The organism is Pseudomonas sp. GW821-FHT01D09, from assembly GCF_059422465.1.
In genome coordinates this window covers 115,344-173,014 of the sequence record NZ_JBWKWY010000002.1, presented here as the reverse complement: position 1 = coordinate 173,014, position 57,671 = coordinate 115,344, and the positions used below count along the sequence as shown (strand labels likewise).

Below are 57,671 nucleotides of genomic sequence, written 5' to 3'. Positions count from 1 at the left end.
CACCGGGATACGCATCAACTCACGCATCGACGGCACACCCAGCACCCGCACCTCACCCTGGTGGCCGCCGCTCCAGAACCCGTAGTACTGGTCCAGCTCCCCCGGGCCCACATGGATCTTCGACTTCGCCTCCTTGGCCGCCGCCGCAAAGGACTCGCGGGTAAACACCGTGCCGCCGATGGCCGAGGCCCCTGCCAGCACCGCACCGGTGACGGCGCCAGTGCCAAGGAAGCCACGCCGGCTCATGCCTTCAGGTTCCGGGGTGGCCCCGGGCTTTTTCGCTTCGCTGTCGTTCATGATGTGCTCCAGATGGGAAAAGTGAGTGCCCAAGGCCGTCATTCAGGCACCGCCACCTGCACCACCGGGAGCAATTGCCCAGGGGTGGGTGCGGCCTTGTTGCGTTTCTTGCGCTGGTTGATCAGGGGCGGGCATTTGTGGTCGTTGTGCCAGGTCATCTGGCAATCGAGGCAGTAGTGGCATTCATTGGCGTTGATATGGCCGTCGGGGTGGATCGCCTGGATCTCACATTCCTTGGCGCACAACTGGCACGGATCGCCACACTCCTTGCGCCGCTTGAGCCAGTCGAACAGCCTGAACTTGCTCGGGATTGCCAGCGCCGCGCCCAGTGGGCAGAGGTAGCGGCAGTAGACTTTGCGCGTGAACAGGTTGATCAGCAGCAGCGCCACCGCGTACAGCACAAACCACCACTGGCGGTCGAAATGCAGGGTGATGGCGGTCTTGAACGGCTCCACTTCGGCAAACCGCTCGGCAGTGGCCATCGACTCCAGGGACAAGCCAAACAGCCCCAGCAGGATCAAATACTTGATCGCCCACAGCCGCTCATGCACGGCAAACGGCAGCTCGAACTGGCGCACCTTGAGCGTGCGCGCCGCCTCGTTGAGCAACTCCTGCAACGCCCCGAACGGGCACAGCCAGCCACAGAACACACCCCGGCCCCACAGCAGGATGCTGGCGGCGGTGAATACCCAGAGCATGAAGATCAGCGGGTCGGTGAGGAACAGCTCCCAGCGGAACTGCTGGAACAGCGCATGCACAAAGGTCAGCACATTGACCACCGACAATTGCCCCAGGGCGTACCAGCCGATAAACACCACGGTGAACAGCAGGTAGCCACGGCGTACCCAATGCAACAGGCGCGGGCGCCGGGCCAGGCTGTCCTGCAAAAACAGAATCACCGTCAGCAGCACCAGGGCGGCACCCAGCACCAGGACCTGCCACTGTTTCTGGTACCAGATCGTCAGCCACATCGGCCGGTTGGCTTCGTCGATGGCGGCTTGTTCGGCGGCAGTCGGCAACGGGCGTTCCAGGTACGCCTCGGGCATCTGGTACGGCAATTCAAAACTGGTAAAGGTGCCGCTGACCGGGCCGGTCTGGCGCCGCACCAGCAGCTCCAGGGTCCACGCCGAGCCAGGGTCGAACCCGGCCTGAGGGCGCACGATAAACACCGACATTTCATCGAACTCGGGCATGCCCTCGGCGAACACGTCGTACAGGCGCTGGTGGTCCATATCGCGGAAGCTGATGACATTGCCGAACTGGCGCAACTGCACCCGATCAAAAATCCCGCCGCGCACATAGCCCGAGCCCTTGAACGAAAAAATCCCGCGTCCCAGCACCGCGATGGCCTGCTCGCCGGGCTTGAGGCCCTGCATCAGCACGCGGTATTGCGCCTCGCCCAACAGGTTGCGGCCGATGGTCGGCGCGTTGAGATCGGCCACATACAAGTCGATAAACGTCTCGTCGACCTGCCCCGCCCCCGCCACGTCCACGCCTTCGGCCTCGGTGCCCTTGAAGGCTGCGTCCACCTGGCCGCGCGTCAGGTGCAAGCGGCGCACCGCGCCATTGCCGGTCAATTGCGCCCAGTTGGCGGGCTCGAACAGGTCAGCGCGCACCAGGGCGACTTTCTGCGCGGTGCTGGCCTTGTCCTCAACCAGCTTGAGCGACACCGCCACTTCGTGGGCGGCGCGCATGATCACCTCATTGACCACCATCGCCGTGACCGTGGCGCCGGCCACCGCATCCACGGTCACCGCCTGGCTGTCACTGGAATGCCCCACCACCACCCGCTGCTTGACGTTGATCCCGCTGTAGCGGGCGGTGAAATCATGCAACTTGGCCTCGGGAATGCCGATCAGCAGGATCGGCTCGTGGTGCTCCAGCACATAGGCATCGCGGATCACCCCAGCCGGGTCGAGGATCACCTGGGTATTGATCGGTTTGCCGGAATACGCGGGGATGTCCACCACATCCAGGCTCTGGAACACATAGCCGATGACCGCGCCTTTGGCCGACAGCGTGCGCACCTTGAACGGGCCTTCGGCGGCGGAAATGGCGTCGGCCTGGGGAAAGATCTTGTCGATGCGCTGCTGTTCGATCGCCCCATAGGACTTGGCCTGGGCCGGGCCGGCCAGGCCAAACAGCAGCACCAGGACAACCAGCCAGGTAACGGGACTTGCAGCCAGGGTAGCGAGGGTCGAGGGCTTGGGGCGGTTCATGGGCTCACTGACTTCAACGGCCGGAATATGAAGTCGATGGTAGGTGGCAGGTGGCCAGTGAGCCCTTGATTGAAATCAAGTCTGGAGGCGGTGCGGCGTTTGGGCGCTGGGCTACATGCCCAACCACTGCGGCAGCGCCAGTGAGATAAACGGCACGTACGTCACCAGCACCAGGAACGCCAGCAGGATCATCAGCCAGGGCATCGCTGCGCGGATGGTCTGGCCCAGGGTCAGGCCGGTCACCGCCGAGGTCACGAACAGGTTCAACCCAACGGGCGGATGCACCAGGCCGATCTCCATGTTCACCACCATCACAATCCCCAGGTGAATCGGGTCGATGCCCAGCTTCATCGCAATCGGGAAGAAGATCGGCGCCAGGATCAGCACAATGGCCGAGGGCTCCATAAAGCTGCCGGCAATCAACAGCACCACGTTGACCATCAGCAAGAAGCCGATCGGCGTCAGCCCTTCGGAAATGACCCAGGCCGTGATTTCCTGCGGGATCTGTTCGGTGGTCAGCACATGGGCAAACAGCATGGCGTTGGCGATGATGAACATCAGCATGATCGACAGGCGCCCGGACTCCAGCAGCACCTTGGGGCAATCCCTCAGGCGCATGTCCTTGTACACAAACAGCGCGACAAACGCCGAGTACACCGCCGCCACGGCTGCAGCTTCAGTGGGGGTGAACATGCCGCTGTAGATACCGCCGAGGATGATCACCAGCAGCAACAGGCCCCAGAACGCGCGACGGGCACAGCCCAGCCACTGGGCAAAGGTCGCCCGGGGTTGTGCCGGCAGCTTTTTGATACGCGCCACGATGTAGATCGCGATCATCAGCATCAGGCCCAGCAGCAAGCCGGGGATCACCCCCGCCATAAACAGCTTGCCCACCGAAGTTTCCGTCGCCGCCGAGTACACCACCATCACGATGGAAGGCGGAATCAGGATGCCCAGGGTCCCGGCATTGCAGATGATCCCCGCGCCGAACGCCTTGGGGTAACCGGAGCGCACCATGCCGGCCACGGCAATCGAGCCCACCGCCGCCACCGTCGCCGGCGATGAACCGGACAACGCGGCAAACAGCATGCACGCCAGCACCGCCGCAATCGCCAGGCCGCCACGGATATGGCCGACACAGGCGTTGGCAAAATCGATCAAGCGTTGCGCCACGCCGCCAGTGGTCATGAACGCCCCCGACAGCAGGAAGAACGGAATCGCCAGGAAGGTGTAGGCATCGCTGGTTTCAAACAGCTTGATCGCCAGGGAACTCAACGAATCCTGGCTGAACATCAGGATCGACATCGCGCCCGACAAGCCCAGGGAAATGGCGATGGGCACGCCGAGGAACATCAACACCAACAGCAGCAAAAACAGACAGAGAACGGCCATCAGTCACGCTCCTCATGGCTGCCGGCCAACTTGCTGGCTTCACCGGCTTCGTCGGCCAGCCCCAACCCGACCTGGCGGTGGGTAAACAGGCGGTAGAAAATTTCCAGGTAGCGGATCAGCACCAGAGCGAAACCAATCGGCACGATCAGTGCGATATGCCCCACTTCCAGGCCGAAATGGTCGAGGTCCTCGGCCCCGATCCCGGCCACCAGCACCGCACTCACCCACTTGTAGCTGGCCACCATGAACAGCCCGGCATAGGCCAGGCAGCACAGGCAGGCGAGCATCCCCATCAGGCGCTGGACCCGGCGTGGCGTCAGGCGCACCAGGGCATCCACCCCCAGGTGGCCGGCGGTGCGCACGCCATAGGAAATACCGAAGAAAATCAGCCAGCCGAACATCGCCTTGGTCAGCGCGACGCTCCAGGTCATGTCCTGGGCCCAGGTCATGGTGCCGTCGCCCAGGGCGTTGAAAAAACCGCTGCTCCAGGCCCACTTGTCGGCCAGGGCAAAAAACAGGGTGTAGATGTTGTTGAGCATGACGTAGACAAACGTCACCAGGGTCATGGCGGCCAGCAGGAAGGCGATAAAACCCTCCTCCAGGTGCTCCCAGACGCGCCTTAGGGATTGCATGGCAAAACCTCGCTTACAGGGAAAGGGGTCGCAACATGTGGGAGCGGGCTTGCCCGCGATGGGGCATCAACGGCCTCTCGGCGGGCTCAGACGCCGCCATCGCGGGCAAGCCCGCTCCCACATTGGGTCGGGGTCGCGCAGGCGATCAGTGGTTGGACGCGTCCGCGGCCTTGATCAGGTCAGCGCCAATCGGCCCCTCGAACTTCTGCCACACCGGGCGCATGGCTTCGCGCCATAGCTGGCGTTGCTCGGGGGTCAGCTCGATGATTTCGCTGGTCTTGGCGTCGATAATCTTCTGCTTGGCCGACTGGTTCAGCGCTTCGGCCTGCTTGTTCACCTCGACGGTGACCTCGCCCATGATCTGCTCCAGGGCGCTGCGCATCTCCGGTGCCAGGCCGTTCCAGAACTTGGCGTTGGTGATCACCATGTAGTCGATCAGGCCGTGGTTGGACTCGGTGAAGTATTTCTGCACCTCGTTGACCTTCTGGCTTTCATAGTTCGACCAAGTGTTTTCGGTGCCGTTGACCGTGCCAGTCTGCAAGCCCTGGTAGACCTCGGCAAAGCTCATCTTGCGCGGGTTGGCGCGGATCGCCTTGAACTGTTCCTCCAGCACGCTGGAGGCCTGTACGCGGAACTTCAGGCCACGGGCGTCCTTGGGTTCATGCAGGGCCTTGTTGGCCGACAGTTGCTTGAGGCCGTTGTGCCAATAGGCCAGGCCGAGGATGTTCTTGTCTTGCATCGACGTCAGCAGCTGCTTGCCCTCGGCCGCCTGGAAACGGTCGACGGCGGCCAGGTCGTTGAACAAAAACGGCAGGTCGTAGATCTGCACCTGCTTGGTGTATTGCTCGAACTTGGCCAGGGACGGCGCCAGCATCTGCACGTCGCCCAGCAGCAGCGCTTCCATTTCCTTGCCGTCACCGAACAGCGACGAGTTGGGGTACACCTCGACCTTGACCTTGCCCGCCAGGCGCTCTTCGGCAAGTTTCTTGAACAGCAGCGCGCCCTGGCCTTTGGGGGTGTTTTCCGCTACCACATGGGCGAACTTGATGACGATCGGATCGGCCGCCTGGGCCAGGCCTGCGGCAAACAACGTGGCGGCGCACAACAGCGCCCGAGAAAGCTTGAGCATGGGTATCACCTTTTTATTGTTGTGGTGGTGTCAGGCAAGGTGCCTGATGTGAGGCGTGTAGTGAATTTCAAATTTTTAAACCCTGCGTTCGGCCAAGCCGAACACCAGCCTTGGGAGCCATGCCTATCCCGTGTGCGAGCTGGCGTGGTCTGTCAGGGCTGTGCTGCCAGCAGCCTTTGGGCCCGCAGCAACACCGGCGCATCCACCATCTGCCCATCGATCTGGTAGGCCCCGGCCCCATGGGCGCCGGCTTCCACCACCCGCTGGGCCCAGGCCAGGTCCGCCGCACTCGGCGCCAGGGCTTGATGGATCACCGGCACCTGCTTGGGATGGATACACAGCGCCCCGGCAAAGCCCATTTCATAGGCATGCCGGATCGAGCGGCGCAGGCCCTCCGGGTCGTCGATCGCCGGGTGTACACCGTCCAGCGGTGCCACCAGGCCGGCGGCGCGCGAATGCACGATCAGCGCCAGGCGCGCCTGATCCAGGGCAAAGTTCGCCGCCGCCGAGGGGCTGCTCAGGTTCAGGTCCAGCGCCAGGTCCAGGCCACCGAACGACAGGCGCTCGACCTGCGGCGCATGGGCGATTTCAGCCACAGCCAGCAAACCTCGCGCACTTTCGATAATCGGCCAGATGCGTTTGCCGGCGGCGGCCACCACGGCCACCTGGGCGGCGCTCTCCACCTTCGGCAGCAGCACCCCGGCCACATTGCCGTGGGCTTTGCAAAACGCCACATCGGCACAGTGCTCAGCGTGTTCCGGGGCATTGATGCGTACCCACACGCAGGCCTCGGGGTTGGCCGTTAAAAACCCGCCGAGGTTGTCCCGGGCCTGGCGCTTGAGGGGTTCTTCCACCGCGTCTTCAAAATCCACGATCACCGCATCGGCGCCACTGGCCAGCGCTTTGGCAAAGCGCTCGGGGCGGCTGCCCGGCACGAACAAGGCAGAACGAATCAACGACATCACTGCACTCCTGATTAGATAACGCCGCGTACCCGCAGGCTGTCGATGGCTTCACCCGAGTAGCCAAGCGCTTGGAGAATCCCCTGGCTGTGCTGCCCCAGCCCCGGTACGCCATCCATCCGCGGGGTAAACGCGGCATTGCGCGCCGGTGGCAATAGCGCCGGCAGCGACCCCGCCGGGCTGTCGACTTCACGCCAGCTGTCGCGGGCCTTGAGTTGCGGGTGGTCCCACACCCCTTGCATATCGTTGACCCGCGCACTGGCGATCTGCGCGTGTTCCAGGCGCTGGATCACGGCTGCGGCGTCCAGTTGGGCAAAGCTGTCGACAATGATCTGGCGCAGCCCTTCGCGGTTGGCCGAACGCTTGAAGTTGGCCGAGAAGCGCTCATCCGTCGCCAGCGCAGGGGTGAGCAGTACCTTGTCGCAGAACGCCGCCCATTCGCGTTCGTTCTGCAAACCGAGCATCACCGTGCCGCCATCGCCGGTGGGGAACGGCCCGTAGGGGTAGATCGTCGAATGCGCCGCGCCGGCCCGCGGTGGCTGCGGGGCACCGTCGAAGGCGTAGTACATCGGGTAGCCCATCCACTCCACCAGGCTTTCCAGCATGCTCACGTCAATGCGGCTGCCTTTGCCGGTCTTGCCGCGCAGCAGCAGTGCCGACAGGATGCCGCTGTAGGCGTACATGCCGGCGGAGATATCCGCGATGGAGCAACCGGCCTTGGCCATCTGCTCTTCACCCGGGCCACCGGTCACCGAAAGAAAACCGCCCTCGCTCTGGATCAGCAAGTCATAGGCTTTCTTTTTCTCATAGGGCCCGCCTTCGCCGTAGCCGGAAATATCGCAGACAATCAGCCGTGGAAAACGCGCCTGCAAGGCCTCGAACGACAGCCCCATCCGCGCTGCGGCACCGGGTGCCAGGTTCTGCACCAGCACGTCGGCCTCGGCCAGCAAGGTGTCGAGGATCGCGCCGGCCTCCGCCTGCTTGAGGTCCAGGGTCAGGCTTTCCTTGGAGCGGTTGGTCCACACAAAATGCGAGGCCAGGCCGCGCACGCGCTCGTCGTAGCCACGGGCGAAATCACCGCTGCCCGGGCGTTCGATCTTGATCACCCGCGCCCCCAGGTCAGCCAGTTGGCGGGTACAGAACGGTGCAGCAATCGCGTGTTCCAGGCTGACCACGGTAATGCCGTCCAGCGGTCGTTGATTAGCAGTCATGACAATTCCTCAAAGCCAATGGGCCATGGATGCGGCGTTGCGCAGGTTCCAGGCTTTTTCGATCAAGGCGCGGGCCTGGGTCGGCGTGCGGGCGCCGCTGAACTGGCAGAGGCGCAGGAACTTGTCCGCCAACTGCCCACGGTCCAGGGTGTTGCCGGGGTCACCCTTGGGCTCGTCAACCGCACCGTGCAACGTGCGGCCATCGACGCAGGTCACGGTGACGCGGCCCAGCCAGCGCTGCGGATAGGCGTCATCGACGGCACGGTCGAAGGTCATGCTGACCTTGTCGCGAAACGCCGCGACGGCGGGATCGCTCAGGGCCCACTGATGAAACTCGGTAAGCCCGGCCTTGCCATGCACGGCAATCAGGCCGAGCACAGTGCCCATGGAGAACTTGGCCTGGTGCACGGTGACGGGCACGGTCACACGGCCGAGCACATCAATGGCGCCTTGGTACACGCGGGTCTCGACCCTGGCGATGTCCGCAGCGGCCAAGCCTTCGCGCTGCATCAAGCCCAGCAACGCATCGGCGGCCGGGTGGGTATGGCGGCACGAGGCATGGAACTTGAACGAGGTTTCCAGCAGCGCCCAGCGGCTACCGAGGCCGGCAGACAATTTGCTCGGTTCGGCATCGCTGGACATGCCCGCCGCCAAACCCTGCTCGCCTTCAAGGATATTGCGCGCACCGCTCAGGCCATCCGCCGTCAGGTACGCGGCCAGCAAGCCATCCGCTGCGGCCTTGGCCGTGTGCAACTGCTTGGAATCGGCGGCATCGCGCAGGAACTCCCAGAGCCCGGCGGCCTGGGTGCCGGCGCTGCCGAGCAGGTTGATAAATTGCTCCTCGTCAAAATCCAGCAACTTGCCGACCGCCACCGCCGCCGCCAGGGTGCCGACCGTGGCCGTGGTGTGGAAGATGCGGTAGTGGGAACGGCCCATGAATTCGCCAATGCGAATCCCGGCCTCATACCCGGCCACCGCAGCCAACAGCAACTCGCGGCCGGACTTGCCGAGGTCTTGCGCGGCGGCCAGGGCGGCGGGAAACACCACGGTCGCCGGGTGCAGCACCGAGCTGTTATGCAGGTCATCCTGCTCCACCAGGTGCGACGAGGCGGCGTTGACCAGCGCGGCAAAATACGCGCTGCTGCTGGCGCCGTTGACGATTATCTGCGCAGGCCCGGTGGCTGGGCCCATTTTTTGCGCATAGCGCTCGAACAAGGGAATCGGGTGCGAGCCTTGGCTGGCCAGCGCCGAGGCCAGCCAATCCAGATACAGCTCTTCGGTACGCGCCAGCACCGCGTCGGGCAATTGCGCGTCATGCAATTCGGCGAGGAACCGACACAAGGCTTGGGTATGACTCATGCGCAGGCCCTCAGAAGCTGCGTGGCAGTTCGAGCAGATGCTCGGCCACGTACGACAGGATCAGGTTGGTGGAGATCGGCGCCACCTGGTACAGGCGCGTCTCGCGGAATTTGCGCTCCACGTCGTACTCGCAGGCAAATCCGAAGCCGCCGTGGGTTTGCAGGCAGGCGTTGGCCGCTTCCCAGGACGCCTTGGCCGCCAGGTACTTGGCCATATTGGCGCTCGCCCCGGCATTGACGCCGCGGTCGTATTCCTCGCAGGCACGCCAGCGCATCAGGTCCGCCGCCTCGATTTCGATATGGGCTTCGGCAATCGGGAACTGCACGCCCTGGTTCTGCCCGATGGGCCGGCCAAACACCACGCGCTCGCGAGCATAGGCGCTGGCCTTTTCGATAAACCAGCGACCGTCGCCGATGCATTCGGCGGCGATCAGCGTGCGTTCGGCGTTGAGGCCGTCAAGGATGTATTTGAAGCCCTTGCCCTCCTCGCCAATCAGGCTGTCGAGGGGCAGCTCAAGGTTGTCGAAGAACAACTCGTTGGTCTCGTGGTTGACCATATTGGCGATGGGTTGCACGGTCAGGCCGTTGCCGATGGCCGCGCGCAGGTCCACCAAAAAGATCGACATGCCTTCGGACTTTTTCTTCACCTCGGCCAGCGGCGTGGTACGCGCCAGCAGGATCATCAAGTCAGAATGCTGCACCCGCGAGATCCACACCTTTTGCCCGTTGATCACGTACTTGTCGCCGCGCCGAATCGCGGTGGTCTTGATCTTGGTGGTGTCGGTGCCGGTGGTGGGCTCGGTGACGCCCATGGACTGCAGGCGCAGTTCGCCGCTGGCCAGCTTGGGCAGGTAGAAGCGCTTTTGCGCCGCGCTGCCATGGCGCAACAGGGTGAACATGTTGTACATCTGCCCGTGGACGGTGCCGGAGTTGCCGCCGCAGCGGTTGACCTCCTCGAGGATCACCGAGGCTTCGGCCAGGCCCAGGCCAGAGCCGCCGTATTCCTCGGGGATCATCGCCGACAGCCAGCCGGCTTTCGTCAGGGCCTTGACGAAAGCCTCGGGGAAGCCCTTTTCTTCATCGATTTTGCGCCAGTACGCGGCGTCGAATTCAGCGCACAAGGCGCGCACGCCCTCGCGGATGGCGTTGAGTGCTTCGTGGTCATGGGGGGTCATTAACGGCTCTCCGCCTGTTGTTCTTGGATTATTCAAAATGCACTTCAGCCTGCTGCGCCAGGCCAGCAGCGTTACCGGCCCATAGCTGGGCGACACCGGCTGCCGTCACCCGCCCGCCCACCTCGAACGGCTGCGGCGCAATCAACGGGCGCACACCGCGATAGGCAAAACGGCGCAAGGTGGCGTCGGGGTGTGCCCGGCAAAAAGCACGCAGGCTCAAGGTGGCGATCAGCGGCCCATGTACCACCAGCCCTGCATAGCCTTCGGTGCCGGTCACGTAGGGGTAGTCGTAGTGAATGCGGTGGCCGTTGAAGGTCACGGCGCTGTAGCGAAACAGCAGGGTTGGCGTGGGGTCGATCGCCTCATACCAGTCGCCCCGGGCCAGGGCCTCGCCGCTGCCAGCCTTGGGCGGCGTGGGCTCGCGGTAGACGATGTCCTGTTCCTCACGGATGGCCAGGCGGCCATCCTGGGCGTAGTCGTGGCGCACGGTGACAAACAGCAGCGAACCGCTGCGTCCGGTCTTTTCCTCGACCCGGGTGATGGTCGACACGCGAGTCGCCGCCTCACCGGCACGTAAGGCCTGCAGGAACTCGATACGCCCACCGGCCCACATGCGGTTGCGGTTATCGGCCGGCGGCAGGAACCCGCCACGGGCCGGGTGGCCGTCGGCGCCCAGGGCGCTTTCCGCCAGCGCGTCCTGGAAAAAGCACCACTGCCATAGCGGCGGTAGAGCCGCACCGTCGTCCGGTACGGCCTCGCCGAAGGTGGCGGCGATGCGTTTGAGCAGGTTGCGGCTCAGGTGGTCGTGGGCGGTTTCGCTTCGGCCAATCCAATCAGTGGCGCTCATCGGGGGCAGGTCCTCGGGCAGTGAGTGTCTGCCCCGGATCATGCAAGCGCCTGGCCGTTCTGAGAATTTGCATTTCAATAAACCAGCGTTCGGTTATGCTGAACGCCGCTGTCTTTACCCGGGAGCCTTGCATGCACTTCGACCTGGCCGACCTGCGCCTGTTTATCCATATCGCCGAATCCCCCAGCCTGACCCAGGGCGCCAAGCGCGCGTTTCTCTCGCCGGCAGCCGCCAGTGCACGGATCAAGGCCCTGGAAGGCCAGCTGGATACGCGCCTGCTGTACCGCGACAGCCGTGGCGTGGAAATCACCCCGGCCGGGGAACGACTGCTGCATCACGCCCGGCTGATCATGCGCCAGGTCGATTACCTGAAAAGCGAATTCACCCAATATGGCGCCGACTCCGCCGGGCATATCCGCATCTTTGCCAATACCACGGCGGTCACCGAGTTTCTCCCGGAAATCCTCGCCGGCTTCCTCTCCCAGCGCCCCGGCGTGACGGTGGACCTGCAAGAACGCCTGTCCCGTGACATCGTGCGCGGCGTGCTCGACGGCACCAGCGACATGGGCATCATCGCCGGCCCCGTCCAGGCGCCGGGCTTGCAGGTCTTGCACTTCAGCACCGACCACCTGGTGCTGACAGTGCCGGCGGGCCATCCCCTGGCCAACCAGCCCTCGGTGACCCTGGAACAGACCCTGGCCTACCAGCATATCGGCCTGCACGAAGGCAGCACCTTGCTCAGTTTCTTGCGTGAACACGTCGAGCGCCTGGGCAAACAACTGTCCCTGCGTATCCAGATGTCGAGTTTTGAAGCCATCTGCCGGATGGTCGAAGCCGGGGTGGGTATCGGCATCATCCCCGAGTCCGCCGCCGTGCGGCACAGTCGGACCATGCAACTGGTGACCATCAAGCTCGATGAACCCTGGGCGGTGCGCGAGCGCAGCATCCTGGTACGCGAACTGGATGCCCTGCCGGGGGCGATCCGCGCACTGATTGCGACGCTGAGGCCACCGGCTTAACAGTCTTTGACAGTTTCCTGACAAAGCTGTCAAAGACCCCTGCCTACGCCGTCCCTAGGATTCAAGCCTTTCCTGGAACGACGAAGGCCATCATGCGTTCAAAAACGATCTACCTCGCTGCCACTTCTGTGTGCCTGCTCACCGGCACCCAACTGTCAGCCGCCACGGATTGGCAATACAGCCTGCACGCCGGGGCGGCCAGCCTGCCGCGCTACAGCGGCAGCAATGAGCGGATGACCGCGCCCGTGCTCGGCGCAAACATTGTCAGCCCGTGGGGGATTTTTCTCGATACTGACACGGGGTTGGGCTGGGGTTATGAGGATGACACCCTCAGTTTCAGTGCCTATGTCGGTGCCAGCGACGGGCGCAAGGACCGCAAGAAAAGCGGCCACCAGGGCTCCGATCGACTCAAGGGCATGGGCACTATAAAGTCCCGGCCGCAGTTTGGGATCAGTGCCAGCTATACCCTGGGCGCGGCAATCCTGGGCGCGACCCTGGAACATGCTCTGGAAGAAGATGACAAGAAAGACAGCGGCAAGGCCTTTACCTCATTGGAACTGAGCATCGGCACCCACCTGTATGACGGCGACTATGGCACCGTGGATGCCAGCCTCAACAGCCGCTTTGGCGACCGCAACTATGTGCAGACCTGGTATGGGGTGACCCCTGGCCAGGCCGCGCGCAGCCGCTTTCGCGCGTATGACGCCAAGGGTGGGATGGTCAGCCGCGGCTTGAGCCTCGATTGGAGCGTGCCGTTGGGCGAGCACACAACGTTCTCGACCTTGCTGGATGTGCAATATTTGTCGGGGGATGCGGGTAAAAGCCCGATTGTCGAGCGCCGGGTGCAAACCTCGGTGATGGGCGTGTTGAACTACACCTTCTGATTGGATAACCCAATCAAAAATGTGGGAGTGGGCTTGCTCCCACATTTTTTGATCTTCACAGGTTTTGAGAAGATCAGTCGGCATAAGCCCAGGTCATGCGGAACGACGCCCCGCCCCACTGCGAATCCAACACCTGCACCTGCCCGCCATGCCATTGGCTGACCCGCTGTACCAACGCCAGGCCCAGGCCAAAGCCACCGGTGCGGCGGTCGCGGCTGGCGTCCAGGCGCATAAAGGGCTGGAAGATTTTCTCCCGGCCTTCCTCGGGCACGCCGGGGCCGTCATCGCAGACGCGTACCTCATAACCACTGCCGAACTTGACCAACGACACCTCCACCCGCTGCTCGGCATAACGAATGGCATTGCGCAGCAGGTTGATCACCGCGCGCGCCATAAACCGTGGTTCGATCTGGATAAAATCGACTTCACAGGTGCGCAACGACAACTGCACGCCTTCGGCCTCGGCTTCCAGGGCCACGCTGCCAATCACACTGTCGAGCCAGCTTTGCGCCTCGATACTCTCGCGGGTGACCTGTGTCGCGCCACGCTCAAGGCTGGCGTAGGTCAGCAGTTCGGACACCATTTCCTCCAGCTCGCCAAGGTCGGCGTACATGTCGCCGATCAACGCGCGGCTCTGGCGTGGGTCTGCTTCCTGCTTGAGCTGGTCGAGTTCAAACGACAGGCGCGCAATGGGCGTGCGCAATTCATGGGACACCGCATTGGTCAGCTCGCGCTGGTTGGCAATCAGGTGCTCGATGCGCTCGGCCATCTGGTTGAAGTGCCCGGCCAACTCACGCACGCTTGAGCGGCGCGGCAACAGGATGCGCGAGCCCAGGTCATTGTCACCGAAGCGCTGGGCCGCCAGGCGGATATGCTCCAGGTCGCGCCAGTGCGGACGCACCCAGAAATACAGGACGATGGCCAGGCACAGGCCCAACAGGATATAGGCCCACAGGTACAGCCAGCGCGGCTCCTCCGGCAGCTTGACCTGAAGCAGTTGCGCGCCACCGTCGATTTCGGTGATGAACTCCATGAAATCGCCGCGTACCACCAACTTGCCATCGGCCAGCAATTGTTGCTCGCGGGGGTCGAGGCCCGCCGTGTTGCGCTCAATAAAGCCCAGGCGCAAGCCATAGTGCTGTTGCAGCTCGGCCAGGCGCGCCTCGCGGGCCGCGCCAGCCGGCAACGGGCGCAACTGCTCCACCAGGCCATAGGCCGGGCCGCGCATGGCTTCGCGGTTGTAGGTTTCGTTGGCCTCGGGCAGCAATTCGTCGAAGGTGTAGTTCACCAGCCAGATCGCCCCGGCCAGGCCCAGGGCCAGGATGATGTACAGACGCAGGAACAGGCGCAGCATCGGGTTAGACCTCCCAGGCAAACGGGTTGAACAGGTAGCCCTTGCCCCAGATGGTCTTGATGCACACCGGCTCACGGGGGTTGTCGTTGAGTTTGTTACGCAGCTTGCTGATATACACATCGACACTGCGGTTGAGCCCATCGAAGGCGATCCCGCGCATGCGGTTGAGGATATCGTCGCGCGACAGGATCTTGCCCGCGCTGCTGGCCAGTAACCACAGCAGCTCGAACTCCATGGTGGTCAGGTCGATCTGCTCGTCACCCAGGCTCACCCCCCGGCAACTGCGGTCAATCGCCAGCCGGCCGAACGCCAGGGCGCCACGCACGGTTGGCTCCGGTACCTGACGCCGCTGCAAGGCCCGCAGGCGCGCCAGCAACACCGGCGGCTTGATCGGTTTGATCACATAATCATCGGCACCGGACTCCAGGCCGAGGATATGGTCCAGGTCATCTTCCTTGGCGGTGAGGATCACGATGGGGGTGTCGGACACATTACGGATCTCGCGGCACACATGCAGACCGCTCTGGCCGGGCAGCATCAGGTCGAGCACGACGATCTTGGGCTTGAAGGCAAGGAAGGCAGCGAACGCCTGGTCACCGCGATACACGGTCGACACCTCAAAACCGTGCTGGGACAGGAAATGGGCGATCAACCCTGCCAGCTTCTCATCGTCCTCAACGAGCAATACCTTGCCAAGACCCAAGTTTTCCATAATTTCTCAGTGTGTAGAGGCGGATTCAAGAGCGGGTATTATAGATGGCATAGGGGCCGAAAAGTTAATACACACGGCGAAAATCTACTTTTCTCGAAGCATTCAAAAAACTTCATAATTTTAAAAGTTTTTAACATTTCGCTCATATTTTTTAACCCGGCAAATCGCTACATGCTCAAGCCGCGCGACAACTCAATGCAGACTTTTCTGACAGGATTCACTCACGGCAACTTGGGAAATTTCACCACTAACATTTATTTGTCTCGCAATCTATATTTTCACCCCGCAATGACAGATAAAAAACATCTCTACTATTTGATAGCCCAGCAATACCAATAAAACCACCCATGCGCTTTCGGTGAAAGCCAATGCGCGAACAAACTTTAAACTTCATACCAAAGGAATTAATATCATGCGACACTGCACACCCACCGCTCACAACCAAACTGCTCTCCTCTACACCCTCACTAACAAGCCACTCACTTAATGCAAACATTCGCTATATAGCACCATTTTTTATTTTTTACATGCTTTTGAAGACGGATAGCCGTTTATGCCCTTATATCACGACGTCATCAAAAAGAATGCCATCAACTATCCGGACAAGTGTGCTATTGCCCTGGATGCGGTCCACTACAGCTATGAGGAGCTTCACGCTCGGACACTAAAAATTGCCCATGTTCTGATGGCTAACGGCGTTCAACCGGGCGATCGGGTAGCACTGTATTCACCTATTTGCATCGACCTGATCGCTGCCTACCTGGCAGTACTGCATGTGGGTGCGATTACAGCCGCAACACACCCGACTTATAGTCGCGAAAAACTGGTGTATCAACTCAAGCACACAGGTGCCAGGGTTCTGATCACCCATCCTTTCGAGGCGCTGGAAACGCTGTGCCTGGAAACCGATTTAACACGCATCATACTTATCGGTAACGAAGAGACGCAGCACCCGAAGGTCATCTCTCTTGACCTAGCAGTATCAGCGCTACAAACCCTAGACACGACGCTTCCCGAGCTGCAGGACGACACTTGCGTCACGTCGATCTTCTATACTTCCGGCTCGACATTCAACCCAAAGGGTGTGGTCGTCAACCATCGCATCATGGTCGCAGCGACAACGAGTGTTACGACCTACCTGAACAACACGCCAGACGACGTGATCCTCAGCTATTCCACATTGGCGTCCGACTACGGCGTGTACAACATCTTGATGCCGCTGTATTTCGGTGGGACTTCAGTGATTGAAAGCCGACAGCCGCAGGTTGCGGAGGACGTGCTGGAGGTGGCAAAGCGCGAAAGGGTGACTGGCATACATATCTTTCCTCCTATATTTTTCCTGCTGGCCAATATGAAAGAGTATTGGCAACGACAGTTGCCTGCGCTGCGCTATATTTCCAGCAGTGGCCAGCCCCTGTATTCCCGCCATATAAAGCGCATTCGTGCTGCCCTGCCGGATATTTCGATTTACTCTAATTACGGAATGACTGAATGTAAACGTGTCAGCTACTTGCCACCTGAAGACATTGATGAACACCCTACTTCAGTTGGCAAACCTTTGCCGGGAGTGAAGGCATTTATTATCAGTGATCAGGGTGAACTGGTTTTACAACCAAACATTATCGGCGAACTGTGGGTGACCAGCGATTACTTGATGCTGGAATATTGGAAAATGCCGGAAGCAACTAGCGCCGCGATTAAAAATCATGTTTTCGGCGAAGAAAAACTTTATCGTACCGGTGACCTATTCAAAATGGATGAGCGAGGATTCCTCTATTACATAGCGCGTAAAGACGATGTCTTCGCGCGCAATATATGGAATGTCAATCCACGCGAAATAGAGCAGTGCCTGGCCTCGCACCCAGCTGTCGCCCAAGTGGTTGTGGTGCCAGTAGCCGATGAGTCTGCCGGTTTTTTACCGAAGGCGTGTGTAGTGCTGGAACGTGGCTACGACTCAAGTTGCGAAGCTGCGTTGCATGAACACTGCAAACAGCTCATGGACTGGCATATGGTCCCCGCGCAATGGGCATTCATGGATAGATTGCCCCAGACCGACTCAGGCAAAACCTCTGGCAAAGACGTAGCTGAGATCAAGGAGCGATAAAATGAACCCTCTGAACAATTTCACACTCGATGCAGAATTACAAAACAGCCCAATGTTAAAACTGGCCGAGCATTTTCACAGTCTGGCCACTGGCGCGGCGCAGGTTCCCTCCCGCTCACTGACCAGTCATATACGCGATACCATCGTTGACTCAGCTGTCATCACCTACCACGATCTATTAGTCGCAAACGCTGGTCCGCTGTTTTCGCATTTCCTGGCTAGCGTCCCTTACATTCTTGAGGAAATGGCTCGAATCGGCGTAGCACTGACAAGGCTTTCCCACGCACGCCGTACAACTTCAGAGCAACGCTTCAGTTTTTTTGAGATCGATGCCTTCGACGGTAGCAATGGCCGCGCACTGGCGGCACATTCCCAAGGGCTGATTCAGACACTGACCTGCTCGCCTAATCGCGCCAACCAGATCGCCTTTGACCGATTTGCCAACCCTGAACATTCGCTGTTCTTTCCACACTCTTTCTTCAAGGTCACCTCCTCGTTGTTCAACTCGACGCCCTATCAACGATTTGTCGAGGGGTTTGATTATCTCTACGAGACTGCTGCATTCCAGTTTTACACCCAGGACCGCGATTTGCAGTTACAACATATCAAGCCGTTGCTTAAACCAGGTGGCCTGGCGTTCTTTCTGGAAAAACTCAATCACGCCGACCATCAGGAATTCCTGCGCCGAGAAGCGCTGAAGGATGAAGGCTTCAAAGCGCGCTATTTCACCGCCGAGGAAATCGAGTGGAAACGCAAACAAATGCTGGAGCAAATGGAAAACGGGCAAGTACTCATGAATGTTTTGGTTGCAGCCCTCCAGCGACAGTTCAAGTACGTAGTGCTGTTATGGAATAGCACCAATTTCTGCGAATTCGTCGCATCAGACGATCACGCCCATATCGAGCACTTCATCGAACTGCTAGGCCCGGTAAATCAACCCAGCAGCTTTTGCTTTGAACAGGTGGCACTTGGTAAACATTCGGAAAAGGAAGTACCTAATGCCTGATGCCTATCTATCAAGGTGGCGCGAGCGGGCCGCCCTTGCGGATAAAAACCGTAGATTGAGTGATGAAACATTGGGTGAGTTGCGCTCAAGCGGCTTGTTGGACTTGGTGTGCCCACGTCGAGCCCAACCAGGCGTGCCGGGCTGGCCAGCGCTGGTGAGATCATCAAGAACTGCCGCCAGAGCTTGTGCATCGACAGGCTGGTTGATCAGCTTGGTGGGCGGGCATGCCGCTATCGCTGCGCGGCTGAACCCATCGGTTGAAGCGAAGCTCTACGATGACGGTACGCCCCAGCTGTTTGCATCCGCATCAGTGGGGCCAGGCTGTAAATTGTCGTTTGAGCCTGAAGGTATGCGTGTCAGTGGTCGCTGGCGTTTCAGCTCCGGCATCGAACATGCAACGTGGTTGATCCTCAATGCCCAGTGCCCCAACCATCCCACGGCAGACGCCAGCACTCGTTTCCTGGTTGTAGTCTCGAAAAAAGAGATTGCTGTCCTCGACTCTTGGGACTCCATGGGCATGCGTGCCACGGGCTCTCATGACGTAATGACGCCCGGGTTACTGGTGCCTCATCACGAGGTTTTCCCACTGCACGAAGTGTTCGGCCCACGACCAACGGGAACCGCGAGTGATTACCTGTACAGCGTCCCCATCATGCCCTTCATCACGACCTCGATCATAGGCCCACTGCTGGGCTGCGCTGAGGGCGCCTATGAACTCCACCTCCAGGCACTTGCGCGGCAAACTACACCCCCGTCAGTCATGGCCCTTGAACGCGTGGCCCACAGTGGGGCGCAGTTGACAGCGGCGAGTGCGCTTTTTGATTCACTGCTCAATCGTTTACATGATTCAGGCCTGACACGTCGTGCACTCACCGCCCCCCAACTGTCAGCCCTCAAACGTGATCGCAGCTATCTCGCTCGCCAATGTGTCGAAGCGGTGCGACGGCTGGTAGAACACAGCGGCGCCTCGTTGATGGCCAGTGACAATCCACTGCATCGTCACTGGCGGGACCTGCAAACGATGGCGGCTCACCGTGACGTGCACTGGGACTCGGCGATGCTGGCCAGCGCTACGTCAGAACTCCATTGCTCCCTTTAGCCCCAAGGAGAAGACAAATGTTTATTCGCAATAAGAGCGAGATCGAGAACACTGGCCACTTTGTTGAATGGGGTGCGGGAACCAGCCACCGCCTGCTGACGGAAAAAGACGGAATGGGCTATACCATTTGCCATACCGTTGTACGTGCAGGCACTGAGTCACTGCTGCACTACCGCAACCATCTGGAAGCCTGCTATTGCATTGCGGGTGAAGGAGAGGTCGAAGATATGGACGGCAATATCTACCAGATCCGCCCTGGAGACATCTACGTCCTTGACCAGCATGACCGACATTATCTGCGCGGGGGCCGGCACGAAGACTTGGTATTGGTAAGCGTGTTCAATCCACCGCTCAAGGGAGATGAACGCCATAACCTCAGTGACACCTCTGGTTCAAGCTATTGATCGGCTTCTGGTTGCCCCTTTGATTCACCGAAACGAGAGCACCATGCGCAAGGATTACCTGGCTTTTTTTGTCTCGCTGTTCCTGTCACGGCTGGCAGACCAGATTCTGCTGTTCATTGTGCCGTTGATCGTGTTCCAGACCACCAACAGCGTAGCGTGGGCCGGGATGGCGTTCTTCATCGAGTCTCTGCCGCGATACCTGGCGTTCCCGGTATGCGGGGCATTGTGCGACAAGTTTTCGCCCGTGCGCATTCTGCATATCAGCCAAGTCTACCGAGCACTGGCGTGTTTGGTGGCTGTATCGCTGCACGGGATGTTCGACGGCATTTATTGGTTGGTGATCCTGTCTGCGCTGTGCGGGGTACTGACTACCCAGGGCATCATGGCGAGGGAAGTCGTCATGCCGCATATTTTCAAGCATTACACCTACGCCAAGACCCTCTCCTACTCGCAAATCGCCGACCAGAGCGGCCTGGTGCTGGGGCCACTGGTGGCCGCGCTGATGTTGGAGGTGTGGGCCTGGCATTGGGTGGTGCTGGGAATTGCCGGGCTGTTTGTGCTGGCAGACCTGGCAATGCTGATCTGGCAGCGCAATACCACAGTGAATCTCGAAAGCCACGCACAACACCGGGGTATCTGGCTGCAACCGATGCGCACCGCGCTCGGACATATCCGCAACCTGGCGGAGCTCAAGCGCGTTATTGCCCTGGCGGTCGGCGTGAATTTGATCATTGGCGTGACGCTGGCCACCTCCGCCGCTATGGTGACCGGCCTTTACGCGGCCGGCAAAGATGCCTACGCGCTGCTGCAGGCTGCCAGCGCGGTGGTGACCATCGGCATTCTGTTTTACCTGGCGCGCTCGACCCTACCGTTGAAGGTCCTGGGCGGGCTGTCGTATTCGATGATTGGGGTTGGGGCATTGATAATGGCGATCAGTCCCAACCTTTGGCTGTACACCCTGGGCTTTCTGCTGGTCACCGGCTTCGACAAGATGTTCAACGTGTATATGCGCAGCATCCGTCAGCGGGTAATTCCCGTGCAAGATTTCGGCAAGACGGTGGGCGTGATCACCTTGTTCAACAACCTCGCGCAGCCATTGGCGGGCCTGGCAATTGCCGTGCTGGCGGCACCTTTTGGCACGCAAACGGTGATCCTGCTGCTAGCCGGCATCACCGCGCTGATCGGCGTGGCAGTGGCCTCAGGCCGGCACGCCACTATGAAAGCGAAACTCGATATCCGGTGATTCGATCAGTTCCTGCTCGGCGGCGCGGACCCGCTCGATGACCTGGGCCACATCCTTGGCCTCGCCATATTGATAGGCCAGCTTCAGATAGCCCTGGAAGTGCCGCGCCTCGCTTTTGAGCAGGCCAAAGTAGAACTTGCCGAGCTCTTCGTCCAAATGCGGCACCAGTGCCTCGAAACGCTCGCAACTACGCGCTTCGATAAAGGCTCCGACCACCAGGGTGTCCACCAGCTTGACCGGCTCGTGGCTGCGCACCACCTTGCGCAAGCCCGAGGCATAGCGGCTGGCGTGCAACTGGCGCAGTTCGATCTTGCGCTTTTTCATCAGGCGCATGACTTGCTCGTGGTGCACCAGCTCTTCACGGGCCAGGCGCGACATCATGTTGATCAGGTCGACATGGGCGTGGTACTTGGCAATCAGGCTCAAGGCGGTGCTGGCGGCCTTGAATTCGCAATTCTTGTGGTCGATCAGCAGGGTTTCCTGGTCGGCCAGGGCGGCCTGGACCCAGGCGTCGGGGGTGCGGCAACCGAGGAATTCATGGATTTCGGGCAGGTTCATCGGGCTCACGGGCAAAGGATCACAAAAGGCCGCCGATTATACCGACCCCGCCGCAGACCACCAGTCACGGGGCTTGATGTGTATCAACATGACGTACGGCGGGCAGCAACTATAGTTGTCCGAAGCCTTGCCCTTCCCACCCTTGGAGATCCCACTCATGAACGATATTGGCAAAATCCTGGTGATCATCGAACCCGATCACTCGGAAAGCCTGGCCCTCAAGCGCGCCAAGCTGATCGCCGGGGTGACCGGCGCGCATCTGCATTTGCTGGTATGCGATAGAAAACATGAGCATTCGGCGTTATTGGCCTTACTCAAAGAACAATTGTTGGCCGATGGCTACAAGGTCACCACCGAACAGGCCTGGAACAGCAGCCTGCAGGACACCATCATCGCGACGCAGCAGGCCGAAGGCTGCAAGCTGGTGATCAAGCAGCACGCCCCCGACAGCCCGCTGAAAAAGGCCCTGCTGACGCCGGCCGACTGGAAACTCTTGCGTTGGTGCCCGGCTGCGGTGCTGTTGGTCAAGACCGCAACCCCATGGACCAATGGGGTGATCCTGGCGGCTATCGATGTGGGTAGCCTCGATAACGAGCATAAAGCCCTGCACGCCGCCATTGTCGATCATGGTTTTGACATTGCCAGCCTGGCCAAGGGCCAACTGCATGTGATCAGCGCCCATCCCTCGCCCATGCTGTCGGCAGCCGATCCGGTGTTCCAGCTCAAGGAAACCATCGAGGCCCGCTATCGCGAGCAGTGCAAGGCGTTCCAGGCCGAATTCGACATTGACGACAGCCACCTGCATATCGAAGAAGGCCCGGCGGATGTGCTGCTCCCTCATATGGCCCATAAACTGCGAGCAGCCGTCACGATCATTGGCACCGTGGCGCGCACCGGGATTTCCGGGGCCTTGATTGGCAATACAGCGGAAGTGGTGCTGGATGCGCTGGAGAGTGATGTGCTGGTGCTCAAGCCCCAGAGCATCATCGATCACCTGGAGGAACTGGCCAGTCAGGAATAACGCAGATCAGAAATGTGGGGCTTGCCTGCGATGGCGACTGGTCAGTAACCGGTGGGCTGACTGGCCCACCGCCATCGCGGGCAAGCCCGCTCCCACAGGGGATCTCGGCAGTGCCGGATAGTTTGGCCACACCACAGAACAAATGTGGGAGCTGGCTTGCCTGCGATGGCGGCGGGTCAGTAACCGGTGGGCTGACTGGCCCACCGCAATCGCGGGCAAGCCCGCTCCCACAGGGGATCTCGGTAGTGCAGGATAGTTTGGCCACACCCCATTTTGATCGGTGTCTTCAGCCAGAAAGTGCGTCCTTGAGGAAGCCTGGCGCGATATAGCGCTGGTAATGGGCCTCAGAGAGGATAAAAAACTCCCGATCAATGGCATCGCGCAACGCCGGCAGGTTCCACTCGCGAAACTCCGGCATCAGCACCATGCCATAGGCTTCTAGGTTGTTGATCACCCGCGCGCCCCGGGCGATCAACTGGTAGGCCCAGCAGTATTCAGACTGGTGCGGCACAAAGCGAATTTTACGCTGCTCCAGCTGCCAGCGCAGGCGTTTGGGGTCGAACACCTCCAGTTTGCCCGCCATGACCTGCACCAGCAGTTGCTCAAGCCGCAGCCATACCGCGCGTTTTTCTTCCTCGCCATAGCCGTTCCACTGGATCACTTCGTGGTGGAAACGCTTGCAGCCGCGACACACGAGATCGCCGTAAACCGTGGAGCACAGGCCGATGCAGGGGGTCTTGATGGTGTGGTTGGACATGGGTGGCAATGCACAAATCAGCGAAACAGTGGCCCATGTTAGCCCTTTGTCTAAGGTTCATCACCCTGCAAACTTGCTGCGGCAACTTACCTTTAGAATTTTTTTGCCGTAGAATCATCCGGCCTTGTAAGGCGCCAAATAATCCGTTGGAAGCTGTTTTCAAAGCGTCACGAGCACAGTCGTTCCTTCAGAACGGTGTTGGCGCTGGTTATTTACCCTCCAAATAACCAGCACCAACCCTCATCAGCTCCGTTCTGCAGGCGTAAAACTTTGAAAGCAGCTTCTGTGAGAAATGCCGGCAGCACTGGCTCTACGGCCCAAAAAGCCCCCGAGCGCATGTGTGCCGTGCATGTCTGGATGAGCGTCCCGTGGGACCACTGATGAGGGTAATAACTGTGCTTGAAGCCTACCGCAAACATATCGAAGAGCGTGCAGCCCTGGGTATCGTTCCCCAGCCGCTAAACGCCGAACAAACCGCAGGCCTGGTCGAGCTGCTGAAAAATCCCCCGGCTGGCGAAGAAGAGTTCCTCGTTGACCTGATCACCAACCGCATTCCACCAGGCGTTGACGAAGCCGCCTACGTCAAGGCCGGTTTCCTGTCTGCCCTGGCCAAGGGCGAAGTCTCTTCCCCCCTGATCGACAAAAAACGCGCTGTTGAACTGCTCGGCACCATGCAAGGCGGCTACAACATCGTGACCCTGGTCGAACTGCTGGACGACGCCGAACTGGCCGCCGTTGCAGCTTCCCAGCTCAAGCACACCCTGCTGATGTTCGATGCGTTCCACGACGTCGCGGAAAAAGCCAAGAACGGCAACCCGCACGCCAAGGAAGTGATCCAGTCCTGGGCCGACGGCGAGTGGTTCAAGAACCGCCCGACCCTGGCCGACAAGATCAGCCTGCGCGTGTTCAAGGTCACTGGCGAAACCAACACCGACGACCTGTCCCCTGCTCCCGATGCCTGGTCCCGTCCTGACATCCCGCTGCACGCCCTGGCCATGCTGAAAATGGCCCGTGAAGGCATCGTGCCGGACGAGCAAGGCAAGACCGGCCCGATGAAGCAGATCGAAGAAATGCGCGGTCAGGGCTTCCCGATCGCCTACGTCGGTGACGTGGTCGGCACCGGTTCGTCCCGTAAGTCGGCGACCAACTCGGTGCTGTGGTTCTTCGGCGACGACGTGCCCTTTGTTCCGAACAAGCGCGCTGGCGGCTTCTGCTTCGGCAGCAAGATCGCTCCCATCTTCTACAACACCATGGAAGATGCCGGCGCACTGCCAATCGAATTCGACGTGACCAACATGCACATGGGCGACGTGATCGACCTGTACCCGCATGCTGGCAAAGTCTGCAAGCACGGCACCGATGAAGTCCTGACCACCTTCGAAATGAAGACCCCGGTCCTGTTGGACGAAGTCCGTGCCGGCGGCCGTATCCCGCTGATCATTGGCCGTGGCCTGACCGAGAAAGCGCGCACCGAGCTGGGTCTTGGCCCTACCGACCTGTTCAAGCTGCCTGAAGCTCCTGTCGACACCGGCAAGGGTTTCACCCTGGCCCAGAAAATGGTCGGCAAGGCCTGCGGCCTGCCAGAAGGCAAAGGCGTTCGTCCAGGCACCTACTGCGAACCGAAGATGACCACCGTCGGCTCCCAGGACACCACCGGTCCCATGACCCGTGATGAACTCAAAGACCTGGCGTGCCTGGGCTTCTCCACCGATCTGGTGATGCAGTCCTTCTGCCACACCGCGGCCTATCCAAAGCCAATCGACGTGACCACCCACCACACCCTGCCTGACTTCATCATGACCCGTGGCGGTGTATCCCTGCGTCCAGGCGACGGCATCATCCACAGCTGGCTGAACCGCATGCTGCTGCCGGACACCGTGGGTACCGGTGGTGACTCCCACACCCGTTTCCCGATGGGCATCTCGTTCCCGGCCGGTTCTGGCCTGGTCGCGTTCGCCGCAGCCACTGGCGTAATGCCACTGGACATGCCGGAATCGATCCTGGTGCGTTTCAAAGGCAAAATGAAACCTGGCATCACCCTGCGTGACCTGGTGCATGCCATTCCTTACTACGCGATCCAGTCCGGCCTGCTGACCGTTGAGAAGAAAGGCAAGAAAAACGCCTTCTCCGGCCGCATCCTGGAAATCGAAGGCCTGAACGACCTAACCCTGGAGCAGGCTTTCGAGCTGTCCGACGCCTCGGCCGAACGTTCGGCTGCCGGTTGCACCATCAAGCTGTCCAAAGACTCCGTCACCGAGTACTTGAACTCCAACATCACCCTGCTGCGCTGGATGATCGGCGAAGGCTACGGCGATGCCCGTACCCTGGAACGTCGTGCCCAAGCGATGGAAGCCTGGGTTGCCAACCCAGAGCTGATGGAAGCCGATGCCGACGCCGAATACGCCGAAGTCATCGAGATCGACCTGGCTGAAATCAACGAGCCTATCCTCTGCGCACCAAACGACCCGGACGACGCCCGTCTGCTGTCCAGCGTGGCTGGCGAGAAGATCGACGAAGTGTTTATCGGTTCGTGCATGACCAACATCGGTCACTTCCGTGCGGCCGGCAAGTTGCTGGAACAGGTCAAGGGTCAGCTGCCAACCCGTCTGTGGCTGTCGCCGCCGACCAAGATGGACGCTCACCAACTGACCGAAGAAGGCTACTACGGCATCTACGGCAAGGCTGGCGCGCGTATGGAAATGCCGGGCTGCTCGCTGTGCATGGGTAACCAGGCACGGGTTGAGCCGAACTCCACCGTAGTGTCGACGTCGACCCGTAACTTCCCGAACCGCCTGGGTGACGGCGCGAACGTCTACTTGGCCTCGGCCGAGCTGGCGGCAGTCGCTTCCACCCTGGGTCGCCTGCCGACCGTCGAAGAGTACATGGGCTACGCGGCGAAACTGGACACCATGGCCAGTGACGTCTACCGCTACCTGAACTTCGACCAGATCGCCGAGTTCCGCAAAATCGCTGCAAGCGCCAACATTCCGGTGGTTCAAGCCTAAGGTTTGCTGATGTAAAAAACGCCGTATATCGCAAGATACGCGGCGTTTTTTTATGCCTGGAGAAATGTGGGACCTGTTGTGGCCTCATCGCGGGCAAGCCCGCTCCCACAAGGGTCTCAGCGAGGTAGGGAATTTTGGACACACCACAAAACAAATGTGGGAGCAGGCTTGCCTGCGATAGCGGTGGATCAGTCGACAGCTTAATTGACTGACCCACCTATATCACGGGCAAGCCCGCTCCCACACAAGCCCACCTTTTAGAGCCGTACAACCTCGGGGGCTTACGCCGCCAGGGAGTACACCAACGCGGTAATCGCCACCAAACCTACCGCCGTGACAAACACATTGGACATCTGCCCACGGTACTTGGCCATGGCCGGCACCTTGCGGATCGCGTACATCGGCATCAGGAACAGGATCGACGCAATGATCGGCCCACCCAGGGTCTCGATCATCCCCAGGATGCTCGGGTTCAGCGTGGCGACGATCCAGCACACCACCAGCATGAAGCCTGCGGTCATGCGGTCCAGTGCCTTGGCGCCCGGACGGCGGCCGCTCTTGACGATCAAGCCCTTGAGGCCTTCGCTGGCGCCGATGTAGTGGCCCAGGAACGACTTGGCAATGGCCACGAAGGCAATCAACGGCGCGGCAAAGGCGATGGTCGGGTTGTCGAAGTGGTTGGCCAGGTAGGACAGGATCGACAGGTTCTGCGCCTTGGCTTCGGCCAGTTGCGCCGGTGACAGGGTCAGTACGCAGCTGAACACGAAGAACATCACCATCACCACCATCAGCAGATGGGCCCGGCACAGGATCTGCGAGCTGCGCTCTTCGGCGTGGCCGCCGTACTGGCGTTTCTGGTCAACGGCAAAGGCCGAGATGATCGGCGAGTGGTTGAACGAGAACACCATCACCGGAATCGCCAGCCACAGCGTATGCAGCAGTGCCGATGGCGCGGGGACGCTGCTGGCGGTGCTGAGGATGCCGCCGTTCCAGTGCGGCACCAGGTACACCGCCAGAAACAGCAAGGCGACAATAAACGGATAGACCATCAGGCTCATGGCCTTGACGATCACCTGCTCGCCGCAACGCACCACGGCCAGCAGGCCCAGGATCAGGACAAAGGACAAGAGTGCCCGCGGCGGTGGCTCGATATGCAGTTGGTGTGACATGAAACTGCCCACCGTGTTGGTCAGCGCCACACTGTAGATCAGCAGGATCGGGAAGATTGCAAAGAAGTACAGCAACGTGATCAAGGCCCCGGCCTTGATGCCAAAGTGCTCTTCAACCACCTCGGTGATGTCCGAGCCTGCACGGCCCGACAACACAAAGCGGGTCAGGCCACGGTGCGCGTAGTAGGTCATCGGGAATGCCAACAGCGCAAGGATCAGCAACGGCCAGAAGCCGCCAAGGCCTGCGTTGATGGGCAGAAACAAAGTACCGGCGCCAATCGCCGTGCCGAACAGGCCAAGCATCCAGGTCGTGTCCTGGCGGCTCCAGCCCGTGAGGGTTACAGGTGTCGTTGCGTAGCGTTCATCGACGCTATTGGCCTGATCATTCATCCGCTCGGATCTCCGCTTTCATACGACCGCAACGAGTCAGAAAAACCTGACAGGCAGCGCCACGACCGTAACAAGGGCGCGATTGTCCAAGATTCGCTTGAATAAGCAAAGACTTAGCTGAGCAATGGTTGTACGGAGCAGATAAATCTGATTGACGACAAATTGTTTGAGTCGGGAACGTTACGCCAGCGACGCCCACTCAGTGGAGGCGGTACAACAACCCTTGGAGACTCAAGCATGACGACTACAGAGCTGAACCTGTCCAATGCCGGCCAGTTGGTCGATATCATCACCAACCACATTGCCGATCAAATAGCGGCACAAAACAAGCCCAAACCACCACAGACGGAGACCTTCTCGTTTAACGGCATTGAATATGCTGCCGCGCCCAAGCCTCGCAACACCATGATCCCCACGCCGCGAATCGGCTAAGGGTTTGCAATCTACCCAGGGCACGGATCTATTGCGCTATAGATTCGTCGCCCTCTGCCCATGCCTTAAAGGCCAATCAGCCAACAATCGAAACTCAAACAAGAGGTTTATAAATCTTTAAACCACGTAAGCTAATTCGCTTTAATTGTAGGAATCAACCTACACCCTCCAAAAACCTCATCCTCAACATTAAAATTATCTTTTAACTTATTACCACTGGATTTGTTACAAACATATACCCAGGTATTGATAGCGCTTCTCATCAGACCTATATTTCCCCCGCTGCCCATGCAGGCAACAACAAGAACAAAAACCAATAAAATTCCATACCGGAGTTATTTAATGCGTAAATACAATGCTGTTTTTGCAGGCCTGTTTCTCGCGGGATTGCTCAGCCCGCTTACCAGCCAGGCACAATGGGCAACGTCCGATATCCGCGCATTGGCCTCCTCCCCTCAGTGGTTGACCACCAAGGTCTATATCGAGGGCGCCCCCCACGTAGACGTCAAGGACAAGTACCCGGGGGTGGTGGGCATCTCCATGTGGGACCCGGAGCGCAATCGCTATGAGTTCTTCTATGCCGACACGGGGCTGTCAAAGTATGAGCATGGCGGCGGCGGTTATTTCCTGGTCACGGGCGACCGGAAAAACCATATCCTGGTGCCCGACAAAGGCCCGATCAGAAGCGTGGTGCGCCGACTGGAGGTCTTGAACAACGAAGAGTTCACCTACTCGCGGGAGGTTCCTCGCGACATGCTCGAAACCAATGAAACCGTGCGTATCTATGTTGTTCACGCGCCTTACAAAGGGCCGATCAAAACCTCCACTTCCCACTAACTTTTATTAACACCCCATACAACATTCATAAAACCAACAAAAAGACGCCCGCCTATGAAAACCCAACTCAAGTCTTTACTGATATCTACCGTATGGTTATCCGCCCTTATTTCGAGCGGTGCCGGTGCACAGCCGATAGCCAAGGAACCTGTTGCCACTCCCGACAACGCAGTCATGCTGACCGTATTTCTAAAACATGATCAGTCCCGCCCATTAAGCGAACTAAGGGCACAACTTGCCAAACAGGAATTCTATAAAGTATTTCCACCGGCAGGGGTAGAGGTTGTCAGTTGGAACATCACCATGGGTATCGGACAAGTCATCGTCCTGCGCCTGCCTGCCTCTCGCCTGTCAGCGGTCAACCTGGCATTGGAAAACACCGCATGGGGAACCTACAGGACCGAGTTTTTCCCGACCTATGATTTCAAGGAAATCGCCCAGGCAGAACAGAACAAGGTGCGACAAGCCCAATAACGTCCGCGTCGATGCCCAGCGTCTTCAGCCTGTGCAGACGCTGGCATCCCCATGCCAAGGCCTTCCGTCCGGGGAGGATCTTTCACCCGCAGGCATTTCGCACGCCAGAAAATGCCGCATAATCCAGGTATCAAACCCCACAACAAGAGCCGCCCCATGCCCGCCACTGTTCTGGTCCTGGTTGAAACCATTAATGACTACCTGCCGATCATCGAAAGCAATGGCTTTCATGTGATCCTGGCCCCAACGCCCGCCGAGCGCAGCCAGGCCATCAAGACCCATGGCACGCAGATCCAGGCCGTGCTGACCCGTGGCCCGTTGGGCTTGTACGCCGAAGAGATCGCCGCCCTGCCCTTGCTGGAAATCATCTGCGTGATCGGCGCGGGCTATGAGCAGGTCGACCTGCAGGCCGCCAGCAATCGTGGGATCGTGGTGACCAACGGTGCCGGGGTCAATGCACCGTCGGTGGCGGATCACGCCATGGCGCTGCTGCTGTCGATGGTGCGTGACATTCCCCAGGCCGATGCCGCGGTTCGGCGCAGCGAATGGCCCAAGGTCATGCGCCCGTCCCTGTCCGGCAAACACCTGGGCATCCTCGGCCTAGGCGCCGTCGGCCTGGCGATCGCCAGGCGCGCGGCGCTGGGGTTTGACATGCAAGTCAGCTACCACAGCCGCCAACCCCGTAGCGATGTGGACTACACCTACTGCGCCACCCCGGTGGAACTGGCCCGCACCTCGGATTTCCTGGTCATTGCCACCCCCGGCGGCCCAGGCACCCGTCACCTGATCGACCGCCAGGCCCTGGATGCCCTGGGCCCCAACGGTTTTTTGGTGAACATCGCCCGTGGCAGCGTGATCGTTACCGCCGACCTGATCAGCGCCCTCGAACAACGGCGCATTGGCGGGGCGGCGCTGGATGTGTTCGATGATGAGCCCAACGTGCCCGACGCCCTCAAGCGGCTCTGCAACACCGTACTCACCCCCCATGTGGCCGGGCTGTCGCCGGAAGCGGCCCACGACACCGTGCAACGGGTGGCGGACAACCTGCTCGCCTACTTTGCCGGGCGCCCGGTACTCACACCGGTCGCCTTGCCTGCGCCCGAAAAATGACCGATCAGGCACGCTGATTGTCGTCCAACACGCTAGCCTATTAAGCCGTCACAGCCTTGTGGCGGGTTGGCTGTGCGCATTAGATTAGCCAATAGTCCAAGGCCTCAAGAATAAGCAGAAGGGATAAGCATGGCGCTCAATGACCAATCCACCCAGATCCGCCCCGGCGAAGAACTGGATGCCAGCCTCATCGACCCCTACCTCAAGGCCCACATCCCTGGCCTGAGTGGCAGCGCCAAAATCAGCCAGTTCCCGGGCGGCGCCTCCAACCTGACCTACCTGCTGGAATACCCCGAACAGGAATTCGTCCTGCGCCGCCCGCCCTTTGGCCACAAGGCCAAGTCGGCCCATGACATGGGCCGGGAATTTCGCATCCTCAACCAGCTCAAGGATGGCTTCCCCTACTGCCCCAAGGCCTACGTGCACTGCACCGACGAATCGGTGATCGGCGCCGAGTTCTATGTGATGGAGCGGGTCAAGGGCATCATCCTGCGCTCGGACCTGCCGCCGGAGCTGGGTCTGGACGCCACGCGCACCGAAGCCTTGTGCAAGAGCTTTATCGACAAGTTCGTCGAGCTGCACCAGGTGGACTACACCGCCTGCGGCCTGGCCGACCTGGGCAAGCCCGAAGGCTACGTGGCGCGGCAGATCCGCGGCTGGAGCGATCGCTACGAAAAAGCCCTGACCCCCGACGCCCCGAAATGGGCAGCCGTGCGCGCCTGGCTCAACGACAAGATGCCCGCCGACCACCCCACGTCCAGCATCGTGCACAACGACTATCGCTTCGACAATGTGATCCTCGACCCCGACAACCCGATGCAAATCATCGGCGTGCTGGATTGGGAACTGACCACCCTGGGCGACCCGCTGATGGACCTGGGCAACAGCCTCGCCTACTGGATCGAAGCCGCCGACCCCGCGCCCGTGCAACTGATGCGCCGCCAGCCGAGCAATGCCCCCGGCATGCTCACCCGCCGTCAGTTTGTCGACTATTACGCCGAGCGCTCAGGCATCCAGATCGACAATTTCGACTTCTATTACACCTACGGCCTGTTCCGCCTGGCCGGTATCGTGCAGCAGATCTACTACCGCTTCTACCATGGCCAGACCCAGGACAAACGCTTCGCGCAGTTCATTCACATGAACGCGTTGCTGGAGCAGATGAGCCTGAACGTCATCCACCAATCCACGCTCTGACCTGACAAGGAACCACCATGTCCAAGACCCACCTGTTCGACCTCGACGGCAAGATCGCTTTTGTCTCCGGCGCCAGCCGTGGCATTGGTGAGGCCATTGCCAAACTGCTGGCCCAGCAAGGCGCCCATGTGATTGTCTCGAGCCGCAAGATCGACGGCTGCCAGCCTGTGGCCGACGCGATCATCGCCGCTGGCGGCAAGGCCACGGCCATTGCCTGCCATATCGGCGAGATGGCGCAGATCAATGAGGTGTTTGCCGGCATTCGCCAGCAGTTCGGGCGCCTGGACATCCTGGTCAACAACGCCGCCACCAACCCACAGTTCTGCAACGTACTGGACACCGACCTCGGCGCCTTCCAGAAAACCGTCGACGTGAACATCCGCGGCTACTTCTTCATGTCGGTGGAAGCCGGCAAGCTGATGCGGGAAAACGGCGGCGGCAGCATCATCAACGTAGCCTCGATCAACGGCATTTCTCCAGGGCACTTCCAGGGCATCTACTCGGTGACCAAGGCCGCCGTGATCAATATGACCAAGGTGTTTGCCAAGGAATGCGCGCCGTTCGGCATCCGCTGCAACGCCCTGCTGCCGGGCCTGACCGACACTAAGTTCGCCTCGGCGCTGGTGAAGAACGAATCGATCCTGAACATGGCCCTGGCCCAGATCCCCCTCAAGCGCGTAGCCGACCCCAGCGAAATGGCCGGCGCGGTGCTGTACCTGGCCAGCGATGCCTCGACCTATACCACCGGCGTTTCGCTGAATGTGGACGGCGGCTTCCTCTCCTGACCCCACCTCACTGTGGGAGCGGGTCAGTTGATGGTTTGTTGACTGATACACCGCTATCGCGAGCAAGCCCGCTCCCACAGCCTTTACATGCGAGTAACCTTGGCAGGATTGACCGCCACGGGACGAAACATGGAACTGCACCTCGTCATCCAGGGCCGCAAGGACCTGGCCGAACAGCTTTACCAGCAACTGCGCGACGCCATTGACTCAGGGCGCCTGGCCGCCGGCGCGCAATTACCCCCCAGCCGCTTGCTGGCCGAGCAACTGGGCGTGTCGCGCAAGACTGTATCCGACACCTACACCACCCTGACCTATGAAGGCCTGCTGATCGGCAAGATCGGCCGCGGGACGTTCGTCAATACCCATGTGCCGCGCACCAAGGGCCTGCAAAGTGCGGCCGACCTGGCCTGCGCCGCCAACCTCGCCAAGTGGCAGGCACTGCCCTCGCCCATGCGCCATCCAACGCGGGACAGCCTCTTGCGTTGCGAATTCATCGGCGGGGCCACCACCCGTAGCCTGTTCCCCCAGGACGAATGGCGGCGCTGTACCCAGGACGCCCTGCGCCGCATCGCCCGCAACAGTGGGTTCTATGGCCAGCCCGAAGGGCTGCCGGCCTTGCGCCATGGGATTGCCGGGCACATCGCGTTTTCCCGTGGGGTCAACTGCCGGGATGACGACATTGTGGTGTGCAACGGCGCGCAACAGGCCCTGGACCTGATCGCCCGCGTGGTGCTTGAGCCCGGCAGCATCGTGGCCATGGAAGACCCCGGCTACGCCCCCGCACGCTTGATGTTTGAAGCCATGGGCGCCACGGTGGCCGGCGTACCGCTGGACGACCAGGGGATTCAGGTCGCGTTGATTCCCGAGGGCACACGGCTGATCTACGTCACCCCCTCCCACCAGTTCCCCCTGGGCATCCCGATGAGCCTGCCGCGTCGCGTCGCCCTGCTGGAACGTGCACTGGCGCTGGGCGCGATTGTGATCGAGGACGACTACGACAGTGAGTTCCGCTATGAAGGCCGCCCCACCGACGCCCTGCAAAGCATGGACACCCGGGGCATCGTCGCCTATGTCGGGACCTTCTCCAAAACCCTGCTGCCCGAGCTGCGCCTGGGCTATGCGGTGCTACCCCCGGCCATCCGCGGGGCAGTGCTCAAGGCCAAGCAATTGAGCGACCAGCACACCTCGACACTGCCGCAATGGGCCCTGGCCAAGTTCATCAGCGAAGGCTACCTGCTCAAGCATATCCGGCGCTGTCACGCCGTCTACACCATCCGCCGCGAGCGCATCCTCAGCCGCCTGGCCGGCGACCTGTCGCCCTGGTTCGAGGCCGTGCCCAGCGTGGCCGGGTTCCACCTGGCGGCGCTGTGCAAAGTGCCCGTGAATATCCCCTTGCTGATCGAACGGGCGCGCCAGGTGGAAGTCGGGCTGTATCCACTGGATGTGTTTTTCCATGAGGCGCCGGTGCGCAGTGGCCTGATCATCGGCTTCGGCGCCATCGAAACCCTGGATATCGACCCGTCCCTGGACAAGGTGCGCGATATTCTGCAGCAGATGGGCTGAGGAAGCGTTCAGGGGCGCTTGAAGTGACGCCGCAGGTCCTCAATTTGCGGCCGACAGAGGCAACCTTCAAGATGGTCATTGACCATCCCCATCGCCTGCATGAACGCATACATCGTCGTCGGCCCGACAAACGTCCAACCGCGCTTTTTCAAGGCCTTGGACAGGCGCACCGAGGCCGGCGATGTCGGGTTACCCGTCCAATAAGCCAGATCCACCACGGCCGGACGCTCGCCGGCCGCCGGCTCGAACGCCCACAGCCACGCCGCCAGCGAGCCGTGTTCATCCACCAGCTTACAGGCCCGGCGCGCATTGTTGATGGTCGAGACGATTTTCGCCCGATTGCGCACAATCTCCGGGTCGGCCATCAAGCGCTGGATATCCTCCTCGGTGTACTGCGCCACCCGGCGAAAATCAAAGCCGGCAAACGCCCGGCGAAAGTGCTCGCGCTTACGCAGGATGGTGATCCACGCCAGACCGGCCTGGAAGCCCTCCAGGCAGATCTTCTCGTACAGCGCACGATCATCGGCAACCGGCACGCCCCACTCGTGATCGTGGTAATCGGGGTACTCGGCAGCAGCCGTACGCCATGTACAACGGGTCAGCCCCGCTTCATCGGTTGTCAGTCCTGGCTTATCCATGCATCACCTCAGCGGCCAAGCCGGGGATGATAAGCGAAAAATTTTACAAGCCGCCAACCGCTCAAGCATCACGCTTACCGAGCAACTGGTAAGACCGGAAGGCATAAACACCCCCGCAGCCCCTTGTAGTTTGCAAAAACACAAGCGTAGACTGGCCACGCACTGGACTTACCGGTAAGACCACAACAATTAAGCCCTGGACCCACCAGGGCACCGAATAGAGATCCTCCCCATGCTCAGATGGTGCTCGCGTTCGATTTTCCTGCAAGTCGTCATAGGCCTGATGCTCGGCATCGCTTGCGGCTTGGCCCTTCCCGAATTCTCCTCACAACTCAAACCCCTGGGTGACGGCTTTATCAAGCTGATCAAGATGCTGATCGGCCTGATCGTGTTCTGCGTAGTGGTCAGCGGCATTTCCGGTGCCGGCGACCTGAAGAAAGTCGGGCGCATCGGCCTCAAGTCGGTAATCTACTTTGAAATCCTCACCACCATCGCCCTGGTCCTCGGGCTGGTGCTGGCCTTCAGTACCGGGATCGGCAGCGGCGCCAATATCCACCTGGAGCAGCTGTCTTCCGCCGGCCTCAATGAACTGGCGGATCGCGGCCAGCATATCAAGGGCACCAGCCAGTTCCTGATGGACCTGATCCCCAACTCGGTGATCGGCGCGTTTGCCGACAACAACGTGTTGCAGGTACTGCTGTTCTCGGTGCTGTTTGGCAGCGCGCTGAACCTGGTGGGGGAAGCGGCCTCGGGCATTTCGCGACTGATCAACGAACTGAGCCATGTGATCTTCCGCATCATGGGCATGATCGTGCGCCTGGCGCCCATCGGGGTCTTCGGCGCCATCGCGTTTACCACCAGCACCTACGGCCTGGACTCGCTGCAGCACCTGGGCAGCCTGGTGGGCTTGTTCTACCTGACCTGCATGGCCTTCGTCGCGCTGATCCTGGGCACGGTGATGCGCCTGTCGGGCCTGCGCATGCTGCCTTTGCTCAAATACCTGCGTGAAGAGCTGCTGATCGTGATGGGCACCGCCTCGTCCGATGCGGTGTTGCCACAGATCATGCGTAAACTGGAGCACCTGGGCATCGGCAGTTCCACCGTCGGCCTGGTGATCCCCACCGGCTACTCGTTCAACCTCGATGGTTTCTCGATCTACCTGACCCTGGCCATCGTGTTTATCGCCAACGCCACCGGTACGCCGTTGTCGATGACCGACCTGTTGACCATCCTGCTGGTGTCGCTGATCACCTCCAAGGGCGCCCACGGCATACCGGGCTCGGCCCTGGTGATTCTGGCCGCCACCCTGACTGCCATCCCCGCCATCCCGGTGGTGGGCCTGGTGCTGGTGCTGGCGGTGGACTGGTTCATGGGGATTGGCCGCGCGATGACCAACCTGATCGGCAACTGCGTCGCCACCGTGGCCATTGCCCGCTGGGAAAAGGACATTGATATCGAGCGGGCCAACAAGGTGCTCGACGGGCAGCAAGGGTATGCGTTCCAGGCCAAGAAGCCGGTGTTGCCGGCGCACCAGGAGTTCTGAGCAGCAACACAAATAGAATGTGGGAGTGGGTTTGCTCCCACATTTAAGCATCGCCAGTTTCAATAAAGTAAGGAGTCCACGGCGTGATCAGCACCTCAACCGTCGTCAATTCAGTCGTAGAAAAACTGCGCGCCGCCCTGGCCCGAGGTCAATGGCGGCGTGGCGAAATGCTGCCCGGCCAGCGCGAACTGGCGGAACAACTGGGCATCAGCCGCCCCAGCCTGCGTGAAGCGGTGATCGTCCTGGAAACCCTCGGCCTGGTGCGCTCGATGCCCGGCAAAGGCGTGGTCGTGCTGGAGACCCACGTCAACGAACCCCAGGCCCATGACGCCGTGGCCGATGCCAGCCTCGCCGATATCCTGCAACTGCGCTACACCCTGGAGCCGTTTATCGTCGGCCTGGTGGCCCAGTCCATCACCAGCAAAGAGATCGGCCAACTGCGCCTGACCCTGATGGACATGCGCGAAGCCCTGGAGGCCCACGACAGTGAAGCGGGGATGAACGCCTACATCGCCTTCCACGAAGAACTGTTCGCCCTGACCTCCAACCCGATCTTCCAGAACGTGGTGCAGCAGACCAGCAATGCCCTCAAGCAAAGCGCCCAGGTGTTGCGCAACTCCCCCGAACACCTGGCCGAGCGCCTGCAGGAAAACGAAGCCGTGGTGCGCGCGATCCGCAATAAGAACAGCGCCCTGGCCAGCGCCGAAATGCGCCGCCATATCCTCAACGAAGGCCAGCGCATGGGCACGGCCCTGAACATTCCCGACGACCATCTCGGCAACTGACCCTGGAGACCGGCCATGAGCGCTCACGCCCTGCAACGCCCTATCGTTGTCACCGCCCCGCCCGCCATGCGCCTGGTGCCCGGCAAGCGGCCGTCGGTGGACGACCTTTACCCACGGCTGTTCGATGCCATCCTCGAACAACGCATCGTGCCCACCAGCCGCTTTACCGAAGAAGGCCTGGCCCAGGCGTTTGGCGTCAGCCGCAGCGTGCTGCGCCGGGTCCTGGCGCGCCTGGCCGAGCAGCAGGTGATCATCCTGCGCCCCAACCTGCGCGCCCAGGTGGCGGCACCGGATGCCGAGCAGGTGCAACATATCCTGGAGGCGCGGCGCTTGATGGAAGTGAGCGTGGTGCAATTGGCGTGCGTACAGGCCACCCCCGGGCAGGTGCGGCGTTTGCGTGAGCTGCTGGCCCGCCAGCGGACGAGCGTCGAGCAGGGCCAGCAAGGTGCGGCCATTCGCCTGTGTGGCGAGTTTCATCTGTTGCTGGCGACCCTTGCGGGGAACCGGCCATTGGCGCAGTTTCTCAATAGCCTGGTGCCGTTGACCTCGCTGGTCATTGCCCGACAAGGGGCGTTCACCGGCGCCTGGCTTGAGCAGGCAGAGATTGTCGAAGCGGTGGAGCGACGGGATGCGAGTACGGCAGCATGCTTGATGACCCGGCATCTGGATCATCTGCAAGCAAAACTCGCGTAAGCCCATAGAGATTAAAATGTGGGAGCTGGCTTGCCTGCGATGGCGGTGGGTCAGCCGCCAGCAACAATGACTGGGCTGGCGCTATCGCGAGCAAGCCCGCTCCCACAGGGGATCTCACTGAGGCAGAGAATTTTGGCCCCACCACAGATCAAATGTGGGAGCTGGCTTGCCTGCGATGGCGCTGGGTCAGTCGCCAGAAATGTTGGCTGGGCTGGCGCTATCGCGGGCAAGCCCTAATGCCAGTCAGTTAAGCCTTTTTGTAGGAGCGAGCTTGCTCGCGAAGAACTTGAGAGCGCCGTGTTTACCTAGCAAACACGCGTTATCGTTGACGTCCTTCGCGAGCAAGCTCGCTCCTACAGAAAGCAGAATCCGCTTAACTGACTGGCATTAGGGCAAGCCCGCTCCCACAGGGGATCTCACTGGGGCAGAGAATTTTGGCTCCACCACAGATCAAATGTGGGAGCTGGCTTGCCTGCGATGGCGGCGGGTCAGCCGCCAGCAACAATGACTGGGCTGGCGCTATCGCGGGCAAGCCCGCTCCCACAGGGGATCTCACTGGGGCAGAGAATTTTGGCCCCACCACAGATCAAATGTGGGAGCTGGCTTGCCTGCGATGGCGGTGGGTCAGTCGCCAGAAATGTTGGCTGGGCTGGCGCTATCGCGAGCAAGCCCGCTCCCACAGGGGATCTCACTGGGGCAGAGAATTTTGGCCCCACCACAGTGGGCGGCCGGCGCAGCAAATTTTGCATACGCCCCACCTTGTTCCGAACCCACAAAAAAGCCCCGTCTCTCGCGAGACGGGGCTTTGTTTTAACGCGCTAGCCGCCGATTACAGCACCACTTGCCCGCTCATAGCCAGGTCCAGCAGTTCACGGTTGGCCACCGCGTACATGGCGTAGTCCGTACCCACCGCGGCACGGATTTCTACCATCATCGCGCGCCAGCGCTCGACCATGCTCGCATTCTGCTCAAGCCACAGGGCCACGCGGGCTTCCATGTCTTCTGGCGCATCGGCCATTTGCAGAACCTTGATGGTGATCGCCCGTTGCTGCCAGTCCACGTCATCGCGGAAGGCTTCGCGGGCCTGGGCCTGCCAGTTGTTGCCCACCGGCAGATCGCTGATCTGCTGCAGGTACCACGGCAAGTCCAGGGCGCTGCCCACGGCGAAGTAGGCCTTGGCCACATCCGCAGCGCTCTGCCCGGTCACGTCGGCGGCCTCGATGATCGGCAGCAAGGTGTACAGGTGGGTGGTGCCGGCAACCATGCGCGCCAGCAACTCCGGCACACCGGCTTCGACATAGGCCTGGTAGCGGTTCTGCCAGCCTTCGCGGGTCGGGCCTTCCAGCAGTTCGTCGAGCTTGAGGCCCAACGCCGCCAGGTGCGGACCGAAGTGCGCGACGTCACGGGCAGCATCCTGCTCGTTGCGACGGCTGCGCAGGAACCAGCGGGTAGCCCGACGGCCCAGGCGCATCAGCTCGTCCATCAGCGCCAGTTGCACCTCAGCCGAGACCTGGTGATCCAGGGCTTCGATCTGACGGAACCAGTGCGGGAGATGGAAGATGTCGCGCACGATCACATAGGCGCCCGCCACGTTCGCCGGGCTCATGCCCGTCGACTCTTTGAGGCGTTGCACGAAGGTGATGCCCATGTGGTTGACCAGGTCGTTGGCGATCTGGGTGCTGACGATCTCGCGCTTGAGGCGGTGGCGACGCATGGCCTCGGAGAACTTGGCCACCAGGCTCGGTGGGAACGCGGTCTCCATGTCACGGGTCAGGTAGTCGTCATCCGGCACCAGGGACTTGAGCAAGGCTTCCTTGAGGTCGATCTTGCTGTAGGAGATCAGCACCGACAGTTCCGGGCGGGTCAGGCCCTTGCCGGTCGCGGCGCGCTCGACGAGCTGCTCCTCGGTCGGCAGGTACTCGATGGCGCGGTCCAGCTTGCCACGGCCTTCCAGGTCGCTCATCAGGCGCTTGTACTCGGCCGCACGCTCGTAGGCTTTGCGCGCGGCCAGGGACAGGGCCTGGGTCTGCTTGTAGTTGTTGCCCAACACCAGGCTGCCGACTTCGTCGGTCATGCTCGCCAGCAACTGGTTGCGCTGCTTGTCGGTCATGTCGCCGGCCTGCACCACTTCGTTGAGCAGGATCTTGATGTTCACTTCGTGGTCGGAACAGTCCACGCCACCGGCGTTGTCGATAAAGTCGGTGTTGGAACCGCCGCCATTGAGGCCGAATTCCACACGACCCAGCTGGGTCATGCCCAGGTTACCGCCCTCGCCCACGACTTTGCAGCGCAACTCGTTGCCGTTGACGCGCAGCGCGTCGTTGGCCTTGTCGCCCACATCGGCGTGGCTTTCGGTGCTGGCCTTGACGTAGGTGCCAATACCGCCGTTCCACAACAGGTCCACCGGCGCCTTGAGCAAGGCGTTCAGCAGCTCGGTCGGGGTCAGCTTGTCGGCCTGGATGTCGAAGCGCTCTTTCATCTGTGGCGAGATGGCAATGCTTTTGGCGCTGCGCGAGAAGATACCGCCGCCTTCGGACATGATGCTGGTGTCGTAGTCCGACCAGGCCGAACGCGGCAGCTCGAACATGCGCTGGCGCTCGATAAAGCTGGTGGCCGGGTTCGGGTTGGGATCGATAAAGATATGCAGGTGGTTGAAGGCCGCAACCAGTTGCAGCTTGTCGGACATGAGCAAGCCGTTGCCGAACACGTCGCCGGCCATGTCGCCGACGCCGACCACGGTGATGCTGTCTTGCTGCACATTGATGCCGCGTTCACGGAAGTGACGCTGCACCCCGACCCACGCGCCCTTGGCGGTGATGCCCATCTTCTTGTGGTCGTAACCGGCCGAACCACCGGAGGCAAACGCATCGCCCAGCCAGAAGCCGTAGTCGATGGCGATGCCGTTGGCGATATCGGAGAAGGTCGCGGTGCCTTTGTCGGCCGCCACGACCAGGTACGGGTCATCGTTGTCGTGGCGCACCACGTTCAACGGTGGCACCAGGGCGCCGTCCTTCAGGTTGTCGGTAATGTCCAACAGACCGGAAATGAAGATGCGGTAGCAGGCAATGCCCTCGGCCGCGATCTCGTCCCGGCTGCCACCCAATGGCAGGCGACGCGGCAGGAAGCCGCCCTTGGCGCCCACCGGCACGATCACCGAGTTCTTCACTTGCTGGGCTTTTACCAGGCCCAGCACTTCGGTGCGGAAGTCTTCTTCACGGTCAGACCAGCGCAGGCCGCCGCGCGCGACGTTGCCAAAGCGCAGATGCACGCCTTCGACCCGCGGCGAGTAGACGAAGATTTCAAACTTCGGCACAGGCTTGGGCAATTCTGGAATGGCGTGGGGGTTGAACTTGAAGCTGAAGTACGACTTGTGCTGGCCGTTGGCATCGGCCTGGTAGAAGTTGGTGCGCAGGGTGGCCTTGATCAGGTCCAGGTAGCGCCGCAGGATCCGGTCTTCGTTAAGCACCTGCACATCGTCCAGGGCCGTGAGGATCGCTTGCTCCAGGCGTTGCTGCTTGTCTTCCAGGTCGTCGCTGGTCAGCTTGCGCGCCAGGTAGAAGCGGGTCTTGAACAACCGGGTCAACTCGCGGGCGATGTCGGTGTGGTTGTTCAGGGTGCTGGCGATATACCCCAGGTCGAAGCCCAGGCGGATCTGCTTGAGGTAACGGGCGTAGGCCCGCAGCAGCGCCACGTCACGCCATGGCAGGCCGGCGGTCAGTACCAGGCGGTTGAACGCATCGTTCTCGGCATCGCCGTTGACGATATGCACGAACGCGTCCTGCAGGGTGTCGTTGAGCTGCTGGATATCGAGGTTCAGGCCTTCGGCGGCGGTGAACGCAAAGTCGTGGATCCAGAACTCGCGGCCATTGGCGTGGCGCAGGCGATACGGGAACTCACCGAGCACGCGCAGGCCAAGGTTTTCCAGGATCGGCAGCACATCCGACAGCGCCAGCGGGGTGTCGGCGTGATACAGCTTGCAGTGCAATTCCTGCTGGCCGGTCACATGGCCCAAAGGCTGGTAGAAGCTCATCACCAGCGGCTTGGCTTCGGTGAGGTTGAGCAGGTGCTGCATGTCGACCACCGCCGAATGCGCGGCGAAGCGCTCGCGGTAGCCGGCGGGGAAGCCTTTGGGGAAATCCGCCAGCACATTGGTGCCGTGGGCTTCGCCGAAGCTCTCGACCACCAGGCTCGCGTAGTCGTCCTGCCAGCTGCGGCAGGCCTGGATCACTTCCCTTTCCAGCAGCAGCGGGTCGATGTCCAGGCGGTTTTTCGGGTCAACCCGCAGAATCAGCTGCACACGGGCCAGCACGGATTCGGAGAAGAAGGTCCAGAACTCGCAGTCCGAGGCCTTCAGGCGATCCATCAGCACTTGCTGGATCTTCTGGCGCACTTCGGTGGAGTAGATATCGCGCGGTACGTAGGCCAGGCAGTAGCAGAAGCGGCCGTACGGGTCCTTGCGCAGGAATACGCGGATCTTGTTGCGTTCCTGGATCTGCACGATGGACATCACGGTGCTGAACAGTTCGTCCACCGGGGTCTGGAACAGGTCATCGCGGGGCAGCACTTCCACCACCTGGGCCAGTTCCTTGCCCAGGTGCGCCTTGGCCTGGAAGCCCGAGCGGCGCTCGATTTCCGCGACCTTGCGGCGGATATAAGGAATCACCCGCACGCTTTCGCCGTACACCGAGGAGGTGTAGAGGCCCATGAAGCGGCATTCCTTGATGACCTTGCCGTGCTCATCGATCTGGCGGATCGATACGTAGTCCGGGTAAGCCGGACGGTGCACACGGCTTGGGTGCGCGGCCTTGGCAAACGACAATACCGTCGGCTCGCGCAGGTAGGCCACGGCGTAGTCTTCGATGCGCAGGTCTTCAGCGGTAAGGCCGGCGCGCAGCAGCTTGGTCAGGCCGAGGAAGGAATTGGCGTCATATTCCAGATGACCGCCGTCCTGCTCGTCACGCACCACAAACTCTTCGTAGCCGAGGAAGGTGAAGTGGTTGCCCACCAACCATTCCAGGAAGCTCTTGATCTCGGCCTTTTCTTCGCCTTCGATGGCAAACGGGCTGCTGTCGATACCGGCCAGCAGTTCCTGGACCTTGGCCTTCATCGGCTCGAAATCCGCCACGGCCACGCGCACTTCGCCCAGGACCTGCTCCAATTCCTTGCTCAGCACATTGAGCTCAGCGGCGTTGGCGCAGCGGTCGATTTCCAGGTACATCAGCGATTCTTGCAGGACGTCTTCGCCCTGGGTGCCTTTAGGCAGGATTTCCAGCAACTCGCCCTTCTTGCCACGACGCACGCTGAGTACGGTGGTTTGCAGGGTATGGATGCTGTAACCGCGACGGTTCAGCTCGGTGCGCACCGAATCCACGAGGAACGGCAAGTCATGGTGCAAGACTTCGACCGCAGTGTGGGTCGATTGCCAGCCATGGCGTTCGTAATCGGGGTTGTAGACCCGCACTTGCGGCTGGGTGTGATCAAAGCGCTCAAGCAGGCGCCAGGCAGACAGGGAGCAACCGGCCAGGTCGGACATGCGACGCTGGGTCAGCTCGTCCAGGGAAATGATGCCGAAGAATTGTTCAGCGAACAGCGCCACTTGTGGCAGTGCCTGTTCACTGATGTGCTGCGCCAGTGCCGCTTGCAGTTGATGCTGGAAGTCGGCTTTGCTGGCTGCGGTGAAGAACGCCATCTGTGGTACTCCGCTTGGGCTTGTTATTGATGGAAGCGTCGCGTGTTATCCCCGGGTGGGGAGACCGTCATTTCTGTGTTCGGGATCTACCATAACCAATTCAGAGTGACAGGTGGGTGAAGCTGGACACGACGATGAGGTCACATTCAACTTCCACTGGATACGTCCGACGGGCAGGTCAGAGTCACACTGAAGGTACATCCGCTGTGCAGCTTAACGAGTGTGGGAAGCCCGCTGCTTGCTGCGCTGCGACATATTCGGTCAACGGCAGGCAACCCCGGGTTGCACAAGGAGCAACCCGGACCAATGGGGGGAGCCCCAAGCCAGCACCTGTGACCTCACGGAACCGGTATTCAGGCCCGGGCCACTCAACAGTCCCCCCCCGGAATCAAGGAAGATATCCACTCGCCCAGACGAGGTGCCCATGCCGATCACACAGCCCCACGCCCAGCCCTCATACCTTCCAACAACCCAGCCCCTCAATGGCCCGCCGGAACAGCCGGCAGCCCAAAAAGCTGCGCTCACGCCAGAAGGCGCCGCGCCGGCGCCTGTCACAGCGCCCTACAGACGCAATACCGTGCTGGACGATTACGCCAGGCACTACAAACCGATGAAATCGGCAAACGATGTAACCGCCGAGCAAGTAAAAGCGCATATCAAACAACGCTTTGGGATCGCCATTGACCCTGACAAGGCGTATTTGATGACGATGGCCTACGAACACCGCACTGACGAACAGCCTTACAAAGGTAGCATCGTGCAAAAAATATCCTTGACCGATGCTGCGCGGTGCAACATCCAGGGCGTCGAACTGCCCTCAGGCATGCATCAACCCAAAACCCTGGGTTATTCAGATAGCACGCCCCCCATTGAAATAAAACCGGAGTCCCGGCATCACGAAAAACCCAGCACTGACTTTAGGTTCCCCCTGCCAAACACCAGCGGTCATACCCGTTGGTATCAAGGGATCTACCAAGACCCCCAGCCAGGCTCGCCCAATCGCTATGACGCCAGCAACCAAGTGCCCATAGATCCAGAGAGCTTCAAACAGATGGTCTGGGATAACGCCTATAAAAAAAGCTACGACAACTACCTGAAGGACTACTGGAGCCCCAATAACCGAGCGGCCTTCACAACCACAGCAACGATTGCGTACTTGACGGCCGTGCATAGGCAACTCCACGACCAGTCACTGAACGAAAACGACAGAAGAATCGCCATGGGCGTGGCAGGCTTGCCACCGGACAAGGCCTACCTCGACATAACGCCAGAAGACCTCAAACAACCCTATAAAGCCGACCCGAACCTGCAAACCAAATTCCTTCGCTTCAACGGGTTTGAGTCGAGGATGTTTTACACCCAAGACCTTACGAGCGGGCGAGTGCTTTTGTACGTATCAGGACTCACCCCGCCCGCCCATGGCTTCGACTCTGTTGAAGCCATGCACCGATGGCTGGGCGAACAGTTCAAGGATCCGCAAAAGGCCACGGTTATCAAGTTCCAGTTACGCCCGGAAGATCGACCCAACTATGGACACTGGGTAGGCGCGGATGCCCGGGTTGATTTAATTGCCGAACAGTTGAATAACCATGCCTCGCCAGTACAGCAAGAACGTCTTGGCTATTGGCAGGAAGGCGGCGTGTTCGACAGCCAGGCCTTCAAGGGCAACCCATTTGAAGAGCTTCAATACCGTACAGAAAAGGCGACCAAAAGTGCGACCGACCAGCAATTTGTCCTCAATAGCGACGTCACCAAAAACTCAGTCATAAAAGGCTTGAGGATCGCGTCCTACGGTTTGCTTTTTTTGGCGCCCCTCGGGATGGCCATCCCCCCCTTGGGCGTTGCCTTAACGATTGCGAATATAGGCATCGGTGCCACAGAAGTCGGTATCGGCATCGACGACAAGCTCAATAATCGCCCAGGGGCCGAAAATCGCATCATCACGGGCGTAATCAATACCACCAAACCTATATTGAGCGAGGGCTTCGGCCAGGCCTTCACACCGGTTACGGGGCCGTTGAAGGCTTTCTTACTCAAGCCCTGACAGCATCTGCCAGGGAGGGCCAACAACTTAAAGCAGCACAGTGACAAGGGTAATGGCACAATTGCGCCCTGCGGCCCGCAATCTTGACAGGACTCCCCATGCAACTGACCACCACCCATCTGCTCGCCACCCCGTGCGATGACGAAGAAGACAACATGGCCATGCTCTGCTGCCACGGCACCCAGGGCGAGATGTTCATGCTGTCCCGTTACCCGGATGAAGACGAGGTGGAACTGACGTGGGACTACGAGCCTTCGACCCTGGACGGCGTGAAGATCACCCTGGGCGCGACCACCCTGCTGGTGGAGATCGGCGCGGCAGACAAAGACGCCCTGGGTGGCAGCGATCACCTGGAAATCCGCCACGCCACCGCCGAGGCGGACCTGGCCGAGGTAGAAGAAACCCTGCAGAACATTCTCAAGGGCACTGGCACTTACATCCGCACGCCTTGATTGGCGGCTGCAAAATCGCCATCGCGGGCAAGCCCGCTCCCACATTTGAACGCGCCACAATCCAAATGTGGGAGCGGGCTTGCCCGCGATGAGGCCCTCATCGACGCCAAAAACCTCAGCCCTTTCCTACAAGCCGCAAAAAAATACCCCCCGGTTCGTTAGTCGCCAGCCCCTCCAATGCATTAAAGTAAGCGCCCCAGGCCTTGGCGTTTTTCACAATCCCCAGGCTCATCTTTCCAGGAACCGTCATCGATGGAACATCGTGAAGCGCTGCTCGCGCTGCGAACCTTTCTTTCTACGCAGATTCTCGGCCAGGAAAAACTCATTGAGCGCCTGCTCATTGCCCTGCTCGCCGATGGTCATATGCTGGTAGAAGGCGCTCCCGGCCTGGCCAAGACCAAGGCCATCAAGGAGCTTGCCGAAGGGATCGAAGCACAGTTCCATCGTATCCAGTTCACCCCCGACCTGTTGCCCGCCGACATCACCGGCACCGAGATCTATCGCCCGGAAACCGGCAGCTTCGTGTTCCAGCAAGGGCCGATCTTCCACAACCTGGTGCTGGCCGACGAAATCAACCGCGCCCCGGCCAAGGTGCAGTCGGCCCTGCTCGAAGCCATGGCCGAGCGCCAGGTCAGTGTCGGGCGCAGCACCTACGAGCTGTCGCCGCTGTTCCTGGTCATGGCCACGCAGAACCCTATCGAGCAGGAAGGCACCTATCCCCTGCCCGAAGCCCAGCTCGACCGCTTCCTGATGCACGTCAAGATCGGCTTCCCCGATGCCGCCGTAGAGCGGCGCATCCTGCAACAGGCCCGGGGCGAAGCCCTCAACGGCGAGACCAAGCCCGAGCGGCGGGTCAGCCAGCAGGCGATTTTCGCCGCGCGCAAGGAAATCCTCGGCCTGTACATGGCCGACGCCGTGGAGGAATACCTGGTGCAACTGGTCATGGCCACGCGCACGCCGGCCAAGTTCGACCCGGAAATGGCCGAGTGGATTGCCTATGGCGCCAGCCCCCGGGGCTCGATCGCCCTCGACCGCTGCGCCCGGGCCCATGCCTGGCTGGCCGGGCGCGACTTTGTCAGCCCGGAAGATATCCAGGCGGTGCTGTTCGACGTCTTGCGCCACCGCATCATCCTGTCCTTTGAAGCCGAAGCGGCCGGCATCGACCAGGACCGCGTGGTGCAGCGCATTCTCGACGTCGTAGCCGTCGCTTGATCCCCATGAATGCCGGCGACGGGATCCGTGTCAGCCTCAGCGAATTGATCGAGATGCGCCATCGCGTGCGCGAAGTGCAGCTGTTTTCCACGCCCAGCCAACGCAGCCCGTTGATCGGCCTGCACCACTCCAAGCTGCGCGGGCGTGGCGTGGATTTCGACCAGGTGCGGGTGTACCAGGCCGGCGACGATGTGCGCACCATCGACTGGCGCGTCACCGCCCGCACCCAGGAGCCCCACACCAAGCTGTTCCATGAAGAGCGGGAGCGGCCGATCTTTATCATGGTCGAGCAAAGCTGTCGGCTGTTTTTCGGCTCCGGGCTGATGTTCAAGTCGGTCCTCGCCGCCCAGGCCGCGAGCCTGATCGGCTGGGCCGCGCTGGGCCACAATGACCGGGTCGGCGGGTTGGTGTTCGGTGACAACGAGCACTACGAAATCAAACCCCGGCGCAGCAAGCAAAGCCTGCTGCAACTGCTCAACCGCCTGGTGCGGGTCAACCAGAGCCTCAACACCGAGAGCCGCCCCGAAGCCGATGCCCTGGGCATGGCCCTGCGCCGTGGCCGCGAAGTGCTGCGCCCCGGCAGCCTGGTGATTGTGATCTGCGATGAACGTGCCCTGACTGACGGCGCCGAGCAGCAACTGAGCCTGTTGTCGCGCCATTGCGACCTGTTGCTGCTGCCAGTCTCAGACCCGCTGGACCACGCCCTGCCCGCCGCCGGGCTGCTGCGGTTTGCCGAGCGCGGCGCGCAGTTGGAAATCGACACCTTGAACTTCGAGCTGCGCCAGGCCTACAAGGCCCAGGCCGAAGCACGCAGTGCCCGCTGGGAATTGCTCGCGCAAAAACTGCGGGTACTGCTGATGCCATTAAGCACCCAGAGCGAAATGGTCGAGCAACTGCGTGAATACCTCAACCCGCAACGCCCGGTGAAAAAGCCATGAACCGCCTGGACTCGTTGCAACCGCTGATCGCCCCGCCGGCCATTGGCTTCTGGCCGCCGGCGCCGGGTTGGTGGCTGTTGCTGGCACTGCTCCCCCTGGCGGGCTGGGGCCTGTGGTGGCTGCGGCGTTTCCTGCCAGCCAGGCGCCCTCTGGCGCGGGCCGAACAGCCCCTGGACCCGCTACGCATCGCCGCCCTCGCGGAGCTGGCACTGATGCCCAAACCCTACGACGGCGCCCCGGCCGGCGCCTGGCTGCAGCAACTCAACGGCCTGCTCAAGCGCCTGTGCCGCAACGACTACCCCTACAGCCAGAGCCACACCCTCAATGGGCGCAAATGGCTGGCCTTTCTCGACAACCGCTGCCCGGCGGCCGGCCTCACGCGCTGGATGGTCCTGGTGGAAGGCGCCTACAAACCCGAATGCAAACTCGACGACAAGGCCATCGCCGGCCTGACGCAAGCCGTCGACACCTGGATTCGCAAACATGTTTGAGTTCGCCTGGCCGTGGGTCTTTGCCCTGTTGCCCTTGCCGTGGGTGATGCGCCTGATCCTGCCGGTGGCCGACAGCGGCGAGCCGGCCCTGAAAGTCAGCTTTTTGGGCGACCTCGAAGGCCTGGCCCGGCGCCGTGCGCGCATCAACCTGCCAGGCTGGCGCCAACAAGCGCCGTTCGTGGTGCTGTGGCTGTTGCTGCTGAGCGCCGCCGCCCGCCCGGAATGGCTCGGCGAACCGCTGCCGATTGCCGCCAGCGGCCGCGACCTGCTGGTGGCGGTGGACGTGTCGGGCTCCATGGACTTCCCCGATATGCAATGGCAGGACGAAGACGTCAGCCGCCTGAGCCTGGTCAAGCACCTGCTGGGCGACTTTCTCGAAAGCCGCGAGGGTGACCGCGTCGGCCTGATCCTGTTTGGCAGCCAGGCCTATCTGCAAGCACCGCTGACCTTCGACCGGCGCACCGTGCGCACCTGGCTGGATGAGGCGCGCATCGGCATTGCCGGAAAAAACACCGCGATTGGCGACGCCATCGGCCTGGCCCTCAAGCGTCTGCGCCAACGCCCGGCACACAGCCGGGTGCTGATCCTGGTCACCGACGGCGCCAACAATGGCGGCGAAATCGACCCGCTGACCGCCGCCCGCCTGGCCGCCGCAGAAGGCGTGAAGATCTACCCCATCGGCATTGGCGCCAACCCCGAACAGACCGGTAGCCTGGGCATGCTCGGCCTCAATCCCAGCCTCGATCTGGATGAGCCGGCGCTCAAGGCCATCGCCGCGGCGACCGGCGGGCAGTATTTCCGCGCCCATGACGGTGCCGAGCTGCAAGCGATCAAGCAAACCCTCGACCAGTTGGAACCGGTGGCGCAACAGCCGACCCAGGCCCGCCCGGCCCAGGCGCTGTATAGCGGGCCGCTGGCCTTGGCGCTGTTGCTCAGCCTGCTGCTGGTGATCCAGGAGCGCTGGCCGGATAACGCCTTGCAACGGCTGCTCAATAAACTCTCGACCCAGGGCCATTTCCTACAACAGCACCCGCAATGGCGCCAACGCCTGAAACGCCTGCGCTTGCGGAGGCGTCGATGATCGCTTTATGGCCGCACTGGTTGCGCCCCTGGTGGCTGTTGCTGCTGCCCGTGCTCGGCTGGTTGCTGTGGCAACTGTGGCATCGGCAAAAACGCGCCGGGCGCTGGCAGATGCTCCTGCCACCGGCCTTCCACGCCGCCCTGCTCAGCGGTGGCAATGGTCGGGAAAGCAAGTCGCCATGGCTGCTGCTGGGCCTGGCCTGGCTGCTGGCGCTGCTGGCCTTGCTCGGCCCCGGCTGGCAACGGGTCGAGCAGATCAGCCAGAAACCCGCCGACCCGCTGGTGGTGCTGCTGGAACTGACCCCCGAGATGCTTGCCACCGACAGCCCGCCCAACCGCCTGGAGCAGGCGCGACGCAAGCTGGTGGACCTGCTGCAGGCGCGCAGCGATGCGCAGACCGCCATCGTCGTGTATGCCGGCAGCGCCCACACACTGGTGCCGCTGTCCGACGACCTGGCCACCAGCCGCAACCTGCTGGAAGCCCTGCGCCCGTCGATCATGCCCGAGGCCGGCCATCGCGCTGACCTGGCGGTGGAAAAAGCCCTGGGCCTGCTCAAGCACGGCGGCCTGGGCCAGGGCCGCCTATTGTTGATTGGCTCGTCGCTGTCCAAGCAGGAGCGCCAGGGCATTCGCCTGCTGCTGCAAGGCCAGGCGCCGAGCCTGTCGATCCTCGGCATCGGTAGCCGTGAAGGCACGCCGGTGACCCAGGAAAGCGGCGAGTTCCTCAAGGACGAACAAGGCGCGATCCTGATCCCACGCCTGGACAGCCCGACCCTCAAGGCCTTCGCCAGCGAAATGGGCGGCCGCTATCGCCAGGTGCGCCTGGACGACAAGGACCTGCGCAGCCTGGGCCTGCTGGACGGCCCGCAAACCCTGCGCGACGACGGCCAGCGCCTGCAACTGGACACCTGGGCCGACCAGGGCTACTGGCTCTTGCTACCCTTGCTGCTGCTCGCCGCCTGCGCCGGGCGCCGTGGCTGGCTGTTTTGCCTGCCGCTGCTACTGCTGGCGGCGCCGCAACCGAGCTACGCGTTCAGCTTTGATGACCTGTGGCTGCGCCCCGACCAACAGGGCCAGTACCTGCTCAAGCACAAACGCCCGGCCGAAGCCGCCGAACACTTTGAAAACCCGCAGTGGCAAGGAGTGGCCCTGTATGAAGCAGGCAACTACGCCGAAGCGGCGCGGCGCTTTGCCCAGGGCAGTGATGCCTATGCCCACTACAATCGAGGCAATGCCCTGGCCCGCGCCGGCGAGCTGGAAGCCGCAATAGATGCCTATGAACAGGCCCTGGAAGCCCAGCCAGACTTGCAACCGGCCCTGAAAAACAAAGCCCTTGTCGAAAGCCTCTTGCTCGAAGAGCCAGAGCCCGAGCCACCAGCGCCGGCAAAAAACGAGGATGACGAATCCACTCAACCCGGCCAGACTGCGCAACCAGGCGATAACAGCCAGCAGGCCAACGGTGGCGAGCAATCGCCCCAGGGCGCGGGCCAGGCAAGTACGGCGGAGAAACCCACCGGCCCCCAGCCAGCTGCGGGCAACAATGAAGTACCCGGCAGCGAACTGGGCGACGAACAGACCACCACGCCGCCCTTGCGCCCAACCAATGCCAACCTCGACGAGGAGCACCGCCAGGCCCTGGAACAATGGCTGCGACAGATCCCGGACAACCCCGGCGAGTTGTTGCGACGCAAATTCTGGTACGAACAGCAACAACATCAGGACAAGACTCGATGAACCGCTGCACCCCACTTTTCTTATGGCTAGCGCTGTGGGCCGGTCACGCCCAGGCGGCCGACCTGGCCGCCAGTATCGACCGCAGCCGTGTCAATTCCGGGGAAACGGTGGAGCTGACCATCGAGTCCAACGACGTCACCCAGTTCGGCAAGCCGGACCTGTCGCCCCTGGCCCCGCTGTTCGATATACGCGGCACCCGCCAGATCAACCAGCTCACGACCCTCGATGGCAGCAACCACGCCACGACTCGCTGGATCATCACCCTGCAACCCAAGACCCGCGGCAACGTGGTGATCCCGCCACTGCAACTGGGCGCGCTCACCACCCAGCCCATCAGCCTGCAAGTGGTGCAAACCCAGGGCCAGGACAGCGACAACCAGCTGGAGCCGGTATTCATCGAAGCCAGCCTCGACCAGGACAGTGTGTACGTGCAGGCCCAGGCCCTGCTGACCGTGCGCATCTACCATTCGGTGGCGCTGTATGACGACAGCAGCCTGACGCCCTTGCAGTTGCCTGACGCCCGGGTCGAGCCTGTGGGCGATTCACGCACCTACGAAAAAGTCATCAACGGCGTGCGCCATGGCGTGATCGAAATGCGCTACGGGATCTACCCACAACACAGCGGGCAACTGCTGATCCCCGCGCAAATATTCAGCGCCACCCTGGTCGACCCACGCCCGGCCCAGGGTACCGCGCCCCAGGCTCCCAGGCCCGGCAAGCTGCTGCATGTCAATTCCACCGAGATCCCCCTGACGGTCAAGCCCAAGCCTGCCCTGTACCCCGCGGACGCCCCTTGGCTGCCGGCGCGCAGCCTGAGCCTGGGCGAAAGCTGGAACCCGGAACCTGCGAACGTGCAGGTCGGCGACTCCCTGACCCGCATCCTCACCCTCAAGGCCGAAGGCCTGGCCAGCGCCCAGTTGCCCGCGCTGCCCAGCACCGAAATCGCCGGCCTGCGGCGCTACCCCGACCAGCCGGTGTTGAGCAACCAGAACAGCGAACGCGGGGTGATCGGCAGCCGCGAAGACCGCGAAGCCCTGGTGCCCAACCGCGCCGGCGCCCTGGAATTGCCTGCCGTGGAAGTGGTGTGGTGGAACACTCACGAAGACCACCTGGAACGCACCAGCCTGCCGGCCCGCACCTTGCTGGTGGCGGTCAACCCGAGCCTGGTGGTGGACACCCCGGCCACCCCCACCGTGATCACCGCGCCGGACGATGGCCGCCTGTGGATCTGGCAGCTCACCAGCCTGCTCCTGGCCTGCACCACCCTGCTCGGCTTCGGCCTGTGGTGGCGCGCCCGCTCACGCCCGGCGATCCAGCGCGCCGCCCAGACCGGCCCCAGCCCGCGAACCCTGCTCGACGACCTCAAGCGCGCGAGCCAGGCCAATGACCCCCAGGCCACACGCCAGGCATTGGATGCCTGGGCACGCCAGCAACCGGAAACCCTGGCAGACATGGCGGCGCGTTTTGTACCACTGTCCGATGCGCTGGACGGGTTGAACGGCGCGCTCTACAGCGAAAGTGGCCAGTATTGGCAGGGCGAAGAGCTGTGGCGGGCGGTCAAGGCCATTCCCATGGCCGAACGCGAGCAGGCCCCGGTGGCCGACAGCACCAGCCTGCCGCCGCTGTATCCCAAGTAACCGCCCACTCTGTACCGACGGTGAACTCAGCTGTGGGAGCTGGCTTGTCGGGTCGCCGCATCGCCGCGATGGCGGTGTATTAGTCGATAAATGTGTTGGCTGACCCAGCGCCATCGCAGGCAAGCCAGCTCCCACAGGGGAATGCAGCTTCGCGCTCTGGCGTTGGAGGGCTCGTCACAGATTGTTAAAGGCCAGCAATCCATATCCCTTTAATTTGCAGGACGTTTCCTAGACAATCCTTCAGCCTTGCGCCTGCCCAGTCCACTGGCTAGCCTTCGCTCCGTCGCTGCATATCAGCGATCGGGTGTGAGAACCTGTGAACCAGTAGGCGCCAACTGCACCATGCTCTATGGCGGCTGTGTGCGGGCAGACTTCGGTCTGGCCGGAGTCCTACTGTCCGGTATTCTCACCCTGCACATAGCTGCCACCTTTTTGTCGAGTGAGACCGACATCGGGATGGCTCCCTTTTCAGTAGGAGCTTATGCATGAACAAAATCGTCCCCGACCCACCCCGCTTTACCCCCGACCACGAAATTTTCGACCGCGCCCTGGGCCACTACCTGCAACCCGCCTCGCCCCCGTCCTTCACCGTGCATCAAGACCTCAGTTTTGAAGACGCCCTTGCCCAAATCAGCGACCTGCTGCGCTGCGCAGCCGCCACTGCAGCCGGCACCACCCAAGGGCTGACCGGCAATCAACGGCACATGGCAGGCGCCACCGAACACTTGATAGACCAGGCCAGCATTCTGGCCGAGCGTGCGCTGGACTGTCTCAAACCGCAGTGACCCCGATAACACGGGAAGCCTGAAGGAACGCGGCGGGCTTGCGTTTTTCGCGAGCAAGCCCGTTCCTACAGGGTGCGCCGGTATTGGCCTTACTGGTCGGGAGCCGGCCCGGTAAATGTGTGCTTCGAGTGCGCGCCAAGCGCAGAGACTTCAACATCCAGCGCTATCTGCTTGTCCGAACTCGCGTTCCTGGCCTCCTCGGCTGGCGCCTGGGCTTCGGTTTTTGCTCTCGGCCTGTTTTCAGGCACCACAGGGATGGGGTTAGTGAAAAGATGGTGAAGACCGCCGGGAAAATTCAAACTCATACGTAACACTCCGTGTATACAGCCCATAGATCCCCCTACAACGGGGGCCCCTTATTCAGTGGTGCCTGGCCACGCTTGGTTCCATTCCCCGGCGCCAGGCCGGCATTTACAGGTAAACTCCCCTCCTTTCTCTATTCCCCACGGAGTTCGCCTTGCGTCTGTTTCACACCTCCGACTGGCACCTGGGCCAAAACCTCCACGGCCAGGAACGCGACTTCGAGCACGCTTGTTTCCTCGACTGGCTGCTGGGCCAGCTCAAGCTGCACGGCCCCGATGTGCTGCTGATCGCTGGCGATATCTTCGATACGGTCAACCCGCCGCTCAGGGCCCAGGAGCGTTTGTATGACTTCATCATCAACGCCCATGAACAAAACCCCGACCTGACCGTTGTGATGATCGCCGGCAACCACGACTCCGGCTCGCGCATTGAGCTGCCGGCGCCATTGATGCGGCGTTTGCGTACCCATGCCCTGGGCCGGGTGCTGTGGCTGGATGACGGGCAACTGGATGTGGAGCGTTTGCTGATTGCCCTGCCGGACAAAACCGGCGCCGTGGCCGGTTGGTGCCTGGCGCTGCCGTTCCTGCGCCCGGCGGAAGTCACCGGTGCGCTGCTAGGTGACGATTACCTCAAGGGCATCGGCCAGGTGCATGAACGCCTGATCGCCGCGGCCAATGCCAAGCGCCAGCCGGGCCAGGCGCTGGTTGCCATCAGCCATGCGCATATGGCTGGCGGCTCGGTCTCGGAAGACTCCGAGCGCAGCCTGATCATCGGCAATGCCGAGGCGCTGCCGGCCAGTCTGTTCGATGCCAGTGTCAGCTATGTCGCCCTCGGCCATTTGCACAAGCCGCAGCGGGTCAATGGCGAGGAGCGCCTCCGTTATTGCGGCTCGCCGATCCCGCTGTCGTTCTCGGAAATCGGCTATCAACACCAGATCCTCGACGTGCAACTGGAGGGGGCAAGCCTGGTCAGCGTCGAATCGCGCCTGATCCCCCGCGCCGTGCACCTGCAACGCCTGGACGCCGCGCCCCTGGCCGAGATCCTCCAACAACTGGCGCAATTGCCCGACGTCGACCTGCTGGCCGACACCCAGCGCCAGCCGTGGCTAGAGGTGCGTGTGCGCCTCGACGAACCCCAGCCGGACCTGCGCCAGCAAGTGGAAAACGCCCTGCTGGGCAAGGCCGTGCGCCTGGTGCGCATTGCCGCCGAGTACGCCGGCAGCGGCGCGCGCCAGGAGCACGGCGAAGAGCCGTTGATCGAACTCGACCAGCTCACGCCCCAGGAACTGTTCAGCCGCGCCTGGCAGGAAAGCTATGGCAGTGACGTGGACGAACAGACCCTCAAGGACTTCGCCGTGCTGCTCCAGGACGTGCAACAGGAGGAGCAACTGCCATGAAGATCCTCGCCATCCGCCTGAAAAACCTCGCGTCCCTGGCCGGGCCATTCGAGATCGACTTTACCGCCGAGCCCCTGGCCAGCGCCGGTCTGTTTGCGATCACCGGGCCCACCGGCGCCGGCAAAAGCACCTTGCTCGATGCCCTGTGCCTGGCGCTGTTTGGCGCCGTGCCACGCCTGGGCGATACCGGCCAGGCAAAAATGCCCGATGCCGATACCGATATTTCCATCGGCGACCCGCGCACCCTGATCCGTCGCGGCACCGGTGGCGGGTATGCCGAGGTGGACTTTATCGGCGTCAGCGGCCGGCGCTACCGTGCGCGCTGGGAAGCCAACCGCGCCCGCGACAAGGCCAGCGGCAAGCTGCAACACAGCCGGCAAAGCCTGATCGACCTGGACAGCGAGCAATTGCTGGCCAGCCAGAAGACCGAATACAAGACCCAGCTGGAACTGGCCCTGGGCCTGAATTTCGAGCAGTTCACCCGGGCCGTGCTGCTGGCGCAAAGCGAGTTCAGCGCCTTTCTCAAGGCCAACGATAACGAGCGCAGCGAACTGCTGGAAAAGCTCACCGACACCGCGCTCTACACCCAGTTGGGCCAGCGGGCATTCGTCAAGGCGCGGGAGGCCAAGGAAGCCCACAAGCTGCTGCAAGACCAGGCCACTGGCGTCACGCCGTTGCCAGCCGAGGCCCGCGCCGAGCTGGATCAACAATTGAGCACGGCCCAGCAGCAACTCAAGACCCAGCAGGCACAGCTCAAGCAACTGGAACTGCAACACACCTGGCTCAAGGAACTGCGCGAGTGGCAGGAACGCCAACACAGTGCAGTCGAGCAATTGCAACAGGCCGAGCAGGCGTGGCACACCCAGGGCCCGCAACGCCTGGATTTGAGCCGCCTGGAGCAACTGGCGCCGCAGCGCCATCAGTTTGCGCGGCATCGCGAACTGACCGGCCAGTTGCAACCCCTGGCCGCACAGATCCGCCAGCACCTTGAGCAGCAAACCGCCCTGCACGCACGCCAGGAGCAACTGCAACAGCAGCAAGCCAGCGCACACAACGCCTTGGCCGCCGCCCTGCAACAGCAGACCGAGGCGGTGCCGTTGCTGCGCCAGGCCTTTGAGGAGCAAAGCACCCTCGCCCGCCTGACCCGCGAGCGGGCCCACAGCAGTGAGCAGCAACAACTGGGGCAAGCCGCCTGCACTGAAGGCCAGGCGGCGCTGGATACCTTGCACACCCAGCAGCAACAGGTTGCCAGCCGCCTGCAACAACTGGCGGCGCAACTGGAACGCAGCGCCACCCTCGCGCCCTTGAGCGACGCCTGGAACGCCTACCGCGACCGCCTACAACAACTGATGTTGATCGGCAATCGCCTGAACAAGGGCCAGGCCGAACTGCCGCAACTGGAAGAACGCGCCAACCACGCCAGCGAGCAATGGACCCAGCAACGCACGGCCCTGGAGTTGCTGTATCAGGAAGCTGGCGCCGAGCCCCATGCGGTGGCCGAGCAGATCCAGTTGCTCGACAGCCTGCTCAAGGACAATCGCAAGCAGCAACGGGCCTTCGAGGACCTGACGCGGCTGTGGGACAGCCAGCAGCAATTGGACCAGCAACAACAGGAGCTGGCCCAAAAACAGGCCAGCGCCCAGCAACAGCGCGAGCAACTGAACCAGACCGGCCTGCACGCCAAGGCCGAGCTGACCGTGGCCGAGCAGACCCTGAGCGTGACCAAGCAGTTACTGGAACGCCAGCGCCTGGCGCGCAGTGCCAGTGTCGAAGAGTTGCGCGGACAATTGCAGGATGAGCAACCCTGCCCGGTGTGCGGCAGCGTCGAGCATCCGTATCACCAGCCCGAAGCCCTGTTGCACAGCCTCACGCGTCACGATGAAAATGAAGAAGCCCATGCGCAGCA

48 protein-coding genes (2 of these 48 cut by a window edge) are annotated in these 57,671 nt (G+C 61.4%); 30 read left to right on the top strand and 18 right to left on the bottom strand.

Annotation, left to right across the window (positions count from 1 at the left end):
• The 10 genes from nosZ to AC07W7_RS03360 all read right to left on the bottom strand — a co-directional run.
• Window positions 1-297: the 5' end (the start) of a TAT-dependent nitrous-oxide reductase gene (gene nosZ / locus AC07W7_RS03405; protein ID WP_495038680.1), read on the bottom strand. It extends 1,626 nt beyond the left edge of the window; only the first 297 of its 1,923 coding nucleotides appear in the window; the start codon lies at window positions 295-297; the stop codon falls past the left edge of the window.
• A 38-nt stretch (window positions 298-335) separates the two neighbouring features.
• A complete protein-coding gene (gene nosR, locus AC07W7_RS03400) occupies window positions 336-2,516 on the bottom strand; it encodes a transcriptional regulator NosR (RefSeq protein WP_495038679.1) in 2,181 nt (726 codons plus the stop codon).
• Window positions 2,517-2,627: 111 nt separating this feature from the next.
• A complete protein-coding gene (dctM, locus tag AC07W7_RS03395; RefSeq protein ID WP_076963997.1) occupies window positions 2,628-3,908 on the bottom strand; it encodes a C4-dicarboxylate TRAP transporter large permease protein DctM in 1,281 nt (426 codons plus the stop codon).
• Window positions 3,908-4,540: a TRAP transporter small permease gene (locus AC07W7_RS03390; RefSeq protein WP_495038678.1), complete on the bottom strand. Its 633-nt coding sequence runs from the start codon at window positions 4,538-4,540 to the stop codon at window positions 3,908-3,910. Before AC07W7_RS03390 ends, dctM begins: the two co-directional genes overlap by 1 nt.
• A 145-nt stretch (window positions 4,541-4,685) precedes the next feature.
• Window positions 4,686-5,669, bottom strand: coding sequence for a TRAP transporter substrate-binding protein (locus AC07W7_RS03385; protein ID WP_076963995.1), 984 nt, complete (start codon window positions 5,667-5,669; stop codon window positions 4,686-4,688).
• A 152-nt stretch (window positions 5,670-5,821) separates the two neighbouring features.
• Window positions 5,822-6,631 (bottom strand): HpcH/HpaI aldolase/citrate lyase family protein, encoded by an 810-nt coding sequence (locus tag AC07W7_RS03380; RefSeq protein ID WP_495038677.1) that lies wholly within the window; start codon window positions 6,629-6,631, stop codon window positions 5,822-5,824.
• A gap of 14 nt (window positions 6,632-6,645) precedes the next feature.
• The gene (locus tag AC07W7_RS03375; protein WP_495038676.1) at window positions 6,646-7,842 is read right to left on the bottom strand and encodes a CaiB/BaiF CoA transferase family protein; all 1,197 of its coding nucleotides are present in this window, start codon (window positions 7,840-7,842) and stop codon (window positions 6,646-6,648) included.
• Between the two features lie 9 nt (window positions 7,843-7,851).
• Window positions 7,852-9,201, bottom strand: a complete 1,350-nt coding sequence (locus AC07W7_RS03370; RefSeq protein WP_495038675.1) for an MmgE/PrpD family protein — start codon at window positions 9,199-9,201, stop codon at window positions 7,852-7,854.
• Window positions 9,202-9,211: 10 nt separating this feature from the next.
• On the bottom strand, window positions 9,212-10,375 hold the full coding sequence (locus tag AC07W7_RS03365; RefSeq protein ID WP_495038674.1) for an acyl-CoA dehydrogenase family protein: 1,164 nt from the start codon (window positions 10,373-10,375) through the stop codon (window positions 9,212-9,214).
• Window positions 10,376-10,403: 28 nt separating this feature from the next.
• Window positions 10,404-11,222: an HTD2 family dehydratase gene (locus tag AC07W7_RS03360; RefSeq protein WP_495038673.1), complete on the bottom strand. Its 819-nt coding sequence runs from the start codon at window positions 11,220-11,222 to the stop codon at window positions 10,404-10,406.
• A gap of 131 nt (window positions 11,223-11,353) precedes the next feature.
• Here AC07W7_RS03360 and AC07W7_RS03355 point away from each other — a divergent pair, with 131 nt between their 5' ends.
• Window positions 11,354-12,241: a LysR family transcriptional regulator gene (locus AC07W7_RS03355; protein ID WP_076963989.1), complete on the top strand. Its 888-nt coding sequence runs from the start codon at window positions 11,354-11,356 to the stop codon at window positions 12,239-12,241.
• 92 nt (window positions 12,242-12,333) lie between these two features.
• Window positions 12,334-13,125, top strand: a complete 792-nt coding sequence (locus AC07W7_RS03350; RefSeq protein ID WP_169899216.1) for a MipA/OmpV family protein — start codon at window positions 12,334-12,336, stop codon at window positions 13,123-13,125.
• A 73-nt stretch (window positions 13,126-13,198) separates the two neighbouring features.
• On the opposite strand, the gene AC07W7_RS03345 is transcribed toward AC07W7_RS03350, so the two are convergent.
• Window positions 13,199-14,479, bottom strand: coding sequence for an ATP-binding protein (locus AC07W7_RS03345; RefSeq protein WP_076963987.1), 1,281 nt, complete (start codon window positions 14,477-14,479; stop codon window positions 13,199-13,201).
• A gap of 4 nt (window positions 14,480-14,483) precedes the next feature.
• Complete coding sequence (locus tag AC07W7_RS03340) at window positions 14,484-15,191, bottom strand: winged helix-turn-helix domain-containing protein (protein ID WP_495038672.1); 708 nt, start codon at window positions 15,189-15,191, stop codon at window positions 14,484-14,486.
• A 553-nt stretch (window positions 15,192-15,744) separates the two neighbouring features.
• Between AC07W7_RS03340 and AC07W7_RS03335 the strand changes: the two genes are divergently transcribed.
• From AC07W7_RS03335 to AC07W7_RS03315, 5 genes are read left to right on the top strand one after another with little or no spacing between them, the layout of a single operon-like run.
• Window positions 15,745-17,295: a class I adenylate-forming enzyme family protein gene (locus AC07W7_RS03335; protein ID WP_207303158.1), complete on the top strand. Its 1,551-nt coding sequence runs from the start codon at window positions 15,745-15,747 to the stop codon at window positions 17,293-17,295.
• A gap of 1 nt (window position 17,296) precedes the next feature.
• Window positions 17,297-18,301 carry a hypothetical protein gene (locus AC07W7_RS03330; RefSeq protein ID WP_099170706.1) on the top strand — a complete coding sequence of 335 codons (1,005 nt, stop codon included), beginning with the start codon at window positions 17,297-17,299 and terminating at the stop codon, window positions 18,299-18,301.
• Window positions 18,294-19,400 (top strand): acyl-CoA dehydrogenase family protein, encoded by a 1,107-nt coding sequence (locus tag AC07W7_RS03325; RefSeq protein WP_083743087.1) that lies wholly within the window; start codon window positions 18,294-18,296, stop codon window positions 19,398-19,400. The genes AC07W7_RS03330 and AC07W7_RS03325 overlap by 8 nt, the downstream gene beginning before the upstream one ends.
• Window positions 19,401-19,417: 17 nt before the next feature.
• Window positions 19,418-19,804 (top strand): ectoine synthase, encoded by a 387-nt coding sequence (locus AC07W7_RS03320; RefSeq protein WP_076963984.1) that lies wholly within the window; start codon window positions 19,418-19,420, stop codon window positions 19,802-19,804.
• 43 nt (window positions 19,805-19,847) lie between these two features.
• A complete protein-coding gene (locus AC07W7_RS03315) occupies window positions 19,848-21,047 on the top strand; it encodes an MFS transporter (RefSeq protein WP_076963983.1) in 1,200 nt (399 codons plus the stop codon).
• Here the strand turns inward: AC07W7_RS03315 and AC07W7_RS03310 are convergent.
• Entirely contained in the window at window positions 21,003-21,605 is a 603-nt protein-coding gene (locus AC07W7_RS03310; RefSeq protein ID WP_076963982.1) for a MiaE family protein, read from the bottom strand. The two genes, AC07W7_RS03315 and AC07W7_RS03310, sit on opposite strands and share 45 nt — an antisense overlap.
• 157 nt (window positions 21,606-21,762) lie before the next feature.
• Here AC07W7_RS03310 and AC07W7_RS03305 point away from each other — a divergent pair, with 157 nt between their 5' ends.
• Window positions 21,763-22,626 carry a universal stress protein gene (locus tag AC07W7_RS03305; RefSeq protein ID WP_099170705.1) on the top strand — a complete coding sequence of 288 codons (864 nt, stop codon included), beginning with the start codon at window positions 21,763-21,765 and terminating at the stop codon, window positions 22,624-22,626.
• A 286-nt stretch (window positions 22,627-22,912) separates the two neighbouring features.
• Here AC07W7_RS03305 and AC07W7_RS03300 read toward each other — a convergent pair whose 3' ends face one another.
• Window positions 22,913-23,383 carry a DUF1289 domain-containing protein gene (locus AC07W7_RS03300; RefSeq protein WP_169866475.1) on the bottom strand — a complete coding sequence of 157 codons (471 nt, stop codon included), beginning with the start codon at window positions 23,381-23,383 and terminating at the stop codon, window positions 22,913-22,915.
• 395 nt (window positions 23,384-23,778) lie between these two features.
• On the opposite strand from AC07W7_RS03300, the gene acnB reads away from it, so the two are divergent.
• Complete coding sequence (gene acnB, locus AC07W7_RS03295) at window positions 23,779-26,388, top strand: bifunctional aconitate hydratase 2/2-methylisocitrate dehydratase (RefSeq protein WP_495038825.1); 2,610 nt, start codon at window positions 23,779-23,781, stop codon at window positions 26,386-26,388.
• A gap of 281 nt (window positions 26,389-26,669) precedes the next feature.
• Here the strand turns inward: acnB and AC07W7_RS03290 are convergent, their stop codons facing one another.
• Window positions 26,670-27,947 (bottom strand): serine/threonine transporter, encoded by a 1,278-nt coding sequence (locus tag AC07W7_RS03290; protein ID WP_099170703.1) that lies wholly within the window; start codon window positions 27,945-27,947, stop codon window positions 26,670-26,672.
• Between the two features lie 237 nt (window positions 27,948-28,184).
• On the opposite strand from AC07W7_RS03290, the gene AC07W7_RS03285 reads away from it, so the two are divergent.
• From AC07W7_RS03285 to pdxR, 7 genes are all read left to right on the top strand, one after another.
• Window positions 28,185-28,379, top strand: coding sequence for a hypothetical protein (locus AC07W7_RS03285; protein ID WP_169866476.1), 195 nt, complete (start codon window positions 28,185-28,187; stop codon window positions 28,377-28,379).
• A gap of 342 nt (window positions 28,380-28,721) precedes the next feature.
• Entirely contained in the window at window positions 28,722-29,216 is a 495-nt protein-coding gene (locus AC07W7_RS03280; protein WP_076963976.1) for a DUF4822 domain-containing protein, read from the top strand.
• A gap of 54 nt (window positions 29,217-29,270) precedes the next feature.
• The gene (locus tag AC07W7_RS03275) at window positions 29,271-29,690 is read left to right on the top strand and encodes a hypothetical protein (RefSeq protein WP_076963975.1); all 420 of its coding nucleotides are present in this window, start codon (window positions 29,271-29,273) and stop codon (window positions 29,688-29,690) included.
• 156 nt (window positions 29,691-29,846) lie between these two features.
• On the top strand, window positions 29,847-30,800 hold the full coding sequence (locus AC07W7_RS03270) for a 2-hydroxyacid dehydrogenase (RefSeq protein WP_495038671.1): 954 nt from the start codon (window positions 29,847-29,849) through the stop codon (window positions 30,798-30,800).
• Between the two features lie 129 nt (window positions 30,801-30,929).
• A complete protein-coding gene (locus tag AC07W7_RS03265) occupies window positions 30,930-31,997 on the top strand; it encodes a phosphotransferase family protein (RefSeq protein WP_197883584.1) in 1,068 nt (355 codons plus the stop codon).
• A 17-nt stretch (window positions 31,998-32,014) separates the two neighbouring features.
• Window positions 32,015-32,782: an SDR family oxidoreductase gene (locus tag AC07W7_RS03260; RefSeq protein WP_169866478.1), complete on the top strand. Its 768-nt coding sequence runs from the start codon at window positions 32,015-32,017 to the stop codon at window positions 32,780-32,782.
• Window positions 32,783-32,911: 129 nt separating this feature from the next.
• The gene (gene pdxR, locus AC07W7_RS03255; RefSeq protein WP_495038670.1) at window positions 32,912-34,345 is read left to right on the top strand and encodes a MocR-like pyridoxine biosynthesis transcription factor PdxR; all 1,434 of its coding nucleotides are present in this window, start codon (window positions 32,912-32,914) and stop codon (window positions 34,343-34,345) included.
• Between the two features lie 8 nt (window positions 34,346-34,353).
• Here the strand turns inward: pdxR and AC07W7_RS03250 are convergent, their stop codons facing one another.
• Window positions 34,354-34,983: a DNA-3-methyladenine glycosylase I gene (locus AC07W7_RS03250; RefSeq protein ID WP_495038669.1), complete on the bottom strand. Its 630-nt coding sequence runs from the start codon at window positions 34,981-34,983 to the stop codon at window positions 34,354-34,356.
• Window positions 34,984-35,215: 232 nt separating this feature from the next.
• Here AC07W7_RS03250 and AC07W7_RS03245 point away from each other — a divergent pair, with 232 nt between their 5' ends.
• The 3 genes from AC07W7_RS03245 (at window position 35,216) to AC07W7_RS03235 (ending at window position 38,004) form a co-directional block, all read left to right on the top strand.
• The gene (locus AC07W7_RS03245; RefSeq protein WP_076963969.1) at window positions 35,216-36,526 is read left to right on the top strand and encodes a C4-dicarboxylate transporter DctA; all 1,311 of its coding nucleotides are present in this window, start codon (window positions 35,216-35,218) and stop codon (window positions 36,524-36,526) included.
• Between the two features lie 83 nt (window positions 36,527-36,609).
• Window positions 36,610-37,311 carry a FadR/GntR family transcriptional regulator gene (locus AC07W7_RS03240; RefSeq protein ID WP_076963968.1) on the top strand — a complete coding sequence of 234 codons (702 nt, stop codon included), beginning with the start codon at window positions 36,610-36,612 and terminating at the stop codon, window positions 37,309-37,311.
• A gap of 15 nt (window positions 37,312-37,326) precedes the next feature.
• Window positions 37,327-38,004: a GntR family transcriptional regulator gene (locus AC07W7_RS03235; RefSeq protein ID WP_495038668.1), complete on the top strand. Its 678-nt coding sequence runs from the start codon at window positions 37,327-37,329 to the stop codon at window positions 38,002-38,004.
• 829 nt (window positions 38,005-38,833) lie between these two features.
• Here the strand turns inward: AC07W7_RS03235 and AC07W7_RS03230 are convergent.
• Window positions 38,834-43,693, bottom strand: a complete 4,860-nt coding sequence (locus tag AC07W7_RS03230; RefSeq protein ID WP_169866481.1) for an NAD-glutamate dehydrogenase — start codon at window positions 43,691-43,693, stop codon at window positions 38,834-38,836.
• Window positions 43,694-44,117: 424 nt separating this feature from the next.
• Between AC07W7_RS03230 and AC07W7_RS03225 the strand changes: the two genes are divergently transcribed.
• The 9 genes from AC07W7_RS03225 to AC07W7_RS03185 all read left to right on the top strand — a co-directional run bounded on the left by AC07W7_RS03225 (window position 44,118) and on the right by AC07W7_RS03185 (window position 54,066).
• Window positions 44,118-45,737, top strand: coding sequence for a dermonecrotic toxin domain-containing protein (locus AC07W7_RS03225; RefSeq protein ID WP_495038667.1), 1,620 nt, complete (start codon window positions 44,118-44,120; stop codon window positions 45,735-45,737).
• Window positions 45,738-45,835: 98 nt separating this feature from the next.
• Complete coding sequence (locus AC07W7_RS03220) at window positions 45,836-46,189, top strand: hypothetical protein (protein WP_495038666.1); 354 nt, start codon at window positions 45,836-45,838, stop codon at window positions 46,187-46,189.
• Between the two features lie 252 nt (window positions 46,190-46,441).
• Window positions 46,442-47,401 (top strand): AAA family ATPase, encoded by a 960-nt coding sequence (locus tag AC07W7_RS03215; RefSeq protein ID WP_003218556.1) that lies wholly within the window; start codon window positions 46,442-46,444, stop codon window positions 47,399-47,401.
• A gap of 5 nt (window positions 47,402-47,406) precedes the next feature.
• Window positions 47,407-48,339, top strand: a complete 933-nt coding sequence (locus tag AC07W7_RS03210; protein WP_099170323.1) for a DUF58 domain-containing protein — start codon at window positions 47,407-47,409, stop codon at window positions 48,337-48,339.
• Window positions 48,336-48,830, top strand: a complete 495-nt coding sequence (locus tag AC07W7_RS03205; protein WP_197882149.1) for a DUF4381 domain-containing protein — start codon at window positions 48,336-48,338, stop codon at window positions 48,828-48,830. Before AC07W7_RS03210 ends, AC07W7_RS03205 begins: the two co-directional genes overlap by 4 nt.
• A complete protein-coding gene (locus AC07W7_RS03200; protein WP_197882147.1) occupies window positions 48,823-49,911 on the top strand; it encodes a vWA domain-containing protein in 1,089 nt (362 codons plus the stop codon). Before AC07W7_RS03205 ends, AC07W7_RS03200 begins: the two co-directional genes overlap by 8 nt.
• The gene (locus AC07W7_RS03195) at window positions 49,908-51,644 is read left to right on the top strand and encodes a vWA domain-containing protein (RefSeq protein WP_495038665.1); all 1,737 of its coding nucleotides are present in this window, start codon (window positions 49,908-49,910) and stop codon (window positions 51,642-51,644) included. Before AC07W7_RS03200 ends, AC07W7_RS03195 begins: the two co-directional genes overlap by 4 nt.
• The gene (locus tag AC07W7_RS03190) at window positions 51,641-53,281 is read left to right on the top strand and encodes a BatD family protein (RefSeq protein ID WP_169898146.1); all 1,641 of its coding nucleotides are present in this window, start codon (window positions 51,641-51,643) and stop codon (window positions 53,279-53,281) included. The genes AC07W7_RS03195 and AC07W7_RS03190 overlap by 4 nt, the downstream gene beginning before the upstream one ends.
• Before the next feature lie 485 nt (window positions 53,282-53,766).
• The gene (locus tag AC07W7_RS03185) at window positions 53,767-54,066 is read left to right on the top strand and encodes a DUF6124 family protein (RefSeq protein ID WP_176561417.1); all 300 of its coding nucleotides are present in this window, start codon (window positions 53,767-53,769) and stop codon (window positions 54,064-54,066) included.
• Between the two features lie 89 nt (window positions 54,067-54,155).
• Here the strand turns inward: AC07W7_RS03185 and AC07W7_RS03180 are convergent, their stop codons facing one another.
• Window positions 54,156-54,371, bottom strand: a complete 216-nt coding sequence (locus tag AC07W7_RS03180; protein ID WP_099170328.1) for a hypothetical protein — start codon at window positions 54,369-54,371, stop codon at window positions 54,156-54,158.
• 152 nt (window positions 54,372-54,523) lie between these two features.
• Here AC07W7_RS03180 and AC07W7_RS03175 point away from each other — a divergent pair, with 152 nt between their 5' ends.
• Together AC07W7_RS03175 and AC07W7_RS03170 are read left to right on the top strand one after the other, a co-directional pair.
• Window positions 54,524-55,765, top strand: coding sequence for an exonuclease SbcCD subunit D C-terminal domain-containing protein (locus AC07W7_RS03175; RefSeq protein WP_236309449.1), 1,242 nt, complete (start codon window positions 54,524-54,526; stop codon window positions 55,763-55,765).
• Window positions 55,762-57,671: the 5' portion of an AAA family ATPase gene (locus AC07W7_RS03170; protein ID WP_495038664.1), read on the top strand. Its footprint extends 1,729 nt past the window's final position; 1,910 of the gene's 3,639 nt are visible here — the first part of the coding sequence; the start codon lies at window positions 55,762-55,764; its stop codon lies off the right edge, out of view. The genes AC07W7_RS03175 and AC07W7_RS03170 overlap by 4 nt, the downstream gene beginning before the upstream one ends.

Coding starts and splice junctions, on each gene's coding strand:
- AC07W7_RS03225 (WP_495038667.1), top strand. CDS start 44,118: ATGCCGATCACACAGCCCCACGCCCAGCCCTCATACCTTCCAACAACC.
- AC07W7_RS03305 (WP_099170705.1), top strand. CDS start 21,763: ATGAACGATATTGGCAAAATCCTGGTGATCATCGAACCCGATCACTCG.
- AC07W7_RS03245 (WP_076963969.1), top strand. CDS start 35,216: ATGCTCAGATGGTGCTCGCGTTCGATTTTCCTGCAAGTCGTCATAGGC.
- AC07W7_RS03205 (WP_197882149.1), top strand. CDS start 48,336: ATGAACCGCCTGGACTCGTTGCAACCGCTGATCGCCCCGCCGGCCATT.
- AC07W7_RS03195 (WP_495038665.1), top strand. CDS start 49,908: ATGATCGCTTTATGGCCGCACTGGTTGCGCCCCTGGTGGCTGTTGCTG.
- AC07W7_RS03235 (WP_495038668.1), top strand. CDS start 37,327: ATGAGCGCTCACGCCCTGCAACGCCCTATCGTTGTCACCGCCCCGCCC.
- AC07W7_RS03265 (WP_197883584.1), top strand. CDS start 30,930: ATGGCGCTCAATGACCAATCCACCCAGATCCGCCCCGGCGAAGAACTG.
- AC07W7_RS03285 (WP_169866476.1), top strand. CDS start 28,185: ATGACGACTACAGAGCTGAACCTGTCCAATGCCGGCCAGTTGGTCGAT.
- AC07W7_RS03315 (WP_076963983.1), top strand. CDS start 19,848: ATGCGCAAGGATTACCTGGCTTTTTTTGTCTCGCTGTTCCTGTCACGG.
- AC07W7_RS03380 (WP_495038677.1), bottom strand. CDS start 6,631: ATGTCGTTGATTCGTTCTGCCTTGTTCGTGCCGGGCAGCCGCCCCGAG.
- AC07W7_RS03360 (WP_495038673.1), bottom strand. CDS start 11,222: ATGAGCGCCACTGATTGGATTGGCCGAAGCGAAACCGCCCACGACCAC.
- AC07W7_RS03355 (WP_076963989.1), top strand. CDS start 11,354: ATGCACTTCGACCTGGCCGACCTGCGCCTGTTTATCCATATCGCCGAA.
- AC07W7_RS03370 (WP_495038675.1), bottom strand. CDS start 9,201: ATGAGTCATACCCAAGCCTTGTGTCGGTTCCTCGCCGAATTGCATGAC.
- AC07W7_RS03280 (WP_076963976.1), top strand. CDS start 28,722: ATGCGTAAATACAATGCTGTTTTTGCAGGCCTGTTTCTCGCGGGATTG.
- AC07W7_RS03270 (WP_495038671.1), top strand. CDS start 29,847: ATGCCCGCCACTGTTCTGGTCCTGGTTGAAACCATTAATGACTACCTG.
- AC07W7_RS03230 (WP_169866481.1), bottom strand. CDS start 43,693: ATGGCGTTCTTCACCGCAGCCAGCAAAGCCGACTTCCAGCATCAACTG.
- AC07W7_RS03220 (WP_495038666.1), top strand. CDS start 45,836: ATGCAACTGACCACCACCCATCTGCTCGCCACCCCGTGCGATGACGAA.
- AC07W7_RS03365 (WP_495038674.1), bottom strand. CDS start 10,375: ATGACCCCCCATGACCACGAAGCACTCAACGCCATCCGCGAGGGCGTG.
- AC07W7_RS03345 (WP_076963987.1), bottom strand. CDS start 14,479: ATGCTGCGCCTGTTCCTGCGTCTGTACATCATCCTGGCCCTGGGCCTG.
- AC07W7_RS03250 (WP_495038669.1), bottom strand. CDS start 34,983: ATGGATAAGCCAGGACTGACAACCGATGAAGCGGGGCTGACCCGTTGT.
- AC07W7_RS03260 (WP_169866478.1), top strand. CDS start 32,015: ATGTCCAAGACCCACCTGTTCGACCTCGACGGCAAGATCGCTTTTGTC.
- pdxR (WP_495038670.1), top strand. CDS start 32,912: ATGGAACTGCACCTCGTCATCCAGGGCCGCAAGGACCTGGCCGAACAG.
- AC07W7_RS03210 (WP_099170323.1), top strand. CDS start 47,407: ATGAATGCCGGCGACGGGATCCGTGTCAGCCTCAGCGAATTGATCGAG.
- AC07W7_RS03375 (WP_495038676.1), bottom strand. CDS start 7,842: ATGACTGCTAATCAACGACCGCTGGACGGCATTACCGTGGTCAGCCTG.
- dctM (WP_076963997.1), bottom strand. CDS start 3,908: ATGGCCGTTCTCTGTCTGTTTTTGCTGCTGTTGGTGTTGATGTTCCTC.
- AC07W7_RS03275 (WP_076963975.1), top strand. CDS start 29,271: ATGAAAACCCAACTCAAGTCTTTACTGATATCTACCGTATGGTTATCC.
- AC07W7_RS03190 (WP_169898146.1), top strand. CDS start 51,641: ATGAACCGCTGCACCCCACTTTTCTTATGGCTAGCGCTGTGGGCCGGT.
- AC07W7_RS03200 (WP_197882147.1), top strand. CDS start 48,823: ATGTTTGAGTTCGCCTGGCCGTGGGTCTTTGCCCTGTTGCCCTTGCCG.
- AC07W7_RS03350 (WP_169899216.1), top strand. CDS start 12,334: ATGCGTTCAAAAACGATCTACCTCGCTGCCACTTCTGTGTGCCTGCTC.
- AC07W7_RS03290 (WP_099170703.1), bottom strand. CDS start 27,947: ATGAATGATCAGGCCAATAGCGTCGATGAACGCTACGCAACGACACCT.
- AC07W7_RS03340 (WP_495038672.1), bottom strand. CDS start 15,191: ATGGAAAACTTGGGTCTTGGCAAGGTATTGCTCGTTGAGGACGATGAG.
- AC07W7_RS03215 (WP_003218556.1), top strand. CDS start 46,442: ATGGAACATCGTGAAGCGCTGCTCGCGCTGCGAACCTTTCTTTCTACG.
- AC07W7_RS03330 (WP_099170706.1), top strand. CDS start 17,297: ATGAACCCTCTGAACAATTTCACACTCGATGCAGAATTACAAAACAGC.
- nosR (WP_495038679.1), bottom strand. CDS start 2,516: ATGAACCGCCCCAAGCCCTCGACCCTCGCTACCCTGGCTGCAAGTCCC.
- AC07W7_RS03185 (WP_176561417.1), top strand. CDS start 53,767: ATGAACAAAATCGTCCCCGACCCACCCCGCTTTACCCCCGACCACGAA.
- AC07W7_RS03335 (WP_207303158.1), top strand. CDS start 15,745: ATGCCCTTATATCACGACGTCATCAAAAAGAATGCCATCAACTATCCG.
- AC07W7_RS03310 (WP_076963982.1), bottom strand. CDS start 21,605: ATGAACCTGCCCGAAATCCATGAATTCCTCGGTTGCCGCACCCCCGAC.
- AC07W7_RS03325 (WP_083743087.1), top strand. CDS start 18,294: ATGCCTGATGCCTATCTATCAAGGTGGCGCGAGCGGGCCGCCCTTGCG.
- AC07W7_RS03385 (WP_076963995.1), bottom strand. CDS start 5,669: ATGCTCAAGCTTTCTCGGGCGCTGTTGTGCGCCGCCACGTTGTTTGCC.
- AC07W7_RS03320 (WP_076963984.1), top strand. CDS start 19,418: ATGTTTATTCGCAATAAGAGCGAGATCGAGAACACTGGCCACTTTGTT.
- AC07W7_RS03300 (WP_169866475.1), bottom strand. CDS start 23,383: ATGTCCAACCACACCATCAAGACCCCCTGCATCGGCCTGTGCTCCACG.
- AC07W7_RS03390 (WP_495038678.1), bottom strand. CDS start 4,540: ATGCAATCCCTAAGGCGCGTCTGGGAGCACCTGGAGGAGGGTTTTATC.
- AC07W7_RS03180 (WP_099170328.1), bottom strand. CDS start 54,371: ATGAGTTTGAATTTTCCCGGCGGTCTTCACCATCTTTTCACTAACCCC.